The sequence below is a fragment of the Pseudomonas sp. B19(2017) genome (genome assembly GCF_002113165.1).
Taxonomy (GTDB): domain Bacteria; phylum Pseudomonadota; class Gammaproteobacteria; order Pseudomonadales; family Pseudomonadaceae; genus Aquipseudomonas.
In genome coordinates this window covers 1-57,104 of record NZ_NEJR01000010.1, presented here as the reverse complement: position 1 = coordinate 57,104, position 57,104 = coordinate 1, and the positions used below count along the sequence as shown (strand labels likewise).

Sequence of the window (57,104 nt, the reverse complement as noted above, 5' to 3'; positions counted from 1 at the left end):
TTGGCGACCGGCGGTCTGGTCCTCCTGCAGCAGATGCAGGCTGGCCTCCAGTTCGCGGTTGGCGGCTTCGAGCTTGTCGCGGTAGCGCTGGTTTTCCAGCACCAGCCGCGAGCGGTCGAGGGCGCGGCGCACCGAATGCTCGAGCACGGCCAGGTCTTCCAGCGGCTTGATCAGGTAGTCGGCAGCGCCCAGGCGCAACGCCTCCACCGCATCGCTCATGACGCCGGCACCGGATACCACGATCACCGGCAACTGCGGGGCGCGCTCGCTGACCTGGCGGATCAGTTCGAGGCCGCCCATCTGCGGCATGCGCAGATCGCAAATCACGAGGTCGGGCTGGTGTTCTTCGAAGACCTGAAGCCCCTGCTGGCCATTGCCGGCCTGGAGGACGCTGAAGCCACTGTCTTCAAGATAGGCGGCGAGGCTTGCACGGACCACGTCGTCGTCATCGATGATCAGCAGCGTTGCACTGGTTTTCTGCATGTGGGCGAACGGCGCCGATTTGGGTTGGTGCAGCGGTGTCGGCAAGGCAGACGGCCAGCTACGGGAATTCTTTGTGGTCACACTCTACTTGAGTTGTAGGACAAGAACACCTGCCAGGCAACTGTCCGGCAACTGTGAGAGCTACCTTGTAAGGCGCAGACGGTACTCCCATCCGCCAAGCGTTTCAAGCATGCAAGGGTCGACCTCGCCGCACTTTACAGGGCAAATCACCGGGAGTTATAAGAAAGCCGACCAGCGCAACCCGATCGGAAGGATGCAGCATGCCCCACACGCCCCCAGAAGTTCGGGTTGCGGATCCTGGCAATGCATTGATTGGGAGCGCCTGCCCAAGCGTCATCGCCGGCAAGCCGGCTCCCACACCGACCGTATCGACCTTGAGGCAGGTGCAATTCCCGGGGGAGCTGGCTTGCCGGCGATGACGCCAGCACAGCAATCAGAAGTCGTCTTCGACCTCGCCATCATTGACCTTGAACTGGCGGTTCTGCAGGTAGGCGTTGCGTATGAAGATGTATTTGTCACCCTGGATCAGCTTCTCGGCCGACAGCAGGTCGGCGCGGGTGTCGATGATATCCAGGGCGAAGATCGAATTGCGCGTCGGCACATGGTCGATGTAGCGGTAGGGTTTGGTGTAGGTGTCCGGGTACTTGGCCACGCCGTCACGCACGGTGCTCGGGCCCAGCAGCGGAATGACCACGTACGGGCCGCTCGGCACGCCCCAGTAGCCGAGGGTCTGGCCGAAGTCCTCGTCGTTGCGCTGCAGGCCCATCTTCGTGCCCACGTCGAAGAAGCCGCCCAGGCCGAAGGTGGTGTTGACGATCAGCCGCGCCGTGTCCACGCCCGCCGCATGGGGCTTGAACTGCAGCAGGTCGTTGGCCAGGTTGGTCACATCACCCAGGTTGCGGAAGATGTTGTGGATGCCATCTTCGAGGAACTGCGGGGTGACCGCCTGGTAGCCCTTGGCCAATGGCTTGAGGGCATAGGTGTCGAGGGTATCGTTGAACCGGAAGATCGGGCGGTTGACCGCTTCCCAGGGATCTTCCTCGGTGGCCGCCTGGGTGGCTGCCACGGGCGCCAGCAGCATGCTGGCGCAGACACAGGCCTGGGTGACTCGTTCGATCACACTGGCACCGATCCTACGCATAGGTGTTTCTCCATCGAATTTCTCGGTCGCAAGCGCAAACGGGTCGCGCTGCTGTACGGCGGCAGTATAGAGGCTTGCGGGCTGATAAACAGCTTTACACAACTCTGTTCAATAATTTGTGAACAACTGTTGCGGCGCCCACTGTCACAGGCTGGTAACAATCGCCGAATAGCCTGCGGACTATTTGAGGGAAGTTGCCATGGACGCTGCACCCGCCTTCACCGCTGTGCTGTTCGGCTTGCGCGGCTGCCTGGTGCAAGCCGCCAAGGGTGGCGCGCCAGCGCCCGCCCCCGGGGCCCTGGCCACCCTCGCCAGCCTGCGCCAGCGCCAGGTGCCGTGCATCTGGCTGGACGACCTCGACGCTAGCCAAAGCAGGCGCCTGGCCCACGTATTGCCCTCCTGGCTACCGGGGCATTCGGTGAATGGCGTGCGCTGGCCGGCGCCGAACGCCTGTTGGCAGGCCCTGATGACGCTGGACAGCGAACGCCTGGACGGCTGTGTGCTGGTCAGCGGCGACCCACGCCTGCTGCAGTCTGGCCTCAACGCGGGATTGTGGACGGTAGGGCTGGCCGCCTGCAGCCCATTCTGCGACCGCAGTTCGCGGCAATGGCAAGCCATGAGCCCACAGGAACAGGACCTGGCCCGTGGCAAGGCGACGCTGGAACTGTTCAGCCTGGGCGCGCACTCGGTGATCGACCACCTGGAAGCACTGGATACCTGCCTGCAGGACATCGCCCAGCGCCGGCGCAAGGGCGAAAAACCCTGACACAGCACCTTTGACGAGGATCATGCAAAGCGACGGCAGGTGGATTACGCTGAAGACAAGCCAGAACCTTTGCCGCTTCGCTGAGGTCCATGGCTTGCCAAGCCATTGATGGAGAACTGCCAATGCCTGCCCGCGAATTGCAAGAGCGCCTGAACAGCTTGCGCGAGCAACTGGATCGCAACGTGCCGCTTTCGGACGAGGAGCTGGCCGCGCTGCACGAAGAAGCGCGCCAGATCGAGGCGCAACTGAAGCTTGAGGAAGCCACGCCAGACAATAACCTGGTGGACGGCGTGAACCTGGCGATCGAACGCTTCGAGGCCGATCACCCCGACCTCACAGCCACCCTGCGCAGCATTGCCAACTCGCTGCACAGCATGGGGATCTAGAAATACCGGGGCCGCTTTGCGGCCCCAATACTTTACTGCCGAACCAGGCGCCGGTTCTCCGGGCTGATCGCCCCCGTGCTGCGATACGGGTTGATATCCAGCCCACCCCGGCGCACATAACGCGCATACACCGTCAGATGCTCCGGCTGCAGCAGGTTCTTCAAGTCCAGGTAGATCCGCTCCACACACTGCTCGTGGAAGTCGGCATGCTGGCGGAAGCTGATCAGGTAGGTCAGCAGGCTGGCATGGTCCAGCGCCCTGCCCTTGTACTCGACCACCACGCTGCCCCAGTCCGGCTGGCCGGTGACCGGGCAGTTGGATTTCAGCAGGTGGCTGTGCAGGGTTTCTTCCACCTGCTGCTCCGGGTTGCAGCGCAGCAGCTCTGGCTGTGGCTGCTCGTAGTTGCTGATGGCGACGTCCAGCTCATCGATGCACTGCCCCGGCAAGCCCACCACGCCGTGTGCCTCGACCTCGGCCAGGGTGCGCACCTTCACGCCCACCGGCTTGCCGGCGGCAGCGGACAGGTCTTTCTCCAGGCACGCCTGCAACTCGCCAGGCGAGGCGAACACTGTCTGGTTCAACGAGTTCAGGTACAGCTTGAACGACTTGGACTCGATGATGTTCGGCGAATCGGCGGGGATGGCGAACTCGCCGATCGCCACCACCGGCTTGCCCGACGGCAGCAGCCAGCTCAGCTCGAAACAGTTCCAGTAATCCACACCCTGCCACGGCAAGGTCTGGGCGGTAACGCCCAGCTCGGCCCACTTGGCGGTACGCGGTATCGGGAACAGCAGCTCCGGGGAATAGGTGGCAATGTATTCGCTGGACTTGCCCAGCGGGGAATGTTCGGCAGCGGGATGCATGGAAACTGACCTGAAGGTTCGAAATTGTTCCTAGTCTACCGGTTTTGCACCGCACCTTGGAGCGCAAGTCAGCGGGATTACATCTTCGTCAGTTTGGGGCGGGCGGGTGCATCGTCACGTATCATCCCGGCCAAAGCCCTGCGCTATAACTGTGGGAGCGGGCTTGCCCGCGAACACCGGCGAAGCCGGTGCCATACACCGCGTCGCATGCTTCGCGGGCACGCCCGCTCCCACAGGTTCCCGCGCTGCCACCTGGAGCTATGCCACTTAATGAAACTGCTGATCGTCGAAGACCAGGCCCGCACCGGCCAGTATCTGAGCCAGGGCCTGAACGAGGCCGGCTTCGCCACCGAACTGGCCACCGACGGCGAGACCGGCCAGTTCCTCGCCCTGACCGGCGACCACGACCTGCTGATTCTTGACGTGATGCTGCCCGGCCGTGACGGCTGGCAGATCCTCCAGGCCGTGCGCCAGGCCGGCCTGGACACTCCGGTGCTGTTCCTTACCGCCCGCGATGCCGTGGAAGACCGGGTGCATGGCCTGGAGCTGGGCGCCGATGATTACCTGGTCAAGCCGTTCGCCTTCTCCGAACTGCTGGCCCGGGTGCGCAGCCTGCTACGCCGGGGCAGCAGCCCCAGCCAGGACACCACCCTGGGTCTGGCCGACCTGCGCCTGGACCTGATCCGCCGCCGCGCCGAGCGCGCCGGCCAGCGCATCGACCTGACCGCCAAGGAGTTCGCCCTGCTTGAACTGCTGCTGCGCCGCCAGGGCGAGGTACTGCCCAAATCGCTGATCGCCTCGCAGGTGTGGGACATGAATTTCGACAGCGACACCAATGTGATCGAAGTGGCGATCCGCCGCCTGCGCCTGAAGATCGACGACCCGCACCCCAACAAGCTGATCCATACCGTACGCGGCATGGGCTATGTACTCGAAGAGCGCGTGGAGTGATGCGCCAGGTCTCCCTCGGCAGCCGCCTGGCCCTGCTGTTCGCCGCCTGCACCGCCGCTGTCTCGCTCGGCGCCGGCCTGATATTCAGCCGGGCCAGTGAACAGCACTTCATCGAACTGGACCAGCAACTGCTGGACTCGCGCCTGTCGCTGTTCCGCACCCAGCTGGCCGGTATCACCACCCCGGCCGAACTGCAGACGCGCCTGCCCGCGCTGCGCGATGAACTGGGCCACCAGGCCGACCTGGCCCTGCGCATCAGCGGCGGCGACGGCGCCAGCTGGTTCGAAAGCCGCACAGGCCTGCCGCAGGCACCGCTGCCCGACGGGTTGGCCACCCTGCATGCGCAAGGCACCGACTACCGCAGCCTGGCCGTGCACCTGGCACAAGGCACCACGAAGTCGCCACAACTGACCCTGTACCTCGACATCACCCATCACCAGCACTTCCTGCAGGGCATGCAACGGCTGATCTGGCTGACGGTGGGCCTGTCGGCGCTGGCCACGGCGTTGCTCGGTGCCTGGGCCGCACGCCGCGGGCTGCGCCCGTTGCGGCAGATGGGCCAGGTGGCGGCCAGCGTATCGGCGCGCTCGCTCACCACCCGCCTGCCGGTGGCACAGATGCCCGAAGAGCTGGCCGAGCTGGCGGCAGCCATGAACGCCATGCTGCAGCGCCTGGACGATGCCTTCCAGCGGCTGTCGGCATTCTCTGCCGACATCGCCCACGAACTGCGCACGCCGCTGTCCAACCTGCTGACCCACACCCAGGTCACCCTCACCCGCCCGCGCAGCCTCGAGGAGTACCGCGAAGCCCTGCACGGCAACCTCGAGGAGCTGCAATGGATGGCCCAGATGATCAACGACATGCTGTTCCTGGCCAAGGCCGACCATGGCCTGCTGGTGCCCGGGCAAACCCCGCTGGTGCTGCATGACGAGGTGGATGCGCTGCTGGAGTACTACGCACCGCTGGCCGAGGACAGCGGTGTGCAGATGTTGCGCGAGGGTGAGGCGCTGCTGCAGGGCGACCGGCATATGCTGCGCCGGGCGCTGTCGAACTTGCTGGACAATGCCTTGCGCTTTACCCCGGCGGGTGGGCAGATACGGGTGACGCTGGAGCCTGGGCCGAGGGTTAGCGTGGCCAACACCGGGGCGTCTATCGAAGCCGCTGCTTTACCGCGGTTGTTTGACCGGTTTTACCGGGTGGACCCGGCGCGGCGTGAAGGCAGTAGCGAGCATGCAGGGTTGGGGCTGGCGATTACCCGGTCGATCGTGCAGGCCCATGGTGGGCGCATCAGGGCGGAGTGTGCGGACGGATGGACGCGTTTCGTGATCGATTTCACTGAAGACCAGTGACATCGGGGCTGGCACGATCCCTGTGGGAGCGGGCTTGCCCGCGAACACGGGCGAAGCCCGTGCCATGCATCGCGATTTCTTCTTCGCGGGCATGCCCGCTCCCACAGGATCGCATCAAGCCCAAGGCATGCGCTGTACTTGTGGGAGCTGGCTTGCCGGCGATGAGGCCCTCAGCTGTTACTCAAACCGCCAGGCCTATCGCCGGCTGCACCTGCGACGCGCGATACGCCGGGTAAATGGTCGCCAGGAAACTCATCACCAACCCGGCCGTGCAGATGATCGCCACATCGCCCCACTGCAACTGTGACGGCAAGCTGCTGACGAAGTACACATCCGAAGTGAAGATGTGCTGCCCGCTCACCCGCTCCAGCCAACCGACGATCTGGCTGACGTTGAACGCGGCGATCACCCCCAGCACGCCACCGATCAGCGTGCCGACAATGCCGATCAGGCTGCCCTGGACCATGAACGTGCCCATGATCTGCGCCGGCGTGGCGCCCAACGTGCGCAGGATGGCAATGTCCGGCCCCTTGTCGTTCACCACCATCACCAGGGTAGCGATGATGTTGAACGCGGCCACCGCGATGATCATCATCAGCAGCAGGCCAATCATGGTCTTTTCCATCTTCATGGCGCTGAACAGGCTGCCCTGGGTATGCGACCAGTCATCGGCACGGTAGGCATCGCCCAGCCCGGCAGCGATGGCCTTGGACACCTGCGGTGCGGCATACAGGTCGTGCAGTTTCAGGCGCACGCCCTGCACCTGGCCCGGCGCCCAGCGCTGCATGGCGCCAGCATCGGCCACGTGAATGTATGCCTGCGAGCCATCCAGCTCGGCGCCGACCTTGAAGATGCCGACCACGGTCAGGCGCTGCATGCGCGGGGTGATGCCGCCCGGCTCCTTGCTGATTTCCGGCACGATCAGGGTCAGTTTGTCGCCAGTGTTCAGGCGGAAGCGCCGCGCCGTCAGCTCACCGATGACCACGCCGAACTCACCCGGCTGCAAGTCCTGCAAGCGGCCCTGGACGATGTGCTGGCCGACGATCGAAACCTTGCCCTCTTCTACCGGGTCGATACCGCCGACCTGGATCGGCTGCATCGCGCCCTTGTACGACAGCATGCCTTCCATTTCGGTAATCGGCGCCGCCGCCATCACCGCCGGGTCGCGCATGGCCGCCTCGGCCACCTTGTGCCAGTCGTCCAGCGGCTGCACGCCGAGGATGGCGGCATGCGGCACCAGGCCGAGGATGCGCGAGCTCATCTCGCGCTGGAAGCCATTCATCACCGACAGCACCACGATCATCGCCAGCACGCCCAGCGACAGGCCGATCATCGAGGTCATCGAAATGAACGAGATGAAGTGGTTGCGGCGCTTGGCTCGGGTGTAGCGCGCGCCGATGAAAATGGGCAAGGGTCTGAACATTACGGAAACACCCAATGAAAACAGGAAAACGGGGCGGCACAGGCCACCCCGTGCAGTCGATCAGATCGCCACCAGGTGGCCGTCGTCGAGCTTCAATACACGGTCCATCTGGCGCGCCAGGTTGAGGTCGTGGGTGACTACCAGGAACGCCGTGCGCGACGCGCTGGACAGTTCCTGCATCAACTCCTGGATGCCTTGGGCGGTGTGGTGGTCGAGGTTGCCGGTCGGCTCGTCGAGCATGACCAGGCCGGGGCGGTTGACCAGTGCCCGGGCAATCGCCACCCGCTGGCGTTCACCACCGGACAGCTCGGCCGGCTTGTGGTTGAAGCGGTGGGCCAGGCCCACGCGCTTGAGCAGTGCCTCGGCACGTTCACGGGCCTCGGGGATGGGTGTACGCCCGATCAGCAACGGCATGCACACGTTCTCGATGGCGGTGAATTCCGGCAGCAGGTGGTGGAACTGGTAGACAAAGCCCAGCTCACGGTTGCGCAGCAGGCCACGGGCACGCTCGCCCAGTGCCGACAGCTCCTCACCGGCCAGCCAGACGCTGCCCTGGGACGGCCGGTCGAGGCCGCCCAGCAGGTTGAGCAAGGTACTCTTGCCCGAGCCGGAGCTACCGACGATAGCTACCCGCTCACCGGCGTGCAGCTCGAGGTTGAGCCCGGACAGCACCTGCACCGACTCCGGGCCCTCGTCGTAGGACTTGCCCAGGTTGCGGCAACTCAGAACGGCTTTATCACTCATGCGCGACTCACTCATAACGTAGCGCCTCTGCAGGCTGGGTGCGGGCCGCACGCCAGGCCGGGTACAGGGTGGCGAAGAAACTCAGGACCAGCGCCGCACCGCAGACCATGTACACATCCTGGGCCTGGATCTGCGACGGCAGGTAATCGATGAAGTAGACGTCGGCGTTGAGGAACTTGTGCCCGATCAGTTTCTCGATGCCGGCGATCACCGCACTCACGTTCAGCGCGGCGACGATCCCGACCACAGCGCCGATCAGGGTACCGATCACCCCTATCACCGTGCCCTGGACCATGAAGATCAGCATGATCTGCCCCGGCGTGGCGCCCAGGGTACGCAGGATGGCGATGTCACCCCGCTTGTCGTTGACCACCATCACCAGGGTGGAAATGATGTTGAACGCCGCCACCGCCACGATCAGCAACAGCAGCAGGCCGATCATGGCCTTCTCCATGCGGATCGCCTGGTACAGGTTGCCGTGGGTTCGGGTCCAGTCACGGCTGTAGAACTCCTGGTCACCCAGGCGCTGGGCGATGTCCCAGGCCACCCGCGGCGCCTGGAACAGGTCGTCGAACTTCAGACGCAGGCCCTGGACCTGGTCGGGCTTCCAGCGGTGCAGGCGGGACAGGTCGCTGATGTTGGTGAGCCCCAGGTAGCCGTCGATCTCGCCCGCGCCCACGTGGAAGGTACCGACCACGGTAAAGCGCTTCATGCGCGGGAACATGCCGGCCGGGGTCACACTGACCTCGGGGGCGACGAAGGTGAGCTTGTCGCCGATGCCCACGCCCAGCTTGGCCGCGGCCTTGTCGCCGATCATGATGCCCCACTCGCCGGGTGCCAGCTGGTCGAGGCGGCCTTGCAGGAGGAACTTGTCGATGATCGACACCTCGCGCTCGCGGGCCGGGTCGATGCCGTTTAGCAGCACCTTCTGCACCTTGCCTTCATGGGTCAGCAGGCCCTGCATCTGGGTGAAGGGCGCAACCGCCACCACCTGCGGATTCTGCTTTACTTGTTGGGCAAGGGCCGGCCAGTCGGCAATGGGCTGGCCGCTCTCCAGCGTTGCATGGGGGATCATGCCCAACACACGGGTACGCATCTCGTGGTCGAAACCGTTCATGACCGACAGCACCACGATCATCACCACCACGCCCAGGGCGAGGCCGATCATCGAGGTCAGGGAAATGAACGAGACGAAGTGATTGCGACGTTTGGCACGGGTATAACGCGTGCCGATGAATGCGAAAAGAGGTCTGAACATGTCGGGGCTTGTTCGGATGAAAGGGAACGTCCTTGTGGCGAGGCGCCTACGGCGGCTTTACACTCGGACCACCGCCGCTACCTTGGGTTCGCCATGACGACATTAGACGAAGAAGATCGCCGCGAATACTACCGCATCGAAGATCAGATCGCACTTCAAATCAGCCCCCTCAGCGCGGCCGAAGCCCTTGACGCAGATGTGTTGCAAGATGATTCGCCATTATTCAACCTGCTCAGCGAACTGCACCTGTCCGACTTCGAGTCGCAGCACCTGCTGCGCCAGCTGAGCGAAAAGGACCGCACCCTCGCCGCCTTCCTGCGCGCGCAGAACAAACGCCTCGATCTGCTTAGCGCGGTGGTTGCCCAGACCCTGATCGGCGAAGTCGGTCAGCCCCAGCCAGTGATCATCTCCGAGGGCGGCATCGAATTCGCGCAAGCCACAGCGGTTGCCCCCGGCACCCGGGTGAAGTTGAAGATGGTGCTGATGCCACGTGCCCATGGCCTGCTGCTGCGCGGCAAGGTCACCCATTGCGACCCGCACCCGGAGGGCGGCTTCGAGGTCGGCACCGAATTCATCGACATGACCGACGCCCAACGGCAACTGCTGGCCCGCCACATCCTGCAGCGCCAGCAACAACAACGGCGCCAGCAGCTGGAACAGAACGACCCCGCCTGCTGAGCCTATTTTTCCCTGATTTGAAGGAACGAACGTGACCCTGATCTACGGCCATCGTGGCGCCAAGGGCGAAGCGCCCGAGAATACCCTGACCAGCTTCCGGCAGTGCCTCGCCCATGGCGTGACCCGCTGCGAGCTGGACCTGCACCTGTCGGCCGACAACGAGCTGATGGTAATCCATGACCCCACCCTGAAGCGCACTACCGGCAAACGCGGCAAGGTGGTCGAGCACCCGGCCGCCGAGCTGGTCAGGATCGATGCCCGCAAAGGCGGCCCAGGCCATGTGCAGCCCTGCCCGATCCCGAGGCTGGAAGAACTGTTCGCGAAATGCCCGTTCGAACACTGGCAGCTGGAGGTGAAAAGCGCCTCGCGCACCCGTGCCGCCACCACCGTGCTGGCGATACGCGAACTGGCCCAGCAGTACGGCCTGCTGGACAAGGTGACCATCACCTCCAGTTCACGCGAAGTGCTGGGTGCCGCGGTGGAGCTGGTGCCGGACGTCAAACGCGGACTGGTGGCCGAATACGCCTGGCTCGACCCGCTGAAAGTGGCCCAGAACTACGGCTGCGAACTGCTGGCATTGAACTGGACACTGTGCACCCCCGAGCGCCTGCTGAAAGCCCAGGCCCAGGGGTTGCACGTGTCGGTGTGGACGGTCAACGAACCGGCACTGATGCGCCGGCTCGCCGACTTTGGCGTGGACAGCCTGATTACAGACTTTCCCGGTTTGGCCAAGACCACCCTCGGGCAGGGTTGAAATCGGTCTCTCCGACCGGCTCAGGCCACCGGTCGGAGCCGCTCAAAAAAGCCGGTTCAGGCCGTCGTAGGCAGCTACCCGATAGGCTTCGGCCATGGTCGGGTAGTTGAACGTGGTGTTGACGAAGTACTTCAGGTTATTCAGCTCGCCCGGCTGGTTCATCACGGCCTGGCCGATGTGGACGATTTCCGAAGCCTGGTAGCCGAAGCAGTGTACGCCCAGCACTTCCAGTGTTTCGCGGTGGAACAGGATCTTCAGCATGCCTTGCGGCTCGCCGGCGATCTGCGCCCGGGCCATGCTCTTGAAGAAGGCTTTGCCCACTTCGTACGGCACCTTGGCCTGGGTCAGTTCCTGCTCGTTCTTGCCGATCGAGCTGATCTCCGGAATGGTGTAGATGCCGGTCGGCACGTCATTGACGAAGCGCCAGCTGCCGTTATCCACGATACTGCCAGCGGCAGAGCGGCCCTGGTCATGGGCGGCACTGGCCAGGCTCGGCCAGCCGATCACATCACCGGCACCGTAGATGTTCGGCACGCTGGTGCGGTAGGCCTCGTCGACCTCGATCTGGCCACGGCTGTTGACCTTGATACCGATGTTTTCCAGGCCCAGCTTGTCGGTGTTGCCGGTACGACCGTTGCACCACAGCAAGGCGTCGGCCTTGATCTTCTTGCCCGACTTCAGGTGCAGGATCACCCCGTTATCCAGGCCTTCGACGCGCTCATACTCTTCGTTGTGGCGCACGGTGATGTTGTTGTTGCTGAAGTGGTAGCTCAGCGCCTGGGAAATTTCCGAGTCGAGGAAGCTCAGCAGCTGGCCACGGTTGTCAACCAGCTCTACCAATACACCCAGGCCGCTGAAGATCGAGGCGTATTCGCAACCGATCACGCCGGCACCGTACACGATCAGCTTGCGTGGGGTATGGCTGAGGCTGAGGATGGTGTCGCTGTCGTAGACACGCGGGTGGTGGAAGTCGATGTCGGCCGGACGGTAAGGGCGCGAGCCTGTGGCGATAATGATGTGCTTGGCGTTGAGCTTCTCGACCACACCGTTCGGGCAGACCACTTCGACGGTTTGCTCGTCGGCGAAGCTGCCGGTGCCGACGAAGACGTCGACGCGGTTACGGGCGTAGTAGCCAGTGCGCGATGCTACCTGCTTGGCGATGACCTTCTCGGCGCTTTTCAGCACGTCCGGGAACGAGAACCAGCGCGGCTCACCGATGGCACGGAACATCGGGTTGGTGTTGAACTGCATGATCTGCCGCACCGAGTGACGCAGTGCCTTGGACGGGATGGTGCCCAGGTGGGTGCAGTTGCCCCCGACCTGACGACGGCTATCGACCATCGCCACCTTGCGCCCTGCTTTGGCGGCGTTCATTGCCGCGCCTTCTCCGGCCGGGCCGGAACCCAGCACCACTACGTCGTAGTTGTAGACAGCCATGCGTACTCCTTCAGAACTGGCCCGCAAGCCACGGTCGCTCGCGGGGCGCGATCATGCCGCCGGGGCGTCATGAGAAAATTCGGGTGCAGTCTAATCAAGCGTGAACGCCGCGCACATTAACCCTTGGTCGCGTCGTAGGCCAATTTTGCCCGCACTACATGTGTGAACCATTCCCTGGCGGCGATCATCCCTGCTTGCGCTTTCACTCGCCTTTCACTGCCCGTTCGAATGCGGGCGTAGCTCGGGAGACGAAGCCACCCTCGGCCCGAGTCACCAATACCGCGGCCAGGCCATGCGCCACGGCAAAATCCCAGCCCCGTTCCGGGCCGAGGATCAACAGCAGCGTCGAATAACCGTCGGCCTGCAGCGCCGAGGCATCGAGCACGGTGACCGCGGCCAGGTCGTGCTGCACCGGGCGCCCGAGGCGGGCATCGAAGGTGTGCGAATAGCGCCGGCCATTCTGCTCGAAATAGTGCCGATAGTCACCCGAGGTCGATACTGAAAGGCCATTGACCGCAATGATATGGCGAGCGATCTGGCGGTCTTCGCGGGGCAGCTCCAGGGCGATGCGCCAAGGGCTGCCATCGGGCTTGCGGCCGACGGCCTTGAGCTCGCCGGTGGCTTCGGCGACAAAGCTGGCCACGCCCATGGCCTGCAGGCGCGCGGCGACCAGGTCGACGGCATGGCCGGCGGCGATACTGTTGAAGTCGAGCTGCACCGGGGCGTCCTTGCACAGGGCCTGGCCCTTGATGTGCAAGTGCCGGTAACCCACGCGCTGGCGCACCCGGGCCAGGGCCAACGGGTCGGGCACCTGCTCGTGACGGGCCTGGGGACCGAAGCCCCACAGGTCGAGCAAGGGCTCGACGGTGAGATCGAAAGCGCCATCGCTCTGCTCGGCCAGGTGCAGGCCGAGGCTGACCAGTTCGAGCATGTCGGGCGGCAGGGCCAGGCACTGGTTGGCGGGCAACTGGTTGAACAGGCTGACGGTGGAGTCGCCGCGGTAGGTCGAGTAGTGCTGGTCGATGTCATGCAGGATGGTTTCGACCGCTGCTTGCACCTGCTCCGGCGCCGGGCCGCCGGGCTCACGGACGTACTGGATGCTGTAACTGCTGCCCATGGTCGGGCCACCCAGGCGCTCCAGGGTGGGGCCCTGGTCGCAGGCGGTGAGCAGCATGAGCAAGAAGCAAAGTAATACGCGCAATATCGAGATCTCGATTGTCTGCACCGGCCCTTTCGCGGGCACGCCCGCTCCCACAGAGGCATCACTGCTGCCAGGGACAGTGATATCCCTGTGGGAGCGGGCATGCCCGCGAAAGGGCCAGTACAGACACAGTAGAAGCCTGATCGGGTGATCAGGCGAAAAAAAACGGGAACCCGAAGGTTCCCGTTTTTTCATTGCCTTACAAGCGTATCAGCGTGGAAACGCTGGCGGGTTCACACCGGCCATCTCTTCCATCACGCGAACCACCTGGCAGCTGTAACCGAATTCGTTGTCGTACCAGACGTACAGAACAACGCGGTTGTCGTTGCAGATGGTGGCTTCGGCATCGACAACACCGGCGTGGCGGGAACCGACGAAGTCGGTCGAAACCACTTCCTGCGAGCTGACGTAATCGATCTGCTTGTGCAGCTCCGAGTGCATGGCGGTCTGGCGCAGGTACTCGTTGATCTCGTCGCGGCTGGTGGCCTTCTCGAGGTTCAGGTTGAGGATGGCCATCGAAACGTTCGGCGTCGGAACGCGAATGGCGTTGCCGGTCAGCTTGCCCTTCAGCACTGGCAGTGCCTTGGCGGCAGCGGTGGCGGCGCCGGTTTCGGTGATGACCATGTTCAGCGGCGCGGCACGGCCACGGCGGCTGCCCTTGTGGAAGTTGTCGATCAGGTTCTGGTCGTTGGTGAACGAGTGAACGGTTTCGACGTGGCCATTGACGATGCCGTACTGGTCGTTGATGGCCTTGAGCACCGGCACGATGGCGTTGGTGGTGCAGGAAGCGGCCGAAATGATCTTGTCATCGGCAGCGATGTCACCGTGGTTGATGCCGTGCACGATGTTCTTCAGCGCGCCCTTGCCAGGTGCGGTGAGGATCACGCGGGCAGCGCCCGGGCAGGCCAGGTGCTGGCCCAGGCCGTCGGCATCACGCCATACGCCGGTGTTGTCGACGATCAGCGCGTTGTCGATGCCGTACTGGGTGTAGTCGACTTCGCTCGGGCTCTTGGCGTAGATAACCTGGATCAGGTTGCCATTGGCGGTGATGGTGTTGTTGGCTTCGTCGATGGTGATGGTGCCATCGAACGGGCCGTGCACCGAGTCACGGCGCAGCAGGCTGGCACGTTTGACCAGGTCGTTCTCGGCGCCCTTGCGCACGACGATGGCGCGCAGGCGCAGGCCGTCGCCACCACCGGTCTTCTCGATCAGGATGCGCGCCAGCAGGCGGCCGATGCGGCCGAAGCCGTACAGGACAACGTCGGTGCCTTTGCGCGCCGAAGCGTTCTGCTGGCCAACCACCTCGGCCAGTTCTTCACGGACGAACTGCTCGGCAGTACGGCCATTGCCTTCCTGCTTGAACTTGTTGGCCAGCTTGCCCAGGTCGACCGAAGCGGCGCCCAGTTTCAGCTCGCTCATGGCCTTGAGCAGGGGGAATGTCTCGTGGACGGACAGTTCGGTTTCGTCGGCTTGACGATGACGCGCAAAGCGGTGCGCCTTGAGGATCGAGATAACCGAACGGTTGATCAGGCTACGGCCATAAATCGAGCTCACCACGTTGTTGTTGCGGTAGAGCTGACCGATAAGCGGGATCATCGCTTCAGCTAGGGCTTCACGATCGATCCACTCACCAAGACACTGGTCGGGCTTCTGAGTCACGGGAACCTTCCACATGTAGGGACAGAAAAAAGGGGCTACATTATGACGCCCCAATGCGTTACGGGCAATGAGCGCCTGTCGCGGCCATGCAAGCCAGCGTTCATGCCCTTTCGAGCCTGACAGCCGGCACCGTCACCGGTACAATCACTCTCTTTGCCGCAACGCTTGGAGTGCAATCTCCCGTGTCAGTTCTGCGCCTACCGCAAATGTCGGCCACGGCCGGCAAACAAACCTGGGGCAATCTACCCGGTGCCGCCCTCAGCCTGGCCATCGCCGAGGCCGCCAGCAGCGCGGGCCGCTTCACTCTGCTGCTGACTGCCGACAGCCAGGGTGCCGATCGTCTGGAACAGGAACTTCGCTTCTTTGCCCCGGACCTGCCGGTGCTGCCGTTCCCCGATTGGGAAACCCTGCCCTACGACCTGTTCTCGCCGCACCAGGACATCATTTCCCAGCGCATCGCCAGCCTCTACCGCCTGCCAGAGCTGAGCCACGGCATCCTCGTGGTGCCGGTCACCACCGCCCTGCACCGCCTGGCGCCGACCCGTTTCCTGTTGGGCAGCAGCCTGGTGCTGGACGTGGGCCAGACCATCGACGTGGAGCAGATGCGCCTGCGCCTGGAGGCCAGCGGCTACCGCTGCGTCGACACGGTCTACGAGCATGGCGAGTTCGCCGTACGCGGCGCGTTGATCGACCTGTTTCCGATGGGCAGCAAGCTGCCCTACCGCATCGACCTGTTCGATGACGAGATCGAAACACTGCGTACCTTCGACCCCGAGACCCAGCGCTCGATCGACAAGGTGGATTCGGTGCGCCTGCTGCCGGCGCGCGAATTCCCGATGCAGAAAGAAGAAGTGACCCGCTTCAAGGCGCGCTTTCGCGAACGCTTCGACGTCGACTTCCGCCGCAGCGCGATCTTCCAGGACCTGGCCAGCGGCATCATCCCCGCCGGCATCGAGTACTACCTGCCGTTGTTCTTCGAAGAAACCTCGACCCTGTTCGACTACCTGCCGGCCGACACCCAGGTGTTCTCGCTGCCCGGCGTGGAACAGGCCGCCGAACACTTCTGGAACGACGTGCGCGGGCGGTATGAAGACCGCCGTGGCGACCTGAGCCGGCCGCTGTTGCCGCCGGCCGAGCTGTTCCTGCCCGTGGAAGACTGTTTTGCCCGGCTTAAGCAATGGCCACGGGTAGTGGTCAGCAGCGAAGACCTCGACCCGGGCGTGGGGCGCGAACGCTTCCCGGCACGCACCCTGCCCAACCTGGCAATCGAGGCCAAGGCCAGCCAGCCCTTGGCCGAACTGGCCAACTTCCTCGACCAGTTCCCCGGCCGGGTGCTGTTCACCGCCGAATCGGCGGGCCGCCGCGAGGTGCTGCTGGAGCTGCTCGATCGACTGAAACTGCGCCCGCACACCGTCGACGGCTGGGCCGACTTCATCACCGGCAGCGAGCGCCTGGCAATCACCATCGCCCCACTGGACGAGGGCCTGCTGCTGGACGAGCCAGGTATTGCCCTGATCGCCGAAAGCCCGCTGTTCGGCCAGCGGGTCATGCAGCGTCGGCGCCGCGACAAGCGTGGCGAAACCGCCAACGACGCGGTGATCAAGAACCTGACCGAGCTGCGCGAAGGCGCGCCGGTAGTGCATATCGACCATGGCGTGGGCCGCTACCTGGGCCTGGCCACCCTGGAAATCGACGGCCAGGCCGCCGAATTCCTTACCCTGGAATATGCCGAGGGCGCCAAACTGTACGTGCCGGTAGCCAACCTGCACCTGATCGCCCGCTACACCGGCAGCGACGATGCCCTGGCACCGTTGCACCGGCTGGGCTCGGAAGCCTGGCAGAAGGCCAAGCGCAAGGCTGCCGAACAGGTACGCGACGTGGCTGCCGAACTGCTCGACATCTATGCCCGCCGCGCCGCACGAAAGGGCTATGCCTTTGCCGACCCGTCCGCCGACTATGCCACCTTCAGCGCCGGCTTCCCGTTCGAGGAAACCCCGGACCAGCAAGCGGCCATCGAAGCGGTGCGCGCCGACATGCTGGCACCCAAACCGATGGACCGCCTGGTATGCGGCGACGTCGGCTTCGGCAAGACCGAAGTGGCCATGCGCGCAGCGTTCATCGCCGTACACAGCGGCCGCCAGGTGGCCGTGCTGGTGCCTACCACCCTGCTCGCCCAGCAGCACTACAACAGCTTCCGCGACCGCTTCGCCGACTGGCCTGTGACCGTGGAAGTGATGAGCCGCTTCAAGTCGGCCAAGGAAGTGGCCGCCGCCGCCGCAGACCTTGCCGAAGGCAAGATCGACATCCTCATCGGCACCCACAAGCTGCTGCAGGACGATGTACGCTTCAAGGACCTGGGGCTGGCCATCATCGACGAAGAGCACCGCTTTGGCGTACGCCAGAAGGAACAGCTCAAGGCCCTGCGCAGCGAGGTGGACATCCTCACCCTCACCGCCACGCCGATCCCGCGTACGCTGAACATGGCGGTGGCTGGCATGCGCGACCTGTCGATCATCGCCACGCCGCCGGCACGCCGCCTGTCGGTACGCACCTTCGTCATGGAGCAGAACAAGAGCACGGTCAAGGAGGCGCTGCTGCGGGAGCTGCTGCGCGGTGGCCAGGTGTACTACCTGCACAACGATGTGAAAACCATCGAGAAATGCGCCGCCGACCTTGCCGAACTGGTGCCCGAGGCGCGCATCGGCATCGGCCACGGGCAGATGCGCGAGCGCGAACTGGAACAGGTGATGAGCGACTTCTACCACAAGCGCTTCAACGTGCTGGTGGCCTCGACCATCATCGAAACCGGCATCGACGTGCCCAGCGCCAACACCATCGTCATCGAGCGCGCCGACAAGTTCGGCCTGGCCCAGCTGCACCAGCTGCGCGGCCGGGTTGGCCGTAGCCACCACCAGGCCTACGCCTACCTGCTGACGCCAACCCGGCAGAAGGTCAGCGCCGACGCCGAAAAGCGCCTGGAGGCAATCGCCAACACCCAGGACCTCGGTGCCGGCTTCGTGTTGGCCACCAACGACCTGGAGATTCGCGGCGCCGGCGAGCTGCTGGGCGAAGGCCAGAGCGGGCAGATCCAGGCGGTGGGCTTTACCCTGTACATGGAAATGCTCGAACGCGCGGTCAAGGCGATCCGCAAAGGCACCCAGCCGAACCTTGAGCAGCCGCTGGGCGGCGGCCCGGAAATCAACCTGCGCCTGCCGGCACTGATCCCAGAGGACTATCTGCCCGACGTGCATGCGCGGTTGATCCTGTACAAGCGCATTGCCTCGGCCGCCGACGAAGAAGGCCTCAAGGACCTGCAGGTGGAGATGATCGACCGTTTCGGCCTGCTGCCCGAGCCGACCAAGAACCTGATGCGCCTGACCTCGCTCAAGCTGCACGCGGAAAAGCTCGGCATCAAGAAAGTCGACGCCGGCCCCAACGGCGGCAAGCTCGAGTTCGAGGCCGAGACCCCGGTCGATCCACTGACCCTGATCAAGCTGATCCAGGGCCAGCCCAAGCGCTACAAGTTCGAAGGCGCCACCCAGTTCCGCTTCCTGGTGCCGATGGAACGCCCCGACGAACGCTTCAATACCCTGGAGGCGCTGTTCGAGCGCCTGACCCCACAGCCTGCCTAAGGAAGATCCATGCGTGCCATCCGTTGCCTGACCCTGCTGCTGGCGCTGTTCGCCCCGGCCGCCTTCGCCGAAGGCCTGTATCAGGTAGAAATGATTCTGGTGCGGCAGAACAGCGTGCCCGCCTTTACCAGCCCGTTCGCCCCTGAAGACTGGAGCGCCGGCGCTCCACGCCTGGCAAAGGACGCCGAGCGCCGTCTGGCGCTGGAAGACGAAGCCACCCGCCTGGAAGCCACCGCCGACTACACCGTGCTGCTGCACAAGGCCTGGCAGCAGCAAGTGGGCAGCGAGCCTAGCCGCATCGCCCTGGGCGAAGGCGCCGAGCAGTTCGGCCATTTCCCCATCGAAGGCAACCTCAGCATCGCCGAGGGCCGCTTCATCGCGGTCGAAGCCAACTTCTGGGTCAACCAGCTGGACGGCAATGGCAGCGTGCTGCAAAGCGAACAGTTCAAGCAGAGCAACAGCAACGTCAAGGGCGGCCAGCTGACCTTCCTCGACGGCGGGCACCTGGCCGTGCTGCTGAAGGTGACGCCACCGGGCACGCCGAAAATGCCGGTGATGGACCCGGAGATGATGGAGCAGTGATGCAATGAGCCGTGACGCTCTCCAGTTGCTGCGCGAGTACCCGAACTGGACCCAGTCGTTCACCGGCCCGGTCCTGCAACGCGGCGAGCGTTATGCCCGGGAAGACCGGGTAAAGATCGAATACTGCACCGGCGCGCTCATCGAAGCCAGCTGTCGTGGCAGCGAGGGCAGCACTTATCGGCAGAAGATCACCCTCACCGCCCTGGCTGGCCGCTGCCATGTACGCGGCCAGTGCAGTTGCCCCGTGGGGCAAAACTGCAAGCATTGCGCCGCCGCGCTGTTTGTCCTGAGCGAACAACAGGCAACGGCGAAAAGTGACGGTGACGCACTGCCGGCCAACCTGCAGCGCTGGCTGAAAGGTCTCGAACAGCCTGCGCAGGAGCCTGCCGAAACCCAAGACAAACGCGGGCGCATGGTTTGCTACCAACTCATGCTGACCGACGAGCCCGGCTGCGCGCTGCGGGTACGCAAAGGCACACGCGAAGACCAGGGGCTGCGCTATAGCCGTGTGCAGTCACTCTACGATTTCCTTTACGAACCCCCGCGCTTCGTCAAGGAAGACGATATTCGCATCTTGCGCCTGCTCTCGGCACTCAATCAGGCCGGCAGCCAGGACCGCGGCTACCAGCTCAAAGGTCGGGAAGGCGGTGAGCTGTTCCAGCGCGCACTGGATACCGGCCGCATGCTCTGTGACGAAAACAAGCCCCTGCTTCGCGAGGGCCCTACGCTTGCGGCCGAGTTCCGCTGGGTACGGCTGGACAATGGTCACTATCGGGGCATCTGGTACCACGGTGAAACGCCGCTGAACTGCGTGATTGCGCTGCTGCCCCTTTACTATTTCGATTACACCGGCAGCGTGGTGGGCAAGCTCGAGCACAGCCTCGATCCGCATATTGCCCTGCAACTGACCATCGCTCCTGACGTTCCGGAACATCTTGTCGTGCCCCTCAGCCACAAGCTCAACGCCTTGAACCACCAACTTCCTACGCCGACCACACTGGACGAACAACTCATTGACGACCTGCAGCCCAGCCCGTACTTGACCCTGGGCAGTCTCGAGTTCAGCGCCTACATGCCCAAGACCGGCCGCATGCAACGGCAGATGCAACACCGTGCCGCACTGGCATTCGATTACGACGGCCTGCGCACCAGCGGCAGCGACGACAAGCCGCTGACCCGCCTGGTCGGCGACACCTGCCAGCGCATCCACCGCCAACCCCAGGCCGAGCAGGCACTGCGCAAGGTGCTGCGCGACCTCGGCTTCAAGGCCGCCACCCGGCAGAGCAAGGCATTGCCTGACAGCGCCGGCGAAATGCTCCAGCTGCCCGATGACGAAGCCTGGCTGCGCTTTGCCCGCGAGGGCCTGCCGCGCCTGCGCGAAGCCGGTTGGCACATCGACATCCACCGTGACTTCGCCTTCAACCTGCAGGAGGTGGACGACTGGTACGCCACCATCGACGAAGCGCCCGGCCATGAATGGTTCGACCTGGAACTGGGCATCGTGGTCGATGGCCAGCGCCACAGCCTGCTGCCGATCGTGCTGCAACTGCTGCGCAGCAACCCGGAACTGCTGCGCCCCAGCGAACTGGCCCGGCGCAGTGACGAAGAGCACCTGCTGATCGACCTCAACCGCGGGCGCCTGGACGCTCCGGCGTTACGCGTCGCCCTGCCCTACGGCCGAATCAAGGCGGTAATGGGCACCTTGGGCGAGTTGTACCTGCACGAAAACGCCGCAGGCCCGGCGCTGCGCCTGGACCGTGCCGATGCCGCACGCCTGAACGAAATCGAAGACCTGCCCCTGCACTGGGAGGGCGGCGGGCACGTACGCGACCTGGGCCGCCGCCTGCGCGATGCCCGTGACCTGCAGGTGGAACCGCCCGCCGGGCTGCAGGCCAGCCTGCGCCCCTACCAACAGCAAGGCCTGAACTGGCTGCAAGCGCTGCGCGAGATGGGCACCGGCGGCATCCTTGGCGACGACATGGGCCTGGGCAAGACCCTCCAGGCCCTGGCGCACCTGCTGCTGGAGAAACAGTCCGGGCGCCTCAGCGCACCGGCCCTGGCGGTGATGCCGACCAGCCTGGTGCCCAACTGGCTGGACGAAGCCCAGCGCTTCACCCCAGGGCTGCGCGTACTGGCCCTGCAGGGACCGGGGCGCAGCAAGCATTTCACCAAACTGCACGAATACGACCTGGTCCTCACCACCTATGCCCTGGTGCCGCGCGACCTCGAGCACCTGCGCGCCCAGCCTTGGCATGTGCTGGTGCTGGACGAGGCGCAGAACATCAAGAGCAGCACCAGCAAGGCCGCCCTCGCCGTCTACGAACTGCGGGCCAATCAGCGCGTCTGCCTGACCGGCACGCCAATGGAAAACAACCTGGGCGAGCTGTGGTCGATTTTCCACTTCCTCATGCCTGGCTGGCTGGGTGACCTGAAGCGCTTCAACCAGGACTACCGCACACCGATCGAGCGCCACGGCGACAGCGAGCGCATGGCCCACCTGGCCGGCCGCATCCGCCCGTTCCTGCTGCGCCGCACCAAGGAGCAGGTGGCCACCGAGCTGCCGGCCAAGACCGAGATGGTGCACTGGGTCGAGCTTAGCGATGCCCAGCGTGACACCTACGAGGCCGTGCGGGTGGCCATGGACAAGAAAGTCCGCGACGAAATCGCCCGCAATGGCGCCGCGCGCAGCCAGATCGTCATCCTCGACGCCCTGCTCAAGCTGCGCCAGGTGTGCTGCGACCTGCGCCTGGTCAAAGGGGTGGAAAGCAAAGGCAACCAGGCTGACAAGGGCAAACTGGGCGCGCTGCTGGAAATGCTCGAAGAGCTGCTCAGCGAAGGGCGCCGGGTGCTGTTGTTCTCGCAGTTCACCTCGATGCTGGCGTTGATCGAGCAGGAGCTGGAGAAACGCAAGATCCGCTACAGCCTGCTGACCGGCGACACCCGCGACCGGCGCACGCCCGTGCAGCAGTTCCAGCAGGGTGACAGCGAAGTGTTCCTGATCAGCCTCAAGGCGGGCGGCGTGGGCTTGAACCTGACAGCCGCAGACACGGTGATCCACTTCGACCCTTGGTGGAACCCGGCCAGCGAAAACCAGGCCACCGACCGCGCCTACCGCATTGGCCAGGACAAGCCGGTGTTCGTGTTCAAGCTGATCACCCGGGGGACGGTGGAGGAGAAGATCCAGCTGTTGCAGCAGGAGAAGGCGGCGCTTGCGGCGAGCCTGCTCGATGGCGGGCAGGCCGGGCAATGGCGGCTGGGGGATGAAGAGATCGAAGCGCTGTTTGCACCGCTGCCCGGGAAGCGCGGGCGGTAACCCGGAAGCCTTCGCTGCCTGTACCGGCCTCTTCGCGGGCACGCCCGCTCCCACAGGGATATCAGTGCCCTCAAGGGCGGTGCCGTACCTGTGGGAGCGGGTTTACCCGCGAAGAGGCCGGCACAGGTACAACACTAATTTCGAAACCAGCGCTGCACCTGTGGGAGCGGGCATGCCCGCGAAAAGGTCGACGCGGTCAATCGACCAGCTGCGCCTCCCGCAACGCCCCCAACGCCTCCAGCCACCGTGGCTGCTGGCGATAATCCGTCCGCGCAAACCCTTGCCCACGCATCCGCGCAATCCGTGGCGACGGCTTTACCTTCATCCGCTGCGCCGCACTCAGCGCCAGCTCCGCCGCCGCCCGGTCGTTGCAGACCAGGCCCATGTCACAGCCAGCGCTCAACGCCGCTTCGATCCGGCTGGCCGCATCCCCGACGACATGTGCACCGGCCATCGACAGGTCATCACTGAAGATCACCCCGTCAAAGCCCAGCTCACCACGCAAGATGTCCTGCAGCCAACGGCGCGAGAAACCAGCCGGCTGGTTGTCGACCTGCGGATAGATGACATGCGCCGGCATCACTGCTGCCAATTGCCCGCTCAGGCGGGTGAACGGCACCAGGTCGGCCTGGCGCAGCTGTTCGAGGCTGCGCTCATCGGTGGGGATGGCCACATGCGAGTCCGCCTCGGCCCAGCCATGCCCCGGGAAGTGTTTGCCACAGGCCGCCATGCCCGCCGCATTCATGCCACGGATGAACGCCCCGGCCAGGTGCGTGGCGCGCAGCGGGTCACCTTCGAAGGCGCGGCTGCCCACCACGGCGCTGCGCTGGTGGTCCAGGTCGAGTACCGGGGCAAAGCTGAGGTCCAGGCCAACCGCCAGCACCTCGGTCGCCATCAGCCAACCGCACTGCTCGGCCAGGTACTCGGCGTTGTCATTGTCGGCCAGAGCACGCATGGCCGGCAGGCGCACAAAACCCTGGCGCAGGCGCTGCACGCGGCCGCCCTCCTGGTCCACCGCCAGGATCAGGTCGGGGCGGATGGCGCGGATCGACGCGCACAGCTCACGCACCTGGCGCGGGCTGTCGATGTTGCGGGCAAAGATGATCAAGCCGGCCACTTCAGGCTGGCGCAACAGGTGACGGTCTTCGGCGGTCAGCCATTTACCGGCGATATCCACCATCAGGGAGCCTTGCAGGCTGACAGTCATGGTTAATCCTTCATTGAAGACTGAGAGAAGCCCACTGGGGGCATGCGGCCTGCTCGATGCGTACCGGGCAATGGGCCGGCACCTGCTCGAACAGGCTTAGCAAATCGGTATTGCGCAGGCGTATGCAACCATGGGACAGCGCTACGCCCATGGGTTCCGTATCCGGGGTGCCGTGCAAGTAGATATAGCGGCGGAAGGTATCGACCGCGCCCAGGCGGTTGACACCCGGCTCACAGCCACTGAGCCAGAGGATGCGGGTGAGGATCCAGTCCCGGCCGGGGTATTGCGCATGCATGGCCGGCGACCACACCTCGCCGGTCCAGCGTCGCCCGGCCAATACCGCATTCAGCGGCAAACCCGCGCCGATCTTCGCCCGCACCTGGTGCAAGCCACATGGCGTGCAACCCGAGCCGTTGCGCTCGCCGGCGCCGTTGCGCGCCGTGGAAACCGGCAGGCGCACGCGCAGCTGGCCCTGGGCAAAACCATAGAGGCGTTGGTCGGCGAGGGAAATGTGCAGGAAGTCGAGGTCAGGCATGGGCGCTAGCTTAGCCGAAGCGCCCTGCCCCGCCCAGCCTTCAGGCCTTGACGGTGGTCGCGCTTGCGCTGGTCTTGGTACGCGGGCGCAATTGTGCGGCGGCCATGGCGTCGTCGGTAACACCGCTATCGGCACGCATGCCCGCAGCCAGGAACGGCACCATCAGGCGCATTACCTGCTCGATCGAGGTGTTGATGCCGAAATCGGTCTCGGCAATCGCACGCAGGGCCTTGATGCCGGACATGCTGAAGGCGGCGGCACCAAGCATGAAGTGCACGCGCCAGAACAGCTCCAGCGGCGGGATGCGCGGTGCGGCCTCGTTGACCAGCAGCATGTAGCGGCGGAACACCTTGCCGTACATGTCTTCCAGGTAGCGCCGCAGGTGGCCCTGGCTCTGGCTGAAGGCCAGGCCCAGCAGGCGCATGAAGATCGACAGGTCGTTGTTGCTGCGCGGCTGCACGACCAAAGCCTGCTCGACCAGCATTTCCAGCAGCTCTTCGAGGCTGGGCTTTTGCTCCGGCTTGGCCTGGCGCCGCTCCAGCTCACGCTCGAGGCTGGCGCAGAATGGCCCGAGGAAGCGCGAGAACACTGCCTGGATCAGAGCCTTCTTGGAACCGAAGTGATAGTTGACCGCCGCCAGGTTGACCCCGGCCTTGCTGGTAATCAGCCGCAACGAGGTTTCTGCGAACCCCCTTTCCGCGAACAGCTGCTCGGCAGCATCGAGAATGCGTTCAACGGTTTCCGATTGGGCCATGACTACTCCGACTACTCCGCCAGACAAACAGGTGTTTGAAACATACGTTTCAGCCCTGCTTCTGTCAAGGCTCGGTGACCGGTCGGTCGCCATTTAAAAGCGCCAGACGGGCGGCTGCAAGCGCCATTCCTGCTGTTTATTACAGGTTTTGGCTTGCAGCGCATCCAGTACTGTATATAATCCCAGTCACTGTACAAAAAGACAGAGCGCTCATCATGTTGAAACTGACGCCACGCCAAGCCGAAATTCTCGCGTTCATCAAGCGCTGCCTGGAAGACAACGGCTTCCCGCCGACGCGCGCCGAGATCGCTCAGGAGCTGGGCTTCAAGTCGCCCAACGCCGCCGAGGAGCACCTCAAGGCCCTCGCCCGCAAGGGCGCGATCGAGATGACCCCGGGCGCCTCCCGTGGCATTCGCATTCCCGGTCTCGAAGCCAAGGCCGAAGAAAGCGGCCTGCCGATCATCGGCCGGGTTGCGGCCGGTGCGCCGATCCTTGCCGAACAGCACATCGAGCAATCCTGCAACATCAACCCCGACTTCTTCCACCCCCAGGCCGACTACCTGCTGCGCGTACACGGCATGAGCATGAAGGACGTCGGCATCTTCGATGGCGACCTGCTGGCGGTGCATACCTGCCGCGAAGCCCGCAACGGCCAGATCGTCGTGGCCCGTATCGGCGACGAAGTTACCGTCAAGCGCTTCAAGCGCGAAGGCAGCAAGGTCTGGCTGCTTGCCGAGAACCCCGAATTCGCCCCCATCGAAGTTGACCTGGAAGAGCAGGAGCTGGTGATCGAGGGCTTGAGCGTCGGCGTCATTCGCCGCTGATCCAGGAGGCGTCATGCAGCAGTTCATTCACGCACCCGAGCAAGCCCAGTTGCCATTGTTCGAAGCATTCCTCGCCCAGCCCGTACTGCCTGGCCTGAAAGCCAGCGAAGTGGCGCGCAAGAGCAGCCAGCCCGAGCTGTTCAGCGAACTGTCGCTGCGCGGAGCCCCCGGGCACTGCCAAAGCCTGCTGGCACCGGTGCTACGCGAGCTGAGCGAAGAGGACGAGACCCGCTGGCTGACCCTGATCGCCCCACCATCGAGCCTGACCCAGGCCTGGCTGCGCGATGCCGGGCTTAACCGTGAACGCATCCTGCTGCTGCAACCTCGCGGCAATCAAAGCCCGCTTCAACTGGCTTGCGAAGCCTTGCGCCTGGGCCGCAGCCACACCGTGGTCAGCTGGCTGGGCAACGTCAACGCCACTGCACGCCAGCAACTGCTGCGTGCAGCCAGCGCCGGAAATGCACAAAGCCTGAACATCCGCCTTGGCTGATGTTCAGGCTTTGCCTGTCATTGCATGGAACCTGATACCCCTGCTGCACCTCAGTGCAGCACGCGTGGCCCTTCATCATGCTCAAGCTCGCCATCCATCAGGCGACCGGCCATCTGCACGCCCACGCTGAGCATGGCTTTGGCCACTTCCACATGCTGACCCTGCAGGAACGCCTTGGCGTCTTCCGAGAAATCCAGGGTTACCAGAGAGCCCTCATCCTCGGCGCGACGCAGTTCGATGCGGCCATCAGGCAACTCGACAATTTCCAGAAACGACGTAGACATAAATGGCAGTTCTCCGCGAAAGGCCAGCATTGTACCAGCCGTAGCGGCTATCAGCACTCACTCAACGCGTCACGGAAACGCCTCACCAGGCCCTTGAGGTTGTTGCGCCAGCTTTCCAGCTCGGCGCGCGACAGCGCCGGATGCTCGTTCTCATCGAGATTGACCGCCTGGATCAGTGGCTGGGTAACGTCGGTTTTCGCTGCTTTCTTCGCGACCGGTGGTCGGAACAAATCGGCATAAGCACCCAACATTTGCGCCAGCCAGGTTTCGCGCTGGCGCGCCAGTTCCAGCAGTTCAGCTACTTCCGGGATGGCGATGCCGTTCAGGGCATCGTCGGCCAGCGCTTGCTCTACCGTTGCTACGACAGGCAGGCGGTAGAAGCCACCGATCTCATGGCACATGCCCAACAATGCGCCGTAGAGATGGAACAGCGCCGACTCGCGTTCGGCCTGGACCAGGCCCTGAGCATTCATGGCCTGGCTTTGTTCGGCCTTGGCCATGGATTCCAGGGCGAGGCCGGCAAAGAACAGCTTCTGGTTGGTGCGGGTATAGAGTTCCTGGGCCATTTCAGTGCCCTCCCTAAGGCTGCAAGGCGGATAGCTGCATCATAAATGATTGGGGCCGCTTTGCGCCCCTTCGCGGCGGTTCGGCGCCCCGACTTGCCCGCTCCCACAGGAATTGCATCGAGCCCGAGGCCTACGCTGTACCTGTGGGAGCGGACAAGTCGGGGCGCCGAACCGCCGCGAAGGGCTGCAGAGCAGCCCCAATTACAGCGCTGTCAGATCAGCGCTTGTCTTCAACCTTCCACGCATTGCCGTCGTAGAACGCCTTCCAGCCGGTCGGCTTGCCATCAACCTCGGATTGCACATACTGCTCCTTGGTCTTGCGGCTGTAGCGAATCACCGCAGGGCGACCTTCCGGGTCCTTCTGTGGCGCATCGCACAGGAAGTGGTATTTCGGGTCGATCTCGTGTTTGTGCGGCACGATCTCCAGCACCAGCGGTGCGCGGGTTTCGCGGTTCTTGGGGAACTGGCTGGCGGCCAGGAACAGCCCCGAAGCGCCATCACGCAACACGTAGGTATCGTCGACCTTCTCGCACTTGAGCTCCGGCATGTCCACCTTGTCCATCTTCGGTGGCGCCGCCTCGCCACTCTTGAGCAGCTTGCGGGTGTTCTTGCACGCCGGGTTGGTGCAACCGAAGAACTTGCCGAAGCGGCCAGTCTTCAACTGCATCTCGCTGCCGCACTTGTCGCACTCCAGGCTCGGCCCTTCATAGCCCTTGATGCGGTAATTGCCTTCCTCGATCTCGTAGCCGGCGCAATCCGGGTTGTTACCGCAGATGTGCAGCTTGTGCTTCTCGTCCAGCAAGTAGGCATCCATCGCCGTGGCGCAGATCGGGCAGCGGTGCTTGCCCAGCAACACGCGGGATTCCGATTCGCCCTCGTCGTCAGCGGCAATTTCGTCGCCCGGCACCAGGTTGACGGTGGCCTTGCAGCGCTCTTTCGGCGGCAGGCTGTAGCCCGAGCAACCGAGGAACACGCCAGTGGAGGCGGTGCGGATCATCATCGGCCGGCCACATTCCTTGCACGGAATGTTGGTCATGGTCGGCTGGTTGGCGCGCATGCCGTCTTCGCTGGATTCGGCAGTCTGCAGCTTCTTGCTGAAGTCGCCGTAGAACTCGTCGAGCACGTTCTTCCAGTCACGCTCGCCCTGGGCCACGTCGTCGAGGTTCTCTTCCATGTCGGCGGTAAAGCCGTAGTCCATCAGGTTGGAGAAGCTCTCGGACAGGCGCTCGGTCACGATGTCGCCCATCTTCTCGGAATAGAAGCGGCGGTTGTGCAGGGTCACATAACCACGGTCCTGAATGGTCGAAATGATCGCGGCATAGGTCGACGGGCGGCCGATGCCTCGCTTTTCCATTTCCTTGACCAGGCTGGCTTCGGTGAAGCGTGCCGGTGGCTTGGTGAAATGCTGGCTCGGGTCGATCTGGATCAGCTTCAGCGCTTCACCCTGGACCATTTCCGGCAACACGTCGTCTTCGCCCGGTTTGCTCTGCTGCGGCAGCACACGGGTGTAACCGTCGAACTTGAGGATACGGCCCTTGGCGCGCAGCTCGAAGTCGCCTGCGGCCACGGTGACGCTGGTGGACAGGTACTGCGCCGGCGGCATCTGGCAGGCCAGGAACTGGCGCCAGATCAGCTCGTACAGGCGCTCGGCGTCGCGCTCCATGCCACTGAGCTTGGTCGGGTGGGTATTCACATCGGAAGGACGAATCGCTTCGTGCGCCTCCTGGGCGCCTTCCTTGCTGCCGTACACCAGCGCTGCTTCGGGCAGGTACTGCTTGCCGAACTCGCGCTCGATGTAGCTGCGCGCCATGTCCAGGGCGTCGGCCGACAGGTTGGTCGAGTCGGTACGCATGTAGGTGATGTAGCCGGCTTCATACAAGCGTTGGGCCATCATCATGGTTTTCTTCACACCGAAGCCCAGGCGGTTGCTGGCTGCCTGCTGCAGGGTGGAGGTAATGAACGGAGCCGACGGCTTGCTGCTGGTCGGGCGGTCTTCGCGCTTGACCACGCTGTAGCTGGAAGCCTTGAGCTTCTCGAGCGCTGCCATGGCCTGCGCTTCGTTGAGCGGCTTGAAGGCCTCACCTTTCTCGCGCGCCACTTCGAAACGCACCTTGGCGTTCTTGGCGGTGCCGAGGTCGGCGTGGATTTCCCAGTATTCTTCCGGGATGAACGCCCGGATTTCGCGCTCGCGCTCCACCACCAGCTTCACCGCCACCGACTGTACACGGCCGGCGGACAGGCCACGGGCGATCTTGGCCCACAGCAGCGGCGAAACCATGTAGCCGACCACGCGGTCGAGGAAGCGTCGCGCCTGCTGGGCGTTGACCCGGTCGATATCCAGCTCGCCTGGCTGCGAGAAGGCATCCTGAATGGCCTTCTTGGTGATTTCGTTGAACACCACACGCTTGTAGCGGGTGTCGTCGCCGCCGATGGCCTCGCGCAGGTGCCAGGCGATGGCTTCCCCTTCGCGGTCCAAGTCGGTTGCGAGATAGATGGTGTCGGCATCCTTGGCCAGGCGACGCAGCTCTTCGATCACCTTTTCCTTGCCAGGCAGGATCTCGTACTTGGCCTTCCAGCCGTGATCGGGGTCGACGCCCATGCGTGCCACCAGCTGGCGGCGGGCCTTTTCTTTCGGCGACAGGGCCGGAGCCTCACCCGCGGCCTTGCCACGCTTGGCGGCTGGCTCTTTGCTGGCGCTGGCCGAACCGCTGGTGGGGAGGTCTCGGATATGGCCGATACTCGACTTCACCACGTACTGGTTGCCCAGGTACTTGTTGATGGTCTTGGCCTTGGCCGGGGATTCCACAATGACCAGCGATTTGCCCATGGATCGGAGTATTCCTGAATCTGAAGATAAAAAACGCGTCAGGTGCCAGACGCGGCACCGCTATATATAGTGGCAAAAGTTTGAGGTCAAGTTCGGACGTTCACTCGTGCGACTTGCCCAGCAGCCCGGGCAGCCCCTCTTCGGCCTTGACCAAAGCAAAGCGTGGCACCTGCTCGCCGTCAACCTCGACGGACTCCTGGAACATCGAAAGTGGTCGTACCCAGAAGCTGTAATCACCATACAGGCATTGGTAGAACACCATCCACTCTTCGCTCTCGGAATGCCGCGCAACACTGAAGACACGGTACTCAGGCCCTTTGTAATGCCGGTACACGCCTGGTTGTATCTGCATGTTGCCCACCCTCTTGAATAAAACCTGAAAAAAACAAAACCGGGGCACAAGGCCCCGGTCGCTGTCCCGCTACGCGATCAGACGCGTTCGAAGACAGTGGTGATACCTTGGCCGAGGCCGACGCACATGGTCGCCACCCCCAGGGTGCCGCCATTCTGCTTCATGACGTTGAGCAGGGTGCCGGAAATCCGTGCCCCAGAGCAACCGAACGGGTGGCCCAAGGCAATGGCGCCGCCGTGCAGGTTAACCTTCTCATCCATCTTGTCGAGCACTTTCAGGTCCTTCAGCACTGGCAGGGCCTGTGCGGCAAAGGCTTCGTTGAGCTCGATGAAGTCGATGTCGGCCATGGTCAGGCCGGCACGCTTGAGGGCCTTCTGGGTCGACGGCACCGGGCCGTAGCCCATGATCGCCGGGTCGACACCGGCCACCGCCATGGAACGGATGACCGCCAACGGCTGGATACCCAGGTCCATGGCACGCTGGCCGGACATGACGATCATGCACGATGCACCGTCGGTGATCTGCGACGAGGTACCGGCAGTGACGGTACCGCCTTTCGGGTTGAACGCCGGCTTCAGCGATGCCAGGCCCTCGAGAGTGGTTTCCGGGCGAATGGTTTCGTCGAAATCGAACACCTTCAGGAAGCCGTTCTCGTCATAGCCCTGCATCGGGATGATTTCGTCCTTGAACTTGCCTTCGACCGTGGCCTTGTGGGCCAGCTGGTGCGAACGCAGGCCGAACAGGTCCTGCTGCTCACGGGTAATGCCGTGCATCTTGCCAAGCATTTCCGCGGTCAGGCCCATCATCCCGGAAGCCTTGGCGGCATGCAAGGACAGGTGCGGGTTGGGGTCGACGCCATGCATCATGCTGACGTGGCCCATGTGCTCCACGCCACCGACCACGAACACATCACCGTTGCCGGTCATGATCGCCTGGGCGGCGGTGTGCAGGGCACTCATCGACGAGCCGCACAGGCGGCTGACAGTCTGCGCCGCGGAGGTATGCGGGATCTGGGTCATCAGCGAGGCCATGCGGGCGATGTTCCAGCCCTGTTCGAGAGTCTGGTTGACGCAGCCCCAGATCACGTCCTCGACTTCTTTCGGGTCGACCTTGTCGTTACGTTCCAGCAGCTTGCTGATCAGGTGCGCCGACATGTCTTCGGCGCGGGTATTGCGGTGCATGCCACCCTTGGAGCGGCCCATCGGCGTGCGACCGAAGTCGACAATCACCACGTCTCTTGGATTCAGGCTCATATCAAATCTCTCGCTCTAGCTCGTTGACCGCTCAGTTGAAGAAGCGCTGGCCGTTCTTGGCCATTTCACGCAGCTTGGCGGTCGGGTGGTACAGCGGCCCCAGGTCAGCGTACTGATCGGCCAAGGCAACGAATTCGGCCACACCGATCGAGTCGATGTAACGCAGCGCACCACCGCGGAAGGGAGGGAAGCCAATGCCGTAGACCAGACCCATGTCGGCTTCGGCAGCGGTTTCGACGATGCCGTCTTCCAGGCAGCGCACAGTCTCCAGGCACAGCGGGATCATCATCCAGTTGATGATGTCCTCGTCGCTGACTTCACGCTGCTCGAAGACGATCGGCTTGAGCACGTCGAGCACGCTGGCGTCGGCGACCTTCTTCGGTTTGCCGCGCTTGTCGGTTTCGTAGGCGTAGAAGCCCTTGCCGTTCTTCTGGCCCAGGCGGTTGGCCTCGTACAGTGCGTCAACGGCCGAGCGGCGCTCGTCCTTCATGCGGTCCGGGAAGCCTTCGGCCATCACGTCGCGGCCATGGTGGCCGGTGTCGATGCCGACCACGTCCATCAGGTACGCCGGGCCCATCGGCCAGCCGAACTTTTCCATGACCTTGTCGATACGCACGAAATCGACACCGGCGCTGACAAGCTTGGCGAAGCCGCCGAAGTACGGGAACAGCACGCGGTTGACCAGGAAGCCCGGGCAATCGTTGACCACGATCGGGTTCTTGCCCATTTTCTTGGCGAAGGCCACGGTGGTAGCGACCGCCACCTCACTGGACTTTTCGCCACGGATCACTTCCACCAGCGGCATCATGTGCACCGGGTTGAAGAAGTGCATGCCAACGAAGTTTTCCGGGCGTTTGAGCGCCTTGGCCAGCAGGTTGATGGAAATGGTCGAGGTGTTGGAAGCGAGGATCGCATCGTCCTTCACCTGGCTTTCCACTTCGGCCAGCACGGCCTGCTTGACTTTCGGGTTCTCGACCACGGCCTCGACGACGATGTCGACATTGGCGAAATCGCCATAGGACAGGGTCGGGCGAATGGCGTTGAGTGCCTCGGCCATCTTGGCCGGGGTCAGGCGGCCCTTCTCGACGCGGTTGCCGAGCAGCTTGGAGGCCTCGTTCAGGCCCAGCTGGATGGCTTCCTCGCGGATGTCCTTCATCAGGATCGGGGTGCCCTTGACCGCCGACTGGTAGGCGATGCCGCCACCCATGATGCCGGCGCCGAGCACGGCAGCCTGCTTCACGTCATGGGCGATTTCATCATGCGCCTTGGCCTTGCGCTTGAGTTCCTGGTCGTTGAGGAACAGGCCGATCAGGCTCTGGGCAACCGAGGTTCTGGCCAGCTTGGCGAAGCCTGCGGCTTCAACTTCCAGAGCCTTGTCACGGCCGAAGTTGGCGGCCTTCTGGATGGTCTTGATGGCTTCGACCGGGGCCGGGTAGTTCGGGCCGGCCTGGCCGGCGACGAAGCCCTTGGCAGTTTCGAAGGCCATCATCTGCTCGATGGCGTTGAGCTTTAGCTTTTCCAGCTTGGGCTGGCGCTTGGCCTTGTAGTCCAGCTCACCACTGATGGCGCGCTTGACCAGGTCAAGGGCACCGGCCATCAGCAGTTCAGGTGCAACCACGGCGTCGACGGCACCCACTTTCAGGGCGTCTTCGGCGCGGTTCTCCTTGCCGGCGGCGATCCATTCGATGGCGTTGTCCGAACCGATCAGGCGCGGCAGGCGCACGGTACCGCCGAAGCCCGGGTAGATACCCAGCTTGACTTCCGGCAGGCCGATCTTGGCGCTGGTGGACATGACCCGGTAGTCGGCGGCCAGGCACATTTCCAGGCCGCCGCCCAGGGCGATGCCGTTGATGGCGGCGACGGTCGGCACTTCGAGGTCTTCGAAGGCGTTGAAGATGCGGTTGGCTTCCAGGTTGCCGGCGACCAGTTCGGCCTCGGGCAGCTTGAAGTTGTCGACGAACTCGGTGATGTCGGCGCCGACGATGAACACGTCCTTGCCACTGCTGACGATCACGCCCTTGACCGAGGCGTCGGCCTGGATGGCATCGACAGCCTGGCGCAGCTCGTTCAGGGTCAGGCGGTTGAACTTGTTGACGGACTCACCCTTGAGGTCGAACTTGAGCTCGACGATGCCACTTTCAAGAGCCTTAACCGTGATGGCTTTACCTTCGTAAATCATCAACTGATCTCCACGATATGGAAGCTGAACTGTACACGCCGATCGCTGCAGCAAAAGCAGGTTCAACTGCCCTGCCCCAGGCACACCCGTCAGCGCGCTAGTCGGAAGTATGGCTTGGCGTCATGACATACAAACGCTCAATTCATACGCCCGTTTGATTTGGGTGTGCACACATTCTCCGAAAAGATCGGCATTGTCAAATGCTCGCAAGCACGGTGAAAAATCGACTTTCCGGTCATTTTGTAGCGTCCAGGTACTAAACATGATGACGGTGATCGCTGGCCATTCATGTAGGCGATTGACCATGAGCCGCAGGAGATTGCTGTAGCTTCTGCCTTGCGCGGTGATCTCGAACGGCTACACTGGCACTTGCTTGAATACATACCCGGCCTGCCTGGCCTTTTCTGCGCAGCAGAACGCAAAGCGGCGACCTGGCACCCCACCCCTTCAGGGGATCGGCCAGGCCGCCGCTTTGTCGTTAATGCCCTGGAATACGCCGCAGCCCTGTGGGAACGGTGTCAGCCCTTAGCCACGTGATGGATGGTCAGGCCAGGGTTTCGAGGACATAGGCAACATCCTGCAACACAGCCGTATCGCCCCGCTCGGTCCAGTACAGCGCGATCATCCGGGCATCGGCCTCGACCTTGTAGACACTCGCCGGCAAGCGCGCCAGGGCCTCCATGAAGCGTGGGTCCTCGCACGGTTCACGCCACTGGTTCCACCACACACCAGGGGTGATCTGCCAGAAGCTGAAGCAGTCCTCATGCCCGCGGCGCCGTGCCCGGTGGTATTGCGGGCACGGGCTTGGTGGCTCCTTTTCCAGCCAGTGCGGCCACTGCTGCGGCGCCAGCTGCATGGCCAGGCCCATGCGCCGCGCCTCCAGGCGCAGCTTCATCTGCTCACTCTGCTTGCGCGAGGTGCGCAGCCAGGAAAGCGGGCTGAGAATCAGCGCAAGGATTGACACCACCAGCAATACCGTCATATCAGTAGTTCCCATAAAACGTTGCAAATGAGCTGGTTAGCCATTTTTCACGGAAGACCCGCCCGAAAGCGACCATACTTCTTCTATCGCGATTGTCAGGAGTTCCGCTCATGCAATACGAACATTTGTTGGTCGCCGTCGACCTGACCGAAGAATGCGACCCGGTGATCAAACGCGCCATGGCGCTAGCCGCGCCGTCGAATGCCAAGGTTTCGCTGGTACACATCGTCGAGCCGATGGCCATGGCGTTCGGCGGTGACGTGCCGATGGACCTGTCGCAGCTGCAACAGCAGCAGTTCGACCAGGCCAAGGAGCGCATGGAGCGCCTGTTCAACAAGTACCCGGATATTCATCGCGGTGACTCGCACCTGACCTACGGCCAGCCGCGCCAGGAAATCCACCAGCTGGCCAAGGACCAGAAGTGTGACCTGATCGTGGTCGGCAGCCATGGCCGTCACGGCCTGGCGTTGCTGCTGGGCTCCACGGCCAATGACGTGCTGCATGGCGCCCCGTGCGATGTACTGGCGGTGCGGTTGCAGAAGAAGGAATGATTCAACTTGTGCAGGCCTCTTCGCGGGCTTGCCCGCTCCCACAGGATCACCACATGCCTTCAAAGCTGTGGTGATCCTGTGGGAGCGGGCAAGCCCGCGAAGAGGCCGGGTCAGGCTAACGCCGATCAGCCTTCCAGCTCGGCCCAGCGCTCCACCAGCACATCCAGCTCACCCTGCAGCTTCTCGATTTTCGCCAGCACTGCCGAAGTTTCCGCAATCGGCCGCTGATAGAAGCCCGCCGCATTCACTTCTTCCTGGGCCTCGGCCATGCGCTGCTCCAGCTCGTCGATCTGCCCCGGCAGCATTTCCAGTTCACGTTGCAGCTTGTAGCTGAGCTTTTTCTTCGAAACCTCTTCCGCCGCCGGGGCAGCCACTGGCGCCGGCTTGGCCTCGACCTTCTCCACCACCGCGCTGTTGAGCGCAGACTTGCCGCCCTTGCTCTCGGTCACGCCCAGCAGCTTCGGTGAGCCCCCCTGGCGGATCCAGTCCTCGTAACCACCGACGTACTCGCGCACCTTGCCTTCGCCTTCGAACACCAGGGTGCTGGTCACAACGTTGTCGAGGAAGGCCCGGTCGTGGCTGACCATCAACACGGTGCCCTTGTAGTTGGACAGTACCTCCTCGAGCAGCTCGAGGGTTTCCACATCCAGGTCGTTGGTCGGTTCGTCAAGCACCAGCAGGTTGGCCGGCTTGCTGAACAGTTTTGCCAGCAACAGCCGCGCCCGCTCGCCACCCGACAGCGCCTTGACCGGCGTGCGGGCACGTTGAGGGCTGAACAGGAAGTCACCCAGGTAGCTCAGCACATGGCGGTTCTGGCCGTCGATCTCGATGAAATCGCGGCCTTCGGCCAGGTTGTCGATCACGGTCTTTTCCAGGTCGAGCTGGTGGCGCATCTGGTCGAAATAGGCCACTTCCAGCTTGGTGCCGCGCTCGACCTTGCCGGCGGTCGGTTCCAGGTCGCCGAGCATCAGCTTGAGCAGGGTCGTCTTGCCGGTACCGTTGGCGCCCAGCAGGCCGATGCGGTCCTCACGCTGCAGGACCATGGAGAAGTCCTTGACCAGCACCGGCCCTTCGGGGTGATGGAAGCTGACATTCTCCAGCACCATGACCTGCTTGCCGGACTTTTCCGCAGCCTCGATCTGGATGTTGGCCTTGCCCTGGCGCTCGCGGCGTTCGCTACGCTCCACGCGCAGGGCCTTCAGCGCGCGTACGCGGCCTTCGTTGCGGGTACGGCGGGCCTTGATGCCCTGGCGGATCCACACCTCTTCCTGGGCCAGGCGCTTGTCGAACAGCGCGTTGGCGGTTTCCTCGGCAGCCAGCGCGGCCTCCTTGTGCACCAGGAAGCTGGCATAGTCGCCATTCCAGTCGATCAGGCCGCCGCGGTCCAGCTCGAGGATGCGGGTGGCCAGGTTCTGCAGGAAGGAACGGTCGTGGGTGATGAACAGCACCGCGCCGTTGAAGCCACGCAGCGCCTCTTCAAGCCAGGCGATGGCACCGATGTCCAGGTGGTTGGTCGGCTCGTCGAGCAGCAGCAGATCGGGCTCCGACACCAGCGCCTGGGCCAGCAGCACGCGGCGGCGCCAGCCACCGGACAGCTCGGCCAGGGTCTTGTCGGCCGGCAGCTGCAGGCGGCTGAGGGTGCTTTCCACCACCTGCTGCAGGCGCCAGCCGTCACGGGCTTCCAGCTCGTGCTGGACGTGCATGAGTTTTTCCAGGTCTTCATCACCCTGGATGTTCAGGCTCAGGTGATGGAACTGCGCCAGCAACTCGCCCACGCCATCCAGGCCTGCGGCCACCACGTCGAACACCGTGCGTTCATCGGCCACCGGTAGCTCCTGCGGCAGCTCGCCGATCTTCAGGCCAGGGGCACGCCAGATTTCGCCGTCGTCGCCCTTCTGCTCGCCCTTGACCAGGCGCAGCATGCTCGACTTGCCGGTGCCGTTGCGGCCGATGATGCACACCCGCTCGCCACGAGCGATCTGCCAGGACACCTTGTCCAGCAGCGGCATGGCGCCGAATGCGAGGGACACATCGCTGAATTTGAGCAGGGTCATGTTGGTCTCCATAAATCGGGCGCGCATTCTACCTGACTTGGCCCACGACGGCATCCGCCTGGCCACCCCGCGAGGGCATTACGACATCTGGTCGAACTTAATATCCCGATACAAGCACAGTGCTTTCACCCGCCGCCGGCAAACGGCTAAGCTAAGGCAATAGCTTCCAACAGTGCTGGCTCCGCCGTCACTTCCCCATGGTTCAACTGCCCGGACGTATCATGCGCAGCCGCCTGTTACATATTGCATCCTGCCTGCTGCTCACCGCCGCCACCTGCGCGGCGCAGGCCACCGACCTTACCCTGCAACGCCAGTACTATGACGAGGCCAAGCGCGCACTGGCCAAAGGCGACAAAGGCCCGTACCTGCGCTATGCCCAAGCCCTCAGCGACTACCCGCTGACGCCCTATCTGGCCTACGACGAGCTCACTGCCCGGCTGAAAACCGCCAGCAACCAGGAAATCGAAGGCTTCCTCGCCAAGCATGGCGACCTGCCCCAGGCCAACTGGATGAAACTGCGCTGGTTGCGCTGGCTGGCCGAACGCGGCGAATGGGACACTTTCGTCAAGTACTACGACCCCAAGCTCAACTTCACCGAACTGGATTGCCTCAACGGCCAGTACCAGCTCAGCCACGGCCTGCGCGCCGAGGGCTACGCCACCGCCGACAAACTGTGGAATGTCGGCAAGTCGCAGCCGGCCACCTGCGACACTCTGTTCGCCATGTGGGCGGCCGAAGGCCAGCTGACCGAGGCCAAACGCTGGCAACGCACCAAGCTGGCGGCCCAGGCGCGCAACTACAGCCTGGCCAACAACCTGGTCAAGACCCTGACCACCCTCGCCCCGCAGGGGCGCCTGCTGGTCGATGTGGCGCAGAAGCCCGAGCTGCTCAACCAGCCATCGCGTTTCAGCCCGGTCAACGAAGCCATGTCCGACGTAGTCAGCCTCGGCCTGCGCCGCCTGGCCCGGCAGGACCCGGAGCGGGCCATGGCGCTGCTCGACGACTACGCCCAGCGCATGCACTTTTCCCGTGACGAGAAGGTGGCCATCGCCCGCGAAATCGGCCTGACCCTGGCGCGCCGCTACGACCCGCGCGCGCTCGACCTGATGACCCGCTATGACCCGGAACTGCGCGACAACACCGTCAGCGAATGGCGCCTGCGCCTGCTGCTGCGCCTGGGCCGCTGGGAGGACGCCTACCAGCTGACCCGCCGCCTGCCCCAGGACCTGGCCAGCAGCAGCCGCTGGAAGTACTGGCAGGCGCGCAGCCTGGAACTGGCGCAGCCGAACAACCCGCAAATCCCGCTGCTGTACAAGACCGTGGCGCGTGAGCGCGACTTCTACGGTTTCCTCGCCGCCGACCGGGCACAGACCCCATACCAGCTGAACAACAAGCCGCTGGTGCTCAGCCCGCAACTGGTCAACAAGGTACGCAACACCCCGGGCATCCGCCGCGCGCTGGAGTTCCACGCGCGCGGCCAGATCGTCGAAGGCCGCCGCGAGTGGTACCACGTCAGTCGCCACTTCAGCCGCGATGAAATGGTCGCCCAGGCGCGCCTGGGCTACGACCTGCGCTGGTACTTCCCGGCCATTCGCACCATCAGCCAGGCGCAGTACTGGGACGACCTGGACATTCGCTTCCCGATGGCCCACCGCGACACCCTGGTACGCGAGGCCAAGGTCCGCGGCCTGCATTCGAGCTGGGTATTCGCCATTACCCGCCAGGAAAGCGCCTTCATGGAAGATGCCCGCTCGCCGGTGGGTGCCAGCGGCCTGATGCAGCTGATGCCGGCCACGGCCAAGGAAACCGCGCGCAAGTTCAGTATTCCGCTGGCGTCCCCGGCGCAGGTGCTCAACCCGGACAAGAACATCCAGCTGGGCGCGGCCTACCTGAGCCAGGTGCACAGCCAGTTCAACGGCAACCGGGTGCTGGCTTCGGCGGCCTACAACGCCGGGCCGGGGCGGGTGCGCCAGTGGCTGAAAGGCGCCAAGCACCTGAGCTTCGATGTGTGGGTGGAGTCGATCCCGTTCGACGAAACGCGCCAGTACGTGCAGAACGTGCTGTCGTATTCGGTGATCTACGGGCAGAAGCTGAACTCGCCGCAGCCGCTGGTGGACTGGCATGAGCGGTACTTCGATGACATGTGATCGTCGCTGAGCCTGTGCCGGCCTCTTCGCGGGCTTGCCCGCTCCCACAGGTATTGCACCGGTTCTGAATGCGGTGCAGTACCTGTGGGAGCGGGCAAGCCCGCGAAAGGGCCAACTATTCCAGAATCTCGACCGGCATCCCCACCTCCAACCACCCGCTGCCATCCACCGCCAGGTTCTGCCCGAAAAGCACATCCCCCTCTCTTTCGCGGAAGGTCCTCAGTGTGGCCATCGGCTCACGGTCCTCGCTGCGCTCGCCGGTAGCCGGGTCGATGGTCGTGAATATGCAGCGCACACTCGGCTTGAGCACGCGAAACTCCAGGCTGCCGATACGAATCCGCTTCCAGCCATCTTCGGCAAACGGTTCCGCGCCCTGCACCACCAGGTTGGGCCGAAAACGCAGCATCTCCATGGGCCGACCAACACGCCGGTTGAGCTCGTCCAGCGAACCCTGGCCGATCAGCAACAAGGGGAAACCGTCGGGGAACGCCGCACGGTCACTGTTCAGGCCATAACCATTGGGCAGATAACGCGCGCGCTGCTCCGGGCAATGCACCAGCCGCACGGCCTTGCCCAGCAACTCGCTCAGCCAGCCCGCCGCCGCATCGCCCGCGTCCGGCACACGCAGGGTATCGCGCCAGATGGTCACGCCACGCAGGGCGTCATCGGCAGGTGGCACAGGAACCTGCAAGGGTGCCTGCCCTGGCGCTTCCAGCAGCAACTGGCCACTATCATCAGCGCTTGCCTTGATCTGGCCTAGCTGAGGCCAGGCGCGCTGGGTCAGGAAGCGTCCGTTGTCTTCCTCCACCACCATCCAGCGCCGGTCACCCTGCAACCCCAGCAACCCCACCGCTGAAGCCTGCAGGCGTTGCCCCTGCCCCGACTTCACCGGGTACCGATACAGCTCACTGAGAAACATCCCTGCCGCCTCGCGTCATGCCAAAACGCCAAGCTTATACCCGACAGGAGCCGGGATCACGCAGTGGCGGCGTCCAACAACAGGCGCTGCTTGACCACATCGACCAGGCGATCGGGCTGGAACTTGGACAGGAAGTTGTCGCAGCCCACCTTCTTTACCATCGACTCGTTGAAACTGCCCGACAGCGAAGTGTGCAGCACCACGTAAAGCTGGCGCAAACGGGCATCGTCACGGATCTCGGTAGTCAACCGGTAGCCGTCCATTTCCGGCATCTCGGCGTCGGTGAATACCATCAGCAATTTCTCGCATACGTTCTCACCTGCGTCGGCCCAGCCCTTGAGCATGCGCAACGCCTTCAAGCCATCACTGGCCACGTGCAGCTTCACGCCCAGCTGGGACAGCGTATCGCGCAATTGCGCCAGGGCCACGCTGGAATCGTCCACCAGCAGCACTTCTCGACCGCGGGCCCGGGCCAGCACCGGGTCAGCGAGCTTGTCGCCGGAAACCCGGGCGTTGTATGGCACGATTTCGGCCAACACCTTCTCAACGTCGATCACCTCCACCAGCTTGTCATCGACCTTGGTGATGGCGGTCAGGTAATGCTGGCGACCGGCGCTGGACGGCGGCGGCATGATCGCCTCCCAGTTCATGTTGACGATGCGATCGACACCGCCCACCAGGAACGCCTGCACCGAGCGGTTGTATTCGGTGACGATGATGGTGCTGTCCGGTCCCGGCTGCAGCGGTCGCATGCCGATCGCCTGGGACAGGTCGATCACCGGCAGGGTCTGGCCGCGCAGGTTGACCACCCCGCAGACAAAAGCGTGGCGCTGGGGCATCAGGGTCAGCTTGGGCAGCTGCAGCACTTCCTGCACCTTGAACACGTTGATCGCGAACAGCTGGCGGCCGGCCAGGCGGAACATCAGGATTTCCAGGCGGTTCTCGCCCACCAGTTGCGTGCGTTGGTCTACCGTGTCGAGAATGCCAGCCATTGGAAAACCCCCAGCCTTGAGTCGAAAAAAGTGAAATCATCCACCCTGTATCGGCGGCTTCACGCACACCTTGACCCTTGCGGGAAAATGCCGTGAAGGCAATTGATATCACTTTAACATCATGATCTACTGCGATCAGCGCCGCAGGAGCCAGATGGCCGGCAAAAGTTCCCCACCTGAGCCCTTTATCAGGGAAACCCTTAGCCACAATCGGGCGCAACCTGATGTTCGCGATATCCTTTAGCCATTAATGTGACGCCATTCTCATTGCATGAATGGAGTCAGGCTTTTGCTAGCTATCGTTTTGGCGTGCCCGCCCCCTGCGCCTGCCCCACGCGCGGGAGCTGCATGATGGACAGCGCCTTATCGTTCGATGACGCCCTGCAGGGTTTCCTGCTGGATGCCCAGGTGTTGCTGACCCAGGCCCAGGAATGCCTGCAGCATCTGGAGCTGATCGACAACGACCCGGATGCCTGCCGCTGCCTGGACAATGCCCTCGACAGCCTCGCCCGGCAGGCTACGCACCTGGGCCTGCGCGAAGTTGCCCATTACACCACTGCCCTGCAACAGCTGCTGGCACCGGCCTGCCACAGCGGTTGCCTGCAGCGCGAAGCCCTGCCCGCAGTAGGGGCCTGCCTGACTCTGCTGGCCTGGCAGCTGGAACTGGTCGATCCGTGTACCGGGCGGCTCAACCTGGACATCGGCGAGCAGCTGGTGCTACTGGGTGAACTGGCCAAAGTCGTGCAGCAACCCCTTGCGCAAGCCTGCACGCACTGCGACGAGCAAGGCAACGTGTGCATCCACCCGCATGACGAGACGGCAGACAGCACGCCCCCTGGCCGTTCATCCCCCAGGTATTGACCCGGCGCACAGTGTATCCGGCCGCGTTCGTTCAAGACCGCCATGGGCGCCTCTGGAATTTCTCGAATTTTTTCCAACTTGCCGGGCGGCAAATGCGTGTTGCACGATCAGACAGGATGGCACTTGGCTACCCGCAAGCGCCCGCCCCACTGGCGTTTCAAAGCGTTACCCAGCCGCGACCGATGCAGTGCAAGGTGGTAATATGCACCGCTCAAACGCTTGCAACCTGCAGCAAGGTCGCAAGTTTTGGTGATCGGAAAACAATCAATCGAAAGTACTGCTCCAAAGCCTCTGACAAGGATTGTGCAAGGCCTCCACCAGCAATACTTCAGTGGCTTCCCTACCTATGTTCCCACGCTTGAAGACTCCTTTGCGTTGCTGCTCCCGCGCTGCCCTGCTGCGCTGGGCGACGGTCGGGCTGTGCGTGGCCTCGCTTGGCGCCAACCTGCTGCTGTACCTGGCCGACCAGGCGATCCCGGCCAGCCTGCTGGTGCTGCAGCTGGCTGCCACGCTGAGCGCCGCCGTGCACTTGGGCCTGGGCGCCAGGTCGATCAGCTTGCGCCCCGCGGAACTGGCCGAGCGCATGCTCAAGGTCCAGGAAAACGAGCGCCAGCATCTGAGCCGGGAACTGCACGACGATATCGGCCAGTTGCTCACCGCCGCCAAGCTGCAGCTGCAGTGGCTGCAACGGCGCATGCCCGATGAGCTGCAAGGCCACTGCGACGCCTTGCGCAGCACGCTGGATGACACCCTGGGCAACGTGCGCGATGTCTCCGCCCTGCTCAACCCGCGGCAGTTGGCTAGCCTTGGCCTTGAAGCCAGCCTGCGCGCGCACCTGATGCGCACGCTGGGCAACAGCGGCGTGCACTGGAGCCTGGCGTGCAATCAGCGCCTGGGCGGCATCGACGAGGCGGTGGCCATGGCGGTGTTCCGCATTACCCAGGAAGCCGTGACCAACATGCTGCGCCACGCCCAGGCACACAACCTGGTCGTCCGTCTGCAGCGCACCCCCGAGGGGTTGGCGTTGTCGATTCACGACGATGGTCGTGGCTTCGTGCCCGCCAGGCAACCGGCCGAAGCAGGCCAGCGCGGCTTGGCCGGGATGCAGGAGCGGGTAACCGCGTTGCAGGGCAGCCTGGACATTACCAGCCAGCTCGGCCTGGGCACGCGCATCGAGGCGGTGTTTCCATGGCCTCCGCGCACCCAGCAACGCGCCAGGAGTACTGCCACCCATGACCTGTAGACTGCTGCTGGTAGACGACCACTCGCTGATCCGCGCAGGGGTGCGCGCACTGGTCTGCGACATCCCTGGCTATGAGGTAATCGGTGAGGCCGACGACGGCAGCCAGTTGCTCGAACAGGTGCGCAAGCTGGCACCGGACATCGTCTTGCTGGATATTTCCATGCGCTCGACCAGCGGCCTGGATGCCCTCACCCAGCTGCGCGCCAGCGGCAGTGCCTGCAAAGTGCTGATCCTGTCGATGCATACCGACCCGGACCTGATCATGCGCGCCCTGGAAAGCGGCGCCCACGGCTACCTGCTCAAGGACACCAGCGCCACCGAACTGGAGCAGGCCCTGGCCGCGGTACGCAACGGCGAGCGTTACCTCAGCCCAGCCATCGCCCATACGGTCATCAACCAGGCTCTGCAGCGCGCCAGGCAGGGCAAGCAGCCCGCTGGCGAGCGGCATAACCTCACGGCGCGACAACTGGAAATCCTGCGCCTGATCGTGCGCGGCAAGTCCACCCGGGAGATCGCCACCGGCCTGGGCCTGTCGATCAAGACCGTGGAAACCCACCGCTCGCAGATCATGAAACGCCTGCAGATCCATGACGTGGCCGGCCTGGTGCTGTTCGCCGTGCGCGAAAAAATCATCAGTCTGGACGACTGAGCAGCGGCGAGCCGTCCGGCAGGTGCAGGCGCAGTGCAGCGGGCCTGGCCTGGAAGCGCAACTTGTCGGCCTGCACAGGCTCGCCATCAAGGTTGATGTCCAGCCCTTGCGAGCACTTGATCTCGACCCAGGGCAACCTGGCCCTGACGAACAGCCCGTTACCGGCCAACAGTTCACGCAGCGTCCCTACCATCTCCTGTGGTGCCGGCAGGATGGCAATGTCGAGCAAGCCGTCGTCCACCAGGGCCTCGGGGCACAACTCTTGCCCACCGCCGGCCTGGCGGCCATTGCCGATCCCCAACGCCAGCAGGTCACCCTGCCAGTGGAAACCCGGCCCTTGCAGCTCCACCGAGGCCGCCTGCAGTTCGCTGAAGCGCGACAACCCGGTGAACAGGTAGGCGGCCGCGCCCAGCACTTTCTTCAGGTCTTCGGAGGTGTTGGCCGTGACCTGGCTGCCAAAACCGCCCGTGGCCATGTTCAGGAACAACTGGTCGCCGGCCTGGCCCAGGTCTGTTGGCCGTGCGGGCAGGTTCAGCAAGGACAGTGCCGTGGCAGGCTCCAGGGGTATGCCGGCAGCCTTGGCAAAATCATTGGCCGTGCCCAGCGGCAACAACGCCAGGCTGGCCTGTGTACCCGCCAGGCCCATGGCTTCGGCAACATCGCGCAGCGTTCCATCCCCGCCTCCTGCAACAATATGGCCGTAACCGGCAGCCAGCGCCTCGTTGACCAGCCGCGGGGCGTCACCGGCCTCCCAGGTGACCCGCACATCCAGCACCCAGCCGCTGTCGCGCAGGCCGTGCACGGCGCTGCGCACGTCTTCGTTCATGGCCTGCTTGCCGTGCAGGATCAGCATTGCCTTGCGCTCTTGCATGTGCGCGCCTCCTTGTAGTGATCAACCCAGATCTCGACCCTCTGCAATTGCGGATCGTTGCATGCGCCCGAAAAAATAGCAGGCCAACGCGATCGATTGTAGGAGCGGCCTTGTGTCGCGACAGGGCCGCAGAGCGGCCCCGGCGATGTGCGCGGCGAAGCTGAAAACGTGGGGCCGCTTCGCGCCCCTATCGCGACACAAGGCCGCTCCTACAATTGATCGCGCTTAACCGACAAGCGTTGGCCTGTCTTTTTCCCACGCCTGGCAATGCACGGCTATGCTCAGCAGATACACTTTCTTGCCATGGACGCGCCCCCGGTAGTGGTTTCACCACTGCTGACCACGGGCGCGTCTTGCTATCCGCAGCCTTTTAGCGAGGATTCCGGGTCATGCGCATTCTCTGGACACTGCCGTACCTGCCCTGGCCGACCACCAGTGGCAGCAAGACCCGGCAATACCATCTGATACGCGCACTGGCACAGCGGGGCCACCGCATTACCCTGCTGGTGCAATCGAAGATCCCCCTCGGCGATGCTGCACGCGAGGCCCTGGAACCTTTGCTCGAACGCCTCATCGTGCTACCCCGCCGGCCCCTGCACAGCCCGCTGAACCTGCTGGCCTCGCCGATCATCGACTACCCCATGCGGGCCATCATCAATGGCCTGGCCCCTTGCCTGCGGCACCGCTTCGAGCAATTGCTGGACGAGCCCTGGGACGTGATCCAGATCGAGCACAGCTACAGCTTCCAGCCCTTCGAAAAGGCCCTGCAGGCACGCGGGCTGCCCTACATGCTCAGCGAACACACCTTGGAGTCGGTGATGGGTGGCGCCAGCCATGATCGCCTGCCGCTGTGGCTGCGCCCGCTCAACGCCTTCGACCGCTGGCGCTATCGACGCTGGGAACAGCGGGTATTGCGCCAGCCCAGCGAACTGGTGGCGGTCAGCGCCCACGATGCCGAGCTGATCGCACACATCAGCGGGCGCACGGTTAACGTGGTGGTCAATGGTGTGGACTGTGACTTCTACCAGCACGTGCAACCCGCCCTGCACAGCCAGCGCCTGCTGTTCGTTGGCAATTTCGAGTATGGCGCCAACCTGGAGGCCATCGAATGGGCGCTGGAGGACATCATGCCCCAGGTGTGGCAGAGCAACCCGGCAGTACGCCTGGCGATTGCCGGGCATGCCATGCCGGCCAGCTGGAAACTGCACTGGAGCGACCCCCGTATCGAATGGTTCGGCTACCGCCCCGACCTGCGTGAACTGCAGCGGTGTTCGGCACTGTTCTTCGCACCGCTGCGCTATGCCGGTGGCTCCAAGGTGAAAATCCTCGAAGCGATGGCCGCCGGATTGCCGGTGATCACCACCGGCAAAGGCGTTTCTGGCCTGGCCGCGAACAACGGTGAACACTACCTGGGCAGTGAGGATGGCGACCAGTTGGCGCTGCTGATCACCCAGTTGCTCAACCAGCCCTGGCGCATGAGCCAGTTGAGCGATGCCGGGCGCCAGCTCGCCCGCCAGTACCACGACTGGAGCGTGGCTGCCCAGCAACTGGAAAACGTCCACAGGCGCCTGGCCCAGGCGGCTCCGGCCGAAGCTGCGCCGCTGGCCAGTGCCTGAATGGGCCGCTCAGCCAAGTAGCTCGCTGAAGGGAATGAACGGCACGCTGTCACCCTGTTTCGGCGTACTGCCTTCGCGTACTTCCACCAGCCCATCGGCCCAGGCCGCGCTGCGCAGCACGCCAGAACTCTGGTTCTTGTAGATGTGCACCTGGCCCTGTTCGATGCGGGCGCGCAGGTACTCGCGGCGCGTGCCGGGCTTGGGCCAGTCAAAGCCGGCCGGCATGTCGAACCGCAGGGGCGTGACATCGGCCACGCCCTGACGCCGCAACAGGTAGGGCCGGGTCAGCAGGGCGAAGGTGACCAGGGTCGAGGCCGGGTTGCCCGGCAGGCCGATGACCGGCACACCCTGGAAGTGGCCGAACGTCAGCGGCTTGCCTGGCTTGATCGCCAGCTTCCACAAGGCCAGTTCACCGGCTTCGCGCAGGGCGGCGCCGAGATAGTCGGCTTCGCCCACCGAGACACCGCCGGTGGACAAAATCAGGTCGACATCGCCCAGTTCGGCCAGGCATGTACGGGTGCGTTCCAGGTCATCCGGCAAAATGCCCGCATCGACGACCTCGCAACCCAGGCGCTGCAACCAGCTGACCAGCAGCCGGCGGTTGCTGTTGTAGATCTGCCCCGGCCCCAGCGGCAGGCCAGGCTCGACCAGTTCGTCACCGGTGGACAGCACCGCCACCCGTACCTTGCGCACGACATCCAGGCGGCCGTGGCCCAAGGTGGCCGCCAGGCCCAGCTCGATCGGCCCCAGCCGGGTGCCGGCGCTCATCACCTGTTCGCCCTTGCGGGTTTCCTGGCCTTGGGGGCGAATGTTCTGCCCGGTTTTCAACGGTTCGAGAAAGCGTACCCGGCCGTCTTCTGCCACTTCGGTGTTTTCCTGCATCTCGATGCAGTCGGCACCTTCGGGCAGCGGTGCCCCGGTGAAGATGCGTGCGCAAGTGCCCGCTTGCAGCGGCTGCGGCGCATGGCCGGCGAAAATCCGCTGGCTGACCGGCAGTGGTTCGCCCCGCGAGTCAGCCAGGCGCAGGGCGTAACCGTCCATGGCGCTGTTCGGCCAAGGCGGCAGGTCGAGCGAGGCCACCAGGTCAACGGCCAGCACACGGCCCTCGGCTTCGGCCAGTGGCAGGTTCTCCGTGCCGCCGATCGGGGCCGCTTCGGCCAATGCCAGCAGTTGTTCCAGGGCCTGCTCCACCGGCATCAGCGGCCGGGCCTGGCTGACCTCAGCCACGGCTGTCACAGGCCGCTGCCTGTTTCAAATGCGCGACGAAGTTGCAAGGGCGATGGCGGGCATCCAGCTGTTCGGCGAGGATACCGTCCCAACCGGTGCGCACCGCGTTGGTCGAGCCCGGCAGGCAGCACACCAAGGTACCGTTGGCCAGCCCGGCCAGGGCCCGCGATTGCACAGTGGAGGTGCCAATGTCGGCCACGGAAATCTGCCGGAACAGCTCACCAAAACCTTCTACCTGCTTGTCCAGCAGGCAGGCCACGGCCTCGGGCGTGCTGTCGCGGCCGGTGAAGCCGGTGCCGCCGGTGATCAGCACCACCTGAACGCTGTCATCGGCAATCCAGGTGGCGACCTGGGCGCGAATCTTGTACAGGTCGTCCTTCAGCAGCACGCGTTCGGCCAAGCGATGGCCGGCGGCGCTCAGCCGGTCGACGAACAGCTGGCCGGAGGTGTCGGTGTCGAAGGTGCGGGTGTCGCTGACCGTGAGCACGGCAATGTTCAACGGCACGAAGGGGGTATCTGCCTTGGCTTTCATGAGGGTCCGTCACAACAGGATGGGATGGCCGCAGTTATAACACAGCACACGCCCGTCAAAGCGCGACACCCTAGGCCCTTGCCCTTGATCAATGCCCCGGCTTTGCCGCTATGCTGCACTGTAGACGGAACTTGCCTGGACGCCCTGCGTCTTAATGTCATCTAGCACCATCGCACTGGAGAAACACGATGATTCAACGGACCCTACCCGCCTTCCTGCTCGCCTTGGGCCTGGGCGCCCTCGCTGGCTGCGCATCGCCAACCGTCATTACTCTGAACGACGGCCGCGAAATCCAGGCCACCGACACACCGAAGTTCGATGAAGACTCGGGCTTCTACGAATTCGAGCAACTGGATGGCAAGCGCACGCGCCTGAACAAGGACCAGATCCGCACCGTCAAGGAGCTGTGATTGCAGCCTGTTTTTTGCAAAGGCCCTTTCAACAACAAGGGCTTGCGTGCAAAAAAAGGATGCAGTAGGATTTCTTCCATCGGAGTGTAGCGCAGCCAGGTAGCGCGTCTCGTTCGGGACGAGAAGGCCGCAGGTTCGAATCCTGTCTCTCCGACCAGGTCCTCAACAAAAAGCCCGCCATTGTGCGGGCTTTTTGTTGTGCATTGAAAAGTGTGTCAGTGCGACACCTCAGCCTCCACCGGCACATACAGCAACTGCAGGCGCTCGCTGCTCCAGGCCCGGGTCTGGTTGGTCAGCGCCAGGTTGTTGTTCAGCTTCTGCCCATAGCTCGGCACGATTTCCTTGAGCCTGGCCTGCCAGGCGGGCGACTGGATACGGTCCTTGAAGGTCTTTTCGAGCACGGTCAGCATGATCGGCGCCGCAGTCGAAGCGCCCGGCGAAGCCCCCAGCAACGCGGCGATGCTGCCGTCCTGGGCCGCCACCACTTCGGTACCGAACTGCAGCACACCGCCCAGTACCGGATCCTTCTTGATCACCTGCACCCGCTGGCCGGCCTGCAGCAGCTTCCAGTCTTCGTTCTTGGCGTTGGGGAAGTACTCGCGCAGCGCGTTCATGCGGTCATCGAAACTGAGCATCAACTGCCCCATCAGGTAAGTACTGAGGTCGATATTGTCGATACCGGCATTGACCATGGGCAGCACGTTGTGGCTGTTCAGCGAGGCGAACATGTCCAGCAACGAGCCATGTTTGAGGTACTTGGTGGAGAAGGTGGCGAACGGGCCGAACAGCAGCACCTGCTGGCCATCGATCATTCGTGTATCCAGGTGCGGTACCGACATCGGCGGCGCGCCGACCGAGGCCTTGCCGTACAGCTTGGCCTGGTGGCGGGCGACCAGGTCGGGGTTGTCGGTCATCAGGAACTGGCCACCGACCGGGAAGCCGGCATAGCCTTCGGCTTCGCGGATGCCCGACTTCTGCAGCAGCTTCAGCGCACCACCACCGGCACCAATGAATACGAAGCGGGCGTTGATGGCCTTTTCCTTGCCTCCGTTGGCCAGGTCGGCCACTCGCACCTGCCAGGTGCCGTCGTCGTTGCGCACGATGTCGCGCACTTCATGGCGCAGGTTCAGCGACACGTTGGGGTTGCGGGTCATTGCGGCGAACAGCTGGCGAGTGATTTCGCCAAAGTTCACGTCGGTGCCGATGGCCATGCGCGTGGCAGCGACCTTCTGCCCCGGGTCACGCCCTTCCATCACCAGCGGTGCCCACTTACGGATCTGCTCATGGTCTTCGGAGATTTCCATGCCGCGGAACAGCGAGCTGTGCTGCAGAGCATCGACGCGCTTGTGCAGGAAGGCAACGTTGTCGTCACCCCAGACAAAGCTCATGTGCGGCACGTTGTTGATGAACGACTTCGGGTTGCTCAGCACACCCTGCTCGACCTGGTAGGCCCAGAACTGCTTGGACACCTCGAACTGCTCGTTGACCCCCACAGCCTTGCTGATGTCGATGCTGCCGTCCTTGCCGACGCTGGTGTAGTTGAGCTCGCAGAACGCCGAGTGACCGGTACCGGCGTTGTTCCAGGCATTGGAGCTTTCTTCGGCGACCTGACCCAGGCGTTCGTAGACGTCGACCTTCCAGGAGGGCTCAAGCTCGGTGAGGTACGTGCCCAGGCTGGCACTCATGATGCCACCACCGATCAGCAGCACGTCGACGGTCTTTTCCGGTTCCGCGGGTTTGGAGCAGCCGATGACGCCCAGGCAGAGGAACGTCAGCAGGAATTTCTTCATTGATGTTATCCAGTTGTTGTGTACACGCGCGCCGCCTTGAGCAGGGAACGTGCCAACTGGGTCTGGAGCATTGAATACAGGGGGTGAGCGACGGGGAGCATGGCGACAATCCGCCAGAGGGGCCGGATGCACTGCAATGAAATGGCGGATTTCCCCGCCTTGCGCTGCCCTTGCAGGAGCGGCCTTGTGTCGCGATGGGCTGCAAAGCAGCCCCCTGCGATATCCACACTGTTGCCGAGATATTGGTGCCGCTGTGCGGCCCATCGCGACACAAGGCCGCTCCTACAGGGACCGCATCAGGCATGAAAGGGCATCAGGCGGTGAGCCGGGAGGTGACTTCGCCCAGCTGCCCCGACAACCCATGCAGGCGCTGCCCCGCCTGCTCGGTATGCTGCACGGCCTGCTGGTTGGCGGTGGCGATACGGGTGATTTCGATCAGGTTGCGCGAAATGTCTTCGGCCACGCTGGTCTGCTCTTCGGCCGCCGTGGCGATCTGCCGGTTCATGTCGCGGATCGCCTCCACCGCCAGGGTGATGCGCTGCAGCATCTGCCCGGCCTGCTGCACCTGCTCGGCGCCCTCCTCGCTGCGCTGCTGGCCGCTTTCGATGGCCTTGACCGCTTCCACCGCCCCCAACTGCACCGCGTCGATGATCTGGTGGATCTCGGCAATCGACGCCGCCGTGCGCTGGGCCAGGCTGCGCACCTCATCGGCGACCACCGCAAAACCACGCCCGGCCTCGCCGGCACGGGCCGCTTCGATGGCCGCGTTGAGCGCCAGCAGGTTGGTCTGCTCGGCAATGCCGCGGATCACTTCAAGGACTTTGCCAATACGTGTGCTGTCATGCTCCAGGTCGCGAATCACCGCCGCCGTACCGGCAATTTCGCGGTTGACCACGCCAATGATATCGATGGTCTGCTGCATCACCTGCTCGCCCGCTTGGGCACTGTGGTCGGCGTCGTCCGCCGCACGGGCGGCCTCGGCGGCGTGGCGCGCGACTTCCTGGGCGGTGGCGGACATCTCATGCATGGCCGTCGCCACCCGGTCAGTGCGCTGGAACTGGTCGTGGGTGCCACGGGCCATGTCGCCGGCGATACTGCGCAACTGGCCACTGGCGCCTTCCAGTTCCTGGGCGTTGTCCTGCAGCCGGCCGACGGTGTCGGCGAGAAAGTCACGCAGGGTATTGGCGGCCCGCGCCAGGCGACCCAGTTCGTCCTCGCGACGGCTGTCTACCCGGGCAGCAAAGCGGCCCTGGCTAAGTTGCGCGACATACTCGATCAACTGCCGGATCGGCTCGATCAGGCTGCGGTTGACCAGCCACAGGCTGAGCAGCCCCACCAATAGCGCAGAGGCCAACATCACCAGCAAGCCCAGCCATACCGTGCGCTCGGCACCGGCACTAAGGCTGGCGGCTTGCTGATGGGCATCGGCACGCAGTTGCTCGACCAGTTCGCTCATCTGTTCGCTGGCAGCGCGGTCCACGCCCTTGACCGCCTGGTCGCCGGCAACCGGGTCGCCGCCCGCCGCCAGAAATGCCTGTCGCCCTTGCGCGTAGGCCTGGCCCAGCTGCCGATGGCTGTCACGCAGTTGCTGCAACTGCGCCTTGAGCCTGGCGTCGCTGCTGTCGATCAATTGCCCGAGCAGTTGCTGCACCTGCTGCTCGCGCGCCTGGAACTGCTGCCAGTACTTGTCCAGGTCAGCCGGCTGGCGCCCGCGCAACAGCACGTTCTTCCATTCCTGCACCTGGATCTTGAACTGCAGGTTGGCTTCGTCGATCAATTGCGAGGCCCGCAGCGGCCCGTCGACCAGCTCGGCGTAGCCGCGCACGCTGGACGAGAGGAAATGGAAGCACACCAGGGCGATCAGCAACATCGCCACCAGACTGCCGCCAAGCAGGGAGAGAATTTGCACTCTGAGGGATTTACGCAGCATCTTGGATCTCGGAAAACAGGGGGAAGACCGGGGCCGCGCAGGTTGGCAACAGGGTGCAACGCAGCCCGGTTACTGGCAGGCCAAAAAAAGGCTGCCATCAAGCAATGGCAGCCAGGTCGAGCACTTACGCAACAGTTGAGCCAGATACTCTCAGGCAAATACTACAGAAATGTTACAAGGCCGCTACTTACTACCCTGTGGTGAACTGCAAGGCCGCCAGCCGCGCATAAAGCGGGCTTTCTTCGATCAACTGGCGATGCGTCCCCACTGCCACCAGCCGGCCCTTGTCGATGACCGCGATACGGTCGGCATGTTGTACGGTCGCCAGGCGATGAGCGATCACCAGGGTGGTGCGCCCGGCCATCAGGCTGGGCAACGCCTGCTGGATCAGGTGTTCGCTTTGCGCGTCGAGAGCGCTGGTGGCTTCGTCCAGCAACAGGATCGGTGCATCGACCAGCAACGCACGGGCGATGGCCAGGCGTTGTCGCTGCCCGCCAGACAGACCGATGCCACCCTCGCCCAACGGTGTCTGGTAGCCCTGCGGCAGTTGCCGGATGAATGCGTCGGCATGCGCACCACGGGCCGCTGCCTCGACCTCGGCCAGGGTCGCCTCGGGCCGGCCGTAGCGGATGTTGGCCTCGACCGTACCGCGAAACAGCGAAGGGTTTTGTGCCACCAGGGCGAACTGCTGGCGCAGTTGATCGGGTTCGAGTTCGGCAATCGCCCGGCCATCGAGCAGGATGCGCCCTTGCTGGGGATCATAGAAGCGCAGCAACAAATCGAACAAGGTCGACTTGCCCGCGCCCGAGGGCCCTACCAGCGCCACGGTCTGCCCCGGTTCGATGGCCAGGCTCAGGCCATCCACAGCCGCCACCGAGGGGCGTGACGGGTAAGCGAACACCAACTGCTGCAGTTCGATACGCCCACTGGCCCGCTGCTGCGGCAGCACCTGCGCCACGGCGGGCGGCAGGATTGCACTGCGCGCCGCCAACAGTTCGGCAATGCGTTCGGCCGCGCCCGCCGCCCGCTGCAACTCGCCGATCACCTCGCTGAGGGTGCCGAAGGCACTGCCGACGATCAGGCTGTAGAACACGAAGGCCGCCAGTTCGCCTGCGGAAATGCGCCCGGCGATCACATCCATGCCGCCAACCCATAACATCACCCCCACCGCCCCCAGCACCAGCACGATCACCAGGGTGATAAGCCACGCACGCTGGGCTATCCGCTGCCGGGCCACGGCAAACGCCGCTTCGACCGTGGCGGCGAACAGCTCGCGGTCGTGCGCCTGGTGGTTGTAGGCCTGCACGGTCTTGATCTGCCCGAGGGTCTCGGCCACATAGCTGCCCACATCGGCCACCCGGTCCTGGCTCTGCCGCGACAGGCTGCGTACCCGGCGGCCGAACAGCAGGATCGGCGCGAGCACCAGCGGCAGCGCTACTACCACGATGCTGGTGAGCTTGGGGTTGGTGATGAACAGCAACACCACGCCACCAATCACCATCAACGCGTTGCGCAGGAACATCGACAGCGATGAACCGATTACCGATTGCAGCAAGGTGGTGTCAGCGGTCAGGCGCGACTGGATCTCGGAGCTGCGGTTGTCTTCGAAAAACCCGGGATGCAAGCCGATCAGGTGGTCGAACACGGCCCGACGGATATCGGCCACGCAGCGCTCGCCGATCCACGATACCAGGTAGAAGCGGCTGAAGGTCCCCACCGCCAGGGCAAACACCAGCAGCAGGAACAGCCCGATGGTCTGGTTGAGCTGATGCGCAGAGCGGGTCATGAAGCCCTGGTCCACCAGCAGGCGGATGCCCTGGCCCATCGACAGGGTGATACCGGCGGTGACTACCAGGGCAAGCAAGGCCAGCAGCACCTGGCGACGGTACGGGCGGACGAAGTGCCAACCCAGGCGCAAGGCGCGGCGTTGACGCGAGGAAACCGATTCGGGCATGGCACGGACCACTATGGTGGGGAATCCGCAGCCTACCACTCATCCAGGTTCGGGGAAGCCTTGCAAGGTTGCTATAGCGTATCGGTCTAAGCACGCTATGGAGCTTCACGGCCGTTTCTGCTGGACTGTGCCTGCCGTGACCCTGCAGGCACTGTCACAGGCCAGTCACGGCACAGGGTTATCCTGCGCTTGAACCTGATGAGGAGACAATACATGAGCTTGCAGCATGGCAGCGACAACCAGAAGCCCCGGACCACCCCGCAACCTCAGGTGTGCGGCTCGATCATCGACGCCCAGGGGCGTGAAGTACCGATCACCGAGCAGATGATCCAGAAGGCCTGCAAGGCCCTGGAAGAGAGCCGGGTCGAGCGCGTACGCAAAGGTTGATCGGCGAATTCTTGCAACCCGGCGCTTGCGCCGGGTTTTTATTTGCCTTGGGCAATCCTGACAGACCAGCTCAACCTTCTTCGCGGGCTTGCCCGCTCCCACAGGTCCCCCATTGACCTCAGGGTCTGTGTGGTCCCTGTGGGAGCGGGCAAGCCCGCGAAGAGGCCGGTACAGCTTTCAGAAGGCTGTCAGACCAACACCCCACCCAAGGCACTGACCAACTGCGCCAACTGCGGTGACTCCCCGCGCAAGCGCACCGCCAGCCCCTCGATCTCGCGCCGCGGCGGGTACTGCTTGCGCAACTGGTCGAACGCTGCACGCTGTTGCTGCGGGTCGTCGCTGAGGCTACGACGGAAATCGGCATCGTCGCGGCGTGGGTCGTACACCGCGCGGCACAGGGTGGCCAAGGCCCAGGCCGGTTCGGTGCCGGCATCCAGCTCGATCTGCGCCAGCGGCGGTCGCGGCAGCAGGTCGGCCAGTTGCACCTGTTCATCCACACCGAGGAAGCGGCACAGCGCCTGGTAGATCTGCGCCGTACCACGCTGGCGGCCATCGAGGCTGTAGCCGGCAATGTGCGGCGAAGCCAGCGTGCACAGGTCAGCCAGTTGCAAGTCGACCTGTGGCTCGCCCTCCCACACATCCAGCACCGCATGCACGTCTTCGCGTTCCAGCAGCAGTTCGCGCAGGGCGGCGTTGTCCACCACCGGGCCACGGCTGGCGTTGACCAGCCACGCTCCCGGGCGCAGCTGCGCCAGCTGCGCCTGGCCCAGCAGGTGCCAGGTCGGGTGCTCGCCGCCACGCTGCAAGGGGGTGTGCAGGCTGATCACATCGCACTGTTGCAGGATGGTCTCGAGGCTGACGTAATCGCCGCCCTCGGCGGCCTGGCGCAGCGGGTCGCATACCAGTACCTTCCAGCCCAGGCCGTGCAGCACCCGCACCAGGCGGCCACCGACCTCACCCGCGCCCACCACGCCATACACGCGCTCGGGCAGTGCCACGCCATCCAGCTCGGCCAGGGTCAGCAGGCTGCCCAGCACGTAATCGACCACACCACGGGCATTGCAGCCCGGCGCGCTGCTCCAGCGGATACCGGCCTCGGCAAAGTAGTCCAGGTCGAGGTGGTCGGTGCCGATGGTGCAGGTGCCGACAAATCGTACGCGGCTGCCTTCGAGCAACTGGCGATCGACCTTGGTCACCGAGCGCACCAGCAGGATGTCGGCGTCCTTGACGCTGGCGGCGTCGAGGCTTCGGCCCGGGTAACGGCGAATTTCGCCGAACCCCTGGAAGAAGGCATCGAGCAGCGGGATGTTCTCGTCGGCAACTATCAGCATGGCGCTCTCCTGTCTGGGGAACGCAGTGTAGGCGTAACGCCGGGCGTGTTCCAGAGCGGTTCAGTCGGCTTTCTTGCGGATCCAGTACAGGAAGGTACCGGCGTCCTCTTGCTGCTGCAGCAGTTCGTGGCCGAGGAAGTTGCAGAACTTGGGGATATCGCGGCGGGTAGAGGGGTCGGTGGCGATGACCTTGAGCAGGCCGCCAGCGGCCAGGTCACGCACGTGCTGGTGCAGCATCATCACCGGTTCCGGGCAGTTCAGGCCGGTGGCGTCGAGGATGGCGTCGGGGGTGAAATCGGTCATGGGGGGCTCCGCAAATGATCGCTATTGTCGCGCATCGCGCGACGTGCTCCAAGCACCGCCTGCGAACACACCGAGCCTTGCTCTTGCTCTTGCTCTTGCTCTTGCTCTTGATCTTGATCTTGATCTTCGCGACTTCAGGAGGCCGAGCAGAGGTCTTGCGGAGGGAGGTGACGGGCATGGATGCCCGTCAAGCGCTGAGGCCCCATGGATGGGGCCTGCAGCGCGTACTCCCGGGAGCAAGACCGGCGCGAGGGAACCCCGGAGCGTAGCGTAGGGGCCGGATGATGGGAGCGCAGCGTTTTTTGGTGGGCCTGCCCCGTGACAACGGACGCCAAGAAGCGATCCTTACATCGCTATCTTGGAGGTTGCCATGTACCCAACCACTCGCCGCAACTACACCGATGAGTTCAAGATTCAGGCCGTTGCGCTCGCCGAAACGCTCG

49 protein-coding genes, 1 tRNA gene and 1 pseudogene (1 of these 51 running past the window's edge) are annotated in these 57,104 nt (G+C 63.9%); 20 read left to right on the top strand and 31 right to left on the bottom strand.

All coding sequences use genetic code 11. The features are described 5' to 3' along the window. Positions 1-483: the start of a two-component system response regulator RssB gene (gene rssB / locus CAF70_RS15260; protein ID WP_085625657.1), read on the bottom strand. It extends 699 nt beyond the left edge of the window; 483 of the gene's 1,182 nt are visible here — the first part of the coding sequence; the start codon lies at positions 481-483; its stop codon lies off the left edge, out of view. A 454-nt stretch (positions 484-937) separates the two neighbouring features. Then, positions 938-1,645, bottom strand: coding sequence for a VacJ family lipoprotein (locus CAF70_RS15255; RefSeq protein WP_085625533.1), 708 nt, complete (start codon positions 1,643-1,645; stop codon positions 938-940). Positions 1,646-1,844: 199 nt separating this feature from the next. On the opposite strand from CAF70_RS15255, the gene CAF70_RS15250 reads away from it, so the two are divergent. Further along, a complete protein-coding gene (locus tag CAF70_RS15250) occupies positions 1,845-2,411 on the top strand; it encodes a phosphonoacetaldehyde phosphonohydrolase-related protein (RefSeq protein ID WP_085625532.1) in 567 nt (188 codons plus the stop codon). Between the two features lie 122 nt (positions 2,412-2,533). Continuing rightward, the gene (locus CAF70_RS15245; RefSeq protein ID WP_004376395.1) at positions 2,534-2,797 is read left to right on the top strand and encodes a DUF4404 family protein; all 264 of its coding nucleotides are present in this window, start codon (positions 2,534-2,536) and stop codon (positions 2,795-2,797) included. 32 nt (positions 2,798-2,829) lie between these two features. Here CAF70_RS15245 and queF read toward each other — a convergent pair whose 3' ends face one another. Then, positions 2,830-3,660, bottom strand: coding sequence for an NADPH-dependent 7-cyano-7-deazaguanine reductase QueF (queF, locus tag CAF70_RS15240; protein WP_085625531.1), 831 nt, complete (start codon positions 3,658-3,660; stop codon positions 2,830-2,832). Positions 3,661-3,930: 270 nt separating this feature from the next. Here queF and cinR point away from each other — a divergent pair, with 270 nt between their 5' ends. Together cinR and CAF70_RS15230 are read left to right on the top strand one after the other, a co-directional pair. Further along, positions 3,931-4,611: a two-component system response regulator CinR gene (cinR, locus tag CAF70_RS15235; protein ID WP_085625530.1), complete on the top strand. Its 681-nt coding sequence runs from the start codon at positions 3,931-3,933 to the stop codon at positions 4,609-4,611. After that, positions 4,608-5,960 carry a heavy metal sensor histidine kinase gene (locus CAF70_RS15230; RefSeq protein ID WP_085625529.1) on the top strand — a complete coding sequence of 451 codons (1,353 nt, stop codon included), beginning with the start codon at positions 4,608-4,610 and terminating at the stop codon, positions 5,958-5,960. Before cinR ends, CAF70_RS15230 begins: the two co-directional genes overlap by 4 nt. A gap of 181 nt (positions 5,961-6,141) precedes the next feature. On the opposite strand, the gene CAF70_RS15225 is transcribed toward CAF70_RS15230, so the two are convergent. Genes CAF70_RS15225 through CAF70_RS15215 form a run of 3 tightly spaced genes read right to left on the bottom strand, consistent with a single transcriptional unit; the run spans position 6,142 to position 9,385 of the window. Beyond that, entirely contained in the window at positions 6,142-7,383 is a 1,242-nt protein-coding gene (locus CAF70_RS15225; RefSeq protein ID WP_085625528.1) for a lipoprotein-releasing ABC transporter permease subunit, read from the bottom strand. A 60-nt stretch (positions 7,384-7,443) separates the two neighbouring features. Next, positions 7,444-8,127 (bottom strand): lipoprotein-releasing ABC transporter ATP-binding protein LolD, encoded by a 684-nt coding sequence (lolD, locus tag CAF70_RS15220; RefSeq protein ID WP_178076390.1) that lies wholly within the window; start codon positions 8,125-8,127, stop codon positions 7,444-7,446. Positions 8,128-8,134: 7 nt separating this feature from the next. Next, positions 8,135-9,385, bottom strand: a complete 1,251-nt coding sequence (locus tag CAF70_RS15215; protein WP_085625526.1) for a lipoprotein-releasing ABC transporter permease subunit — start codon at positions 9,383-9,385, stop codon at positions 8,135-8,137. A gap of 93 nt (positions 9,386-9,478) precedes the next feature. Between CAF70_RS15215 and CAF70_RS15210 the strand changes: the two genes are divergently transcribed. Then, the gene (locus tag CAF70_RS15210) at positions 9,479-10,063 is read left to right on the top strand and encodes a PilZ domain-containing protein (RefSeq protein WP_085625525.1); all 585 of its coding nucleotides are present in this window, start codon (positions 9,479-9,481) and stop codon (positions 10,061-10,063) included. A gap of 31 nt (positions 10,064-10,094) precedes the next feature. After that, a complete protein-coding gene (locus CAF70_RS15205; protein WP_085625524.1) occupies positions 10,095-10,817 on the top strand; it encodes a glycerophosphodiester phosphodiesterase in 723 nt (240 codons plus the stop codon). A gap of 42 nt (positions 10,818-10,859) precedes the next feature. Here the strand turns inward: CAF70_RS15205 and sthA are convergent, their stop codons facing one another. The 3 genes from sthA to CAF70_RS15190 all read right to left on the bottom strand — a co-directional run bounded on the left by sthA (position 10,860) and on the right by CAF70_RS15190 (position 15,129). Beyond that, positions 10,860-12,254 (bottom strand): Si-specific NAD(P)(+) transhydrogenase, encoded by a 1,395-nt coding sequence (gene sthA / locus CAF70_RS15200; protein WP_063913906.1) that lies wholly within the window; start codon positions 12,252-12,254, stop codon positions 10,860-10,862. A 202-nt stretch (positions 12,255-12,456) separates the two neighbouring features. Beyond that, a complete protein-coding gene (locus CAF70_RS15195) occupies positions 12,457-13,455 on the bottom strand; it encodes an FAD:protein FMN transferase (RefSeq protein WP_085625523.1) in 999 nt (332 codons plus the stop codon). Positions 13,456-13,665: 210 nt separating this feature from the next. Beyond that, positions 13,666-15,129, bottom strand: coding sequence for a glyceraldehyde-3-phosphate dehydrogenase (locus CAF70_RS15190; RefSeq protein ID WP_085625522.1), 1,464 nt, complete (start codon positions 15,127-15,129; stop codon positions 13,666-13,668). Between the two features lie 167 nt (positions 15,130-15,296). On the opposite strand from CAF70_RS15190, the gene mfd reads away from it, so the two are divergent. Genes mfd through CAF70_RS15175 form a run of 3 tightly spaced genes read left to right on the top strand, consistent with a single transcriptional unit; the run spans position 15,297 to position 22,641 of the window. Then, positions 15,297-18,746 carry a transcription-repair coupling factor gene (gene mfd / locus CAF70_RS15185; protein WP_085625521.1) on the top strand — a complete coding sequence of 1,150 codons (3,450 nt, stop codon included), beginning with the start codon at positions 15,297-15,299 and terminating at the stop codon, positions 18,744-18,746. Positions 18,747-18,755: 9 nt separating this feature from the next. Further along, positions 18,756-19,328 (top strand): CsiV family protein, encoded by a 573-nt coding sequence (locus CAF70_RS15180; RefSeq protein ID WP_085625520.1) that lies wholly within the window; start codon positions 18,756-18,758, stop codon positions 19,326-19,328. A gap of 4 nt (positions 19,329-19,332) precedes the next feature. Continuing rightward, complete coding sequence (locus tag CAF70_RS15175) at positions 19,333-22,641, top strand: DEAD/DEAH box helicase (RefSeq protein ID WP_085625519.1); 3,309 nt, start codon at positions 19,333-19,335, stop codon at positions 22,639-22,641. 196 nt (positions 22,642-22,837) lie between these two features. Here the strand turns inward: CAF70_RS15175 and nagZ are convergent, their stop codons facing one another. From nagZ to CAF70_RS15160, 3 genes are read right to left on the bottom strand one after another with little or no spacing between them, the layout of a single operon-like run. After that, positions 22,838-23,836, bottom strand: coding sequence for a beta-N-acetylhexosaminidase (gene nagZ / locus CAF70_RS15170; RefSeq protein WP_178076393.1), 999 nt, complete (start codon positions 23,834-23,836; stop codon positions 22,838-22,840). A gap of 22 nt (positions 23,837-23,858) precedes the next feature. Continuing rightward, entirely contained in the window at positions 23,859-24,383 is a 525-nt protein-coding gene (locus tag CAF70_RS15165; protein ID WP_085625517.1) for a L,D-transpeptidase, read from the bottom strand. A 40-nt stretch (positions 24,384-24,423) separates the two neighbouring features. Continuing rightward, positions 24,424-25,137: a TetR/AcrR family transcriptional regulator gene (locus tag CAF70_RS15160; RefSeq protein ID WP_085625516.1), complete on the bottom strand. Its 714-nt coding sequence runs from the start codon at positions 25,135-25,137 to the stop codon at positions 24,424-24,426. Between the two features lie 215 nt (positions 25,138-25,352). Here CAF70_RS15160 and lexA point away from each other — a divergent pair, with 215 nt between their 5' ends. Then, complete coding sequence (gene lexA, locus CAF70_RS15155; RefSeq protein ID WP_085625515.1) at positions 25,353-25,961, top strand: transcriptional repressor LexA; 609 nt, start codon at positions 25,353-25,355, stop codon at positions 25,959-25,961. A gap of 13 nt (positions 25,962-25,974) precedes the next feature. Next, positions 25,975-26,451 carry an SOS-induced cell division inhibitor SulA gene (gene sulA / locus CAF70_RS15150; RefSeq protein WP_046615848.1) on the top strand — a complete coding sequence of 159 codons (477 nt, stop codon included), beginning with the start codon at positions 25,975-25,977 and terminating at the stop codon, positions 26,449-26,451. Positions 26,452-26,501: 50 nt separating this feature from the next. On the opposite strand, the gene CAF70_RS15145 is transcribed toward sulA, so the two are convergent. From CAF70_RS15145 to CAF70_RS15115, 7 genes are all read right to left on the bottom strand, one after another. Next, positions 26,502-26,735 carry a hypothetical protein gene (locus CAF70_RS15145; RefSeq protein WP_085625656.1) on the bottom strand — a complete coding sequence of 78 codons (234 nt, stop codon included), beginning with the start codon at positions 26,733-26,735 and terminating at the stop codon, positions 26,502-26,504. 50 nt (positions 26,736-26,785) lie between these two features. Further along, positions 26,786-27,301: a DUF6586 family protein gene (locus tag CAF70_RS15140; protein ID WP_085625514.1), complete on the bottom strand. Its 516-nt coding sequence runs from the start codon at positions 27,299-27,301 to the stop codon at positions 26,786-26,788. A 217-nt stretch (positions 27,302-27,518) separates the two neighbouring features. Further along, positions 27,519-30,128, bottom strand: a complete 2,610-nt coding sequence (topA, locus tag CAF70_RS15135; RefSeq protein ID WP_085625513.1) for a type I DNA topoisomerase — start codon at positions 30,126-30,128, stop codon at positions 27,519-27,521. A 100-nt stretch (positions 30,129-30,228) separates the two neighbouring features. Then, positions 30,229-30,480, bottom strand: coding sequence for a DUF1653 domain-containing protein (locus CAF70_RS15130; RefSeq protein WP_023661154.1), 252 nt, complete (start codon positions 30,478-30,480; stop codon positions 30,229-30,231). Positions 30,481-30,557: 77 nt separating this feature from the next. Then, the gene (gene fadA / locus CAF70_RS15125) at positions 30,558-31,733 is read right to left on the bottom strand and encodes an acetyl-CoA C-acyltransferase FadA (protein ID WP_013971712.1); all 1,176 of its coding nucleotides are present in this window, start codon (positions 31,731-31,733) and stop codon (positions 30,558-30,560) included. Positions 31,734-31,764: 31 nt separating this feature from the next. Beyond that, positions 31,765-33,912 (bottom strand): fatty acid oxidation complex subunit alpha FadB, encoded by a 2,148-nt coding sequence (gene fadB, locus CAF70_RS15120; RefSeq protein ID WP_085625512.1) that lies wholly within the window; start codon positions 33,910-33,912, stop codon positions 31,765-31,767. Between the two features lie 544 nt (positions 33,913-34,456). Next, on the bottom strand, positions 34,457-34,894 hold the full coding sequence (locus tag CAF70_RS15115; RefSeq protein WP_085625511.1) for a hypothetical protein: 438 nt from the start codon (positions 34,892-34,894) through the stop codon (positions 34,457-34,459). Positions 34,895-35,004: 110 nt separating this feature from the next. Here CAF70_RS15115 and CAF70_RS15110 point away from each other — a divergent pair, with 110 nt between their 5' ends. Further along, positions 35,005-35,445, top strand: coding sequence for a universal stress protein (locus CAF70_RS15110; protein WP_056806485.1), 441 nt, complete (start codon positions 35,005-35,007; stop codon positions 35,443-35,445). Between the two features lie 125 nt (positions 35,446-35,570). Here CAF70_RS15110 and CAF70_RS15105 read toward each other — a convergent pair whose 3' ends face one another. Then, positions 35,571-37,499: an ATP-binding cassette domain-containing protein gene (locus CAF70_RS15105; protein ID WP_085625510.1), complete on the bottom strand. Its 1,929-nt coding sequence runs from the start codon at positions 37,497-37,499 to the stop codon at positions 35,571-35,573. 221 nt (positions 37,500-37,720) lie between these two features. On the opposite strand from CAF70_RS15105, the gene CAF70_RS15100 reads away from it, so the two are divergent. Beyond that, complete coding sequence (locus CAF70_RS15100) at positions 37,721-39,646, top strand: transglycosylase SLT domain-containing protein (RefSeq protein WP_085625509.1); 1,926 nt, start codon at positions 37,721-37,723, stop codon at positions 39,644-39,646. 115 nt (positions 39,647-39,761) lie between these two features. Here the strand turns inward: CAF70_RS15100 and CAF70_RS15090 are convergent, their stop codons facing one another. Beyond that, a complete protein-coding gene (locus CAF70_RS15090; RefSeq protein ID WP_085625508.1) occupies positions 39,762-40,565 on the bottom strand; it encodes an MOSC domain-containing protein in 804 nt (267 codons plus the stop codon). A 56-nt stretch (positions 40,566-40,621) separates the two neighbouring features. Further along, positions 40,622-41,557, bottom strand: coding sequence for a chemotaxis protein CheV (locus tag CAF70_RS15085; protein WP_085625507.1), 936 nt, complete (start codon positions 41,555-41,557; stop codon positions 40,622-40,624). A gap of 351 nt (positions 41,558-41,908) precedes the next feature. On the opposite strand from CAF70_RS15085, the gene CAF70_RS15080 reads away from it, so the two are divergent. From CAF70_RS15080 to CAF70_RS15070, 3 genes are all read left to right on the top strand, one after another. Then, positions 41,909-42,418 carry a histidine kinase gene (locus CAF70_RS15080; protein WP_085625506.1) on the top strand — a complete coding sequence of 170 codons (510 nt, stop codon included), beginning with the start codon at positions 41,909-41,911 and terminating at the stop codon, positions 42,416-42,418. A gap of 346 nt (positions 42,419-42,764) precedes the next feature. Further along, the gene (locus CAF70_RS15075; RefSeq protein WP_085625505.1) at positions 42,765-43,661 is read left to right on the top strand and encodes a sensor histidine kinase; all 897 of its coding nucleotides are present in this window, start codon (positions 42,765-42,767) and stop codon (positions 43,659-43,661) included. Further along, positions 43,651-44,310: a response regulator transcription factor gene (locus CAF70_RS15070; protein WP_085625504.1), complete on the top strand. Its 660-nt coding sequence runs from the start codon at positions 43,651-43,653 to the stop codon at positions 44,308-44,310. Before CAF70_RS15075 ends, CAF70_RS15070 begins: the two co-directional genes overlap by 11 nt. Here the strand turns inward: CAF70_RS15070 and yegS are convergent. After that, positions 44,294-45,181, bottom strand: coding sequence for a lipid kinase YegS (yegS, locus tag CAF70_RS15065; protein ID WP_085625503.1), 888 nt, complete (start codon positions 45,179-45,181; stop codon positions 44,294-44,296). The genes CAF70_RS15070 and yegS overlap by 17 nt on opposite strands. A gap of 389 nt (positions 45,182-45,570) precedes the next feature. Between yegS and CAF70_RS15060 the strand changes: the two genes are divergently transcribed. Then, positions 45,571-46,797: a glycosyltransferase family 4 protein gene (locus CAF70_RS15060; RefSeq protein WP_085625502.1), complete on the top strand. Its 1,227-nt coding sequence runs from the start codon at positions 45,571-45,573 to the stop codon at positions 46,795-46,797. A gap of 9 nt (positions 46,798-46,806) precedes the next feature. On the opposite strand, the gene glp is transcribed toward CAF70_RS15060, so the two are convergent. Together glp and moaB are read right to left on the bottom strand one after the other, a co-directional pair. Then, complete coding sequence (gene glp / locus CAF70_RS15055) at positions 46,807-48,033, bottom strand: gephyrin-like molybdotransferase Glp (RefSeq protein ID WP_085625501.1); 1,227 nt, start codon at positions 48,031-48,033, stop codon at positions 46,807-46,809. Further along, on the bottom strand, positions 48,017-48,556 hold the full coding sequence (gene moaB, locus CAF70_RS15050) for a molybdenum cofactor biosynthesis protein B (protein ID WP_085625500.1): 540 nt from the start codon (positions 48,554-48,556) through the stop codon (positions 48,017-48,019). Before moaB ends, glp begins: the two co-directional genes overlap by 17 nt. A gap of 188 nt (positions 48,557-48,744) precedes the next feature. Here moaB and CAF70_RS15045 point away from each other — a divergent pair, with 188 nt between their 5' ends. After that, positions 48,745-48,966: a YgdI/YgdR family lipoprotein gene (locus tag CAF70_RS15045; protein WP_025338312.1), complete on the top strand. Its 222-nt coding sequence runs from the start codon at positions 48,745-48,747 to the stop codon at positions 48,964-48,966. Between the two features lie 80 nt (positions 48,967-49,046). Beyond that, positions 49,047-49,123, top strand: a tRNA-Pro gene (locus tag CAF70_RS15040). 58 nt (positions 49,124-49,181) lie between these two features. On the opposite strand, the gene mqo is transcribed toward CAF70_RS15040, so the two are convergent. The 4 genes and pseudogenes from mqo to CAF70_RS15020 all read right to left on the bottom strand — a co-directional run bounded on the left by mqo (position 49,182) and on the right by CAF70_RS15020 (position 54,640). Continuing rightward, complete coding sequence (gene mqo / locus CAF70_RS15035) at positions 49,182-50,756, bottom strand: malate dehydrogenase (quinone) (protein ID WP_085625499.1); 1,575 nt, start codon at positions 50,754-50,756, stop codon at positions 49,182-49,184. A gap of 313 nt (positions 50,757-51,069) precedes the next feature. Continuing rightward, positions 51,070-51,774, bottom strand: a complete 705-nt coding sequence (locus CAF70_RS28170) for a methyl-accepting chemotaxis protein (protein ID WP_371915956.1) — start codon at positions 51,772-51,774, stop codon at positions 51,070-51,072. 228 nt (positions 51,775-52,002) lie between these two features. Then, a pseudogene (locus CAF70_RS28165) lies at positions 52,003-52,113 on the bottom strand (hypothetical protein); the annotation flags it as partial. A gap of 763 nt (positions 52,114-52,876) precedes the next feature. Then, the gene (locus tag CAF70_RS15020) at positions 52,877-54,640 is read right to left on the bottom strand and encodes an ABC transporter transmembrane domain-containing protein (RefSeq protein WP_085625496.1); all 1,764 of its coding nucleotides are present in this window, start codon (positions 54,638-54,640) and stop codon (positions 52,877-52,879) included. Between the two features lie 213 nt (positions 54,641-54,853). On the opposite strand from CAF70_RS15020, the gene CAF70_RS27710 reads away from it, so the two are divergent. Then, complete coding sequence (locus CAF70_RS27710) at positions 54,854-55,027, top strand: PA1571 family protein (protein WP_170978823.1); 174 nt, start codon at positions 54,854-54,856, stop codon at positions 55,025-55,027. Between the two features lie 188 nt (positions 55,028-55,215). Here CAF70_RS27710 and pdxB read toward each other — a convergent pair whose 3' ends face one another. Further along, the gene (gene pdxB / locus CAF70_RS15015; protein ID WP_085625495.1) at positions 55,216-56,358 is read right to left on the bottom strand and encodes a 4-phosphoerythronate dehydrogenase PdxB; all 1,143 of its coding nucleotides are present in this window, start codon (positions 56,356-56,358) and stop codon (positions 55,216-55,218) included. 60 nt (positions 56,359-56,418) lie between these two features. Continuing rightward, positions 56,419-56,661: a sulfurtransferase TusA gene (gene tusA, locus CAF70_RS15010; protein ID WP_016500764.1), complete on the bottom strand. Its 243-nt coding sequence runs from the start codon at positions 56,659-56,661 to the stop codon at positions 56,419-56,421. Between the last annotated feature and the right edge of the window lie 443 nt (positions 56,662-57,104).

Excerpts from the sequence above, each read along its gene's own strand:
- CAF70_RS15165 (WP_085625517.1), bottom strand. The coding sequence starts at position 24,383 with ATGCCTGACCTCGACTTCCTGCACATTTCCCTCGCCGACCAACGCCTC.
- CAF70_RS15115 (WP_085625511.1), bottom strand. The coding sequence starts at position 34,894 with ATGACGGTATTGCTGGTGGTGTCAATCCTTGCGCTGATTCTCAGCCCG.
- topA (WP_085625513.1), bottom strand. The coding sequence starts at position 30,128 with ATGGGCAAATCGCTGGTCATTGTGGAATCCCCGGCCAAGGCCAAGACC.
- lexA (WP_085625515.1), top strand. The coding sequence starts at position 25,353 with ATGTTGAAACTGACGCCACGCCAAGCCGAAATTCTCGCGTTCATCAAG.
- CAF70_RS15060 (WP_085625502.1), top strand. The coding sequence starts at position 45,571 with ATGCGCATTCTCTGGACACTGCCGTACCTGCCCTGGCCGACCACCAGT.
- CAF70_RS15175 (WP_085625519.1), top strand. The coding sequence starts at position 19,333 with ATGAGCCGTGACGCTCTCCAGTTGCTGCGCGAGTACCCGAACTGGACC.
- CAF70_RS15245 (WP_004376395.1), top strand. The coding sequence starts at position 2,534 with ATGCCTGCCCGCGAATTGCAAGAGCGCCTGAACAGCTTGCGCGAGCAA.
- mqo (WP_085625499.1), bottom strand. The coding sequence starts at position 50,756 with ATGAAGAAATTCCTGCTGACGTTCCTCTGCCTGGGCGTCATCGGCTGC.
- sthA (WP_063913906.1), bottom strand. The coding sequence starts at position 12,254 with ATGGCTGTCTACAACTACGACGTAGTGGTGCTGGGTTCCGGCCCGGCC.
- CAF70_RS15090 (WP_085625508.1), bottom strand. The coding sequence starts at position 40,565 with ATGTTTCTCAGTGAGCTGTATCGGTACCCGGTGAAGTCGGGGCAGGGG.
- queF (WP_085625531.1), bottom strand. The coding sequence starts at position 3,660 with ATGCATCCCGCTGCCGAACATTCCCCGCTGGGCAAGTCCAGCGAATAC.
- fadB (WP_085625512.1), bottom strand. The coding sequence starts at position 33,912 with ATGATTTACGAAGGTAAAGCCATCACGGTTAAGGCTCTTGAAAGTGGC.
- moaB (WP_085625500.1), bottom strand. The coding sequence starts at position 48,556 with ATGAAAGCCAAGGCAGATACCCCCTTCGTGCCGTTGAACATTGCCGTG.
- CAF70_RS15140 (WP_085625514.1), bottom strand. The coding sequence starts at position 27,301 with ATGGCCCAGGAACTCTATACCCGCACCAACCAGAAGCTGTTCTTTGCC.
- cinR (WP_085625530.1), top strand. The coding sequence starts at position 3,931 with ATGAAACTGCTGATCGTCGAAGACCAGGCCCGCACCGGCCAGTATCTG.
- CAF70_RS15180 (WP_085625520.1), top strand. The coding sequence starts at position 18,756 with ATGCGTGCCATCCGTTGCCTGACCCTGCTGCTGGCGCTGTTCGCCCCG.
- CAF70_RS15145 (WP_085625656.1), bottom strand. The coding sequence starts at position 26,735 with ATGTCTACGTCGTTTCTGGAAATTGTCGAGTTGCCTGATGGCCGCATC.
- yegS (WP_085625503.1), bottom strand. The coding sequence starts at position 45,181 with ATGCAAGAGCGCAAGGCAATGCTGATCCTGCACGGCAAGCAGGCCATG.
- CAF70_RS15215 (WP_085625526.1), bottom strand. The coding sequence starts at position 9,385 with ATGTTCAGACCTCTTTTCGCATTCATCGGCACGCGTTATACCCGTGCC.
- pdxB (WP_085625495.1), bottom strand. The coding sequence starts at position 56,358 with ATGCTGATAGTTGCCGACGAGAACATCCCGCTGCTCGATGCCTTCTTC.
- CAF70_RS15080 (WP_085625506.1), top strand. The coding sequence starts at position 41,909 with ATGGACAGCGCCTTATCGTTCGATGACGCCCTGCAGGGTTTCCTGCTG.
- CAF70_RS15160 (WP_085625516.1), bottom strand. The coding sequence starts at position 25,137 with ATGGCCCAATCGGAAACCGTTGAACGCATTCTCGATGCTGCCGAGCAG.
- lolD (WP_178076390.1), bottom strand. The coding sequence starts at position 8,127 with ATGAGTGATAAAGCCGTTCTGAGTTGCCGCAACCTGGGCAAGTCCTAC.
- CAF70_RS28170 (WP_371915956.1), bottom strand. The coding sequence starts at position 51,774 with ATGTCCGCCACCGCCCAGGAAGTCGCGCGCCACGCCGCCGAGGCCGCC.
- CAF70_RS15110 (WP_056806485.1), top strand. The coding sequence starts at position 35,005 with ATGCAATACGAACATTTGTTGGTCGCCGTCGACCTGACCGAAGAATGC.
- CAF70_RS15070 (WP_085625504.1), top strand. The coding sequence starts at position 43,651 with ATGACCTGTAGACTGCTGCTGGTAGACGACCACTCGCTGATCCGCGCA.
- CAF70_RS15130 (WP_023661154.1), bottom strand. The coding sequence starts at position 30,480 with ATGCAGATACAACCAGGCGTGTACCGGCATTACAAAGGGCCTGAGTAC.
- CAF70_RS15045 (WP_025338312.1), top strand. The coding sequence starts at position 48,745 with ATGATTCAACGGACCCTACCCGCCTTCCTGCTCGCCTTGGGCCTGGGC.
- CAF70_RS15250 (WP_085625532.1), top strand. The coding sequence starts at position 1,845 with ATGGACGCTGCACCCGCCTTCACCGCTGTGCTGTTCGGCTTGCGCGGC.
- CAF70_RS15210 (WP_085625525.1), top strand. The coding sequence starts at position 9,479 with ATGACGACATTAGACGAAGAAGATCGCCGCGAATACTACCGCATCGAA.
- CAF70_RS15085 (WP_085625507.1), bottom strand. The coding sequence starts at position 41,557 with ATGGCTGGCATTCTCGACACGGTAGACCAACGCACGCAACTGGTGGGC.
- CAF70_RS15225 (WP_085625528.1), bottom strand. The coding sequence starts at position 7,383 with ATGTTCAGACCCTTGCCCATTTTCATCGGCGCGCGCTACACCCGAGCC.
- CAF70_RS15105 (WP_085625510.1), bottom strand. The coding sequence starts at position 37,499 with ATGACCCTGCTCAAATTCAGCGATGTGTCCCTCGCATTCGGCGCCATG.
- sulA (WP_046615848.1), top strand. The coding sequence starts at position 25,975 with ATGCAGCAGTTCATTCACGCACCCGAGCAAGCCCAGTTGCCATTGTTC.
- CAF70_RS15020 (WP_085625496.1), bottom strand. The coding sequence starts at position 54,640 with ATGCCCGAATCGGTTTCCTCGCGTCAACGCCGCGCCTTGCGCCTGGGT.
- CAF70_RS15100 (WP_085625509.1), top strand. The coding sequence starts at position 37,721 with ATGCGCAGCCGCCTGTTACATATTGCATCCTGCCTGCTGCTCACCGCC.
- CAF70_RS15190 (WP_085625522.1), bottom strand. The coding sequence starts at position 15,129 with ATGTGGAAGGTTCCCGTGACTCAGAAGCCCGACCAGTGTCTTGGTGAG.
- CAF70_RS27710 (WP_170978823.1), top strand. The coding sequence starts at position 54,854 with ATGAGCTTGCAGCATGGCAGCGACAACCAGAAGCCCCGGACCACCCCG.
- CAF70_RS15255 (WP_085625533.1), bottom strand. The coding sequence starts at position 1,645 with ATGCGTAGGATCGGTGCCAGTGTGATCGAACGAGTCACCCAGGCCTGT.
- fadA (WP_013971712.1), bottom strand. The coding sequence starts at position 31,733 with ATGAGCCTGAATCCAAGAGACGTGGTGATTGTCGACTTCGGTCGCACG.
- CAF70_RS15075 (WP_085625505.1), top strand. The coding sequence starts at position 42,765 with ATGTTCCCACGCTTGAAGACTCCTTTGCGTTGCTGCTCCCGCGCTGCC.
- tusA (WP_016500764.1), bottom strand. The coding sequence starts at position 56,661 with ATGACCGATTTCACCCCCGACGCCATCCTCGACGCCACCGGCCTGAAC.